The organism is Caulobacter hibisci (assembly GCF_016135805.1).
Lineage (GTDB): Bacteria > Pseudomonadota > Alphaproteobacteria > Caulobacterales > Caulobacteraceae > Caulobacter > Caulobacter hibisci.
Genome location: NZ_JADWOX010000025.1, coordinates 1 through 57,671 on the forward strand (window position 1 = coordinate 1; position 57,671 = coordinate 57,671).

General features: G+C 69.0%; 45 protein-coding genes and 1 tRNA gene (1 of these 46 running past the window's edge). 19 read left to right on the plus strand and 27 right to left on the minus strand.

The window, feature by feature from the left end; translation table 11 throughout:
• Window positions 1-85 precede the first annotated feature (85 nt).
• From I4Q42_RS23645 to I4Q42_RS23660, 4 genes are all read right to left on the minus strand, one after another.
• Window positions 86-2,440, minus strand: coding sequence for a transketolase (locus tag I4Q42_RS23645; protein ID WP_198578555.1), 2,355 nt, complete (start codon window positions 2,438-2,440; stop codon window positions 86-88).
• Window positions 2,441-2,455: 15 nt separating this feature from the next.
• On the minus strand, window positions 2,456-5,605 hold the full coding sequence (locus I4Q42_RS23650) for an efflux RND transporter permease subunit (protein WP_198578556.1): 3,150 nt from the start codon (window positions 5,603-5,605) through the stop codon (window positions 2,456-2,458).
• 1 nt (window position 5,606) lies between these two features.
• Entirely contained in the window at window positions 5,607-6,722 is a 1,116-nt protein-coding gene (locus I4Q42_RS23655; protein ID WP_198578557.1) for an efflux RND transporter periplasmic adaptor subunit, read from the minus strand.
• Window positions 6,723-6,899: 177 nt separating this feature from the next.
• Window positions 6,900-7,676 (minus strand): class II aldolase/adducin family protein, encoded by a 777-nt coding sequence (locus tag I4Q42_RS23660; RefSeq protein WP_198578558.1) that lies wholly within the window; start codon window positions 7,674-7,676, stop codon window positions 6,900-6,902.
• A 153-nt stretch (window positions 7,677-7,829) separates the two neighbouring features.
• On the opposite strand from I4Q42_RS23660, the gene I4Q42_RS23665 reads away from it, so the two are divergent.
• From I4Q42_RS23665 to I4Q42_RS23685, 5 genes are all read left to right on the plus strand, one after another.
• The gene (locus I4Q42_RS23665; protein WP_198578559.1) at window positions 7,830-8,498 is read left to right on the plus strand and encodes a DUF969 domain-containing protein; all 669 of its coding nucleotides are present in this window, start codon (window positions 7,830-7,832) and stop codon (window positions 8,496-8,498) included.
• Window positions 8,495-9,448 carry a DUF979 domain-containing protein gene (locus I4Q42_RS23670; RefSeq protein WP_198578560.1) on the plus strand — a complete coding sequence of 318 codons (954 nt, stop codon included), beginning with the start codon at window positions 8,495-8,497 and terminating at the stop codon, window positions 9,446-9,448. Before I4Q42_RS23665 ends, I4Q42_RS23670 begins: the two co-directional genes overlap by 4 nt.
• A complete protein-coding gene (locus tag I4Q42_RS23675; RefSeq protein ID WP_198578561.1) occupies window positions 9,429-10,418 on the plus strand; it encodes a DUF2891 domain-containing protein in 990 nt (329 codons plus the stop codon). Before I4Q42_RS23670 ends, I4Q42_RS23675 begins: the two co-directional genes overlap by 20 nt.
• A 182-nt stretch (window positions 10,419-10,600) precedes the next feature.
• A complete protein-coding gene (gene ligA, locus I4Q42_RS23680; RefSeq protein ID WP_198578562.1) occupies window positions 10,601-12,949 on the plus strand; it encodes an NAD-dependent DNA ligase LigA in 2,349 nt (782 codons plus the stop codon).
• Window positions 12,949-13,818 carry an exonuclease domain-containing protein gene (locus tag I4Q42_RS23685; RefSeq protein ID WP_198578563.1) on the plus strand — a complete coding sequence of 290 codons (870 nt, stop codon included), beginning with the start codon at window positions 12,949-12,951 and terminating at the stop codon, window positions 13,816-13,818. The genes ligA and I4Q42_RS23685 overlap by 1 nt, the downstream gene beginning before the upstream one ends.
• A gap of 173 nt (window positions 13,819-13,991) precedes the next feature.
• Here the strand turns inward: I4Q42_RS23685 and I4Q42_RS23690 are convergent, their stop codons facing one another.
• Window positions 13,992-14,909: an NAD(P)-dependent oxidoreductase gene (locus I4Q42_RS23690; protein WP_332873142.1), complete on the minus strand. Its 918-nt coding sequence runs from the start codon at window positions 14,907-14,909 to the stop codon at window positions 13,992-13,994.
• 64 nt (window positions 14,910-14,973) lie between these two features.
• Here I4Q42_RS23690 and I4Q42_RS23695 point away from each other — a divergent pair, with 64 nt between their 5' ends.
• Window positions 14,974-15,873, plus strand: a complete 900-nt coding sequence (locus I4Q42_RS23695) for a flagellar motor protein MotB (protein WP_198578565.1) — start codon at window positions 14,974-14,976, stop codon at window positions 15,871-15,873.
• Window positions 15,874-15,986: 113 nt separating this feature from the next.
• Window positions 15,987-16,832, plus strand: a complete 846-nt coding sequence (locus I4Q42_RS23700; protein WP_198578566.1) for an arginyltransferase — start codon at window positions 15,987-15,989, stop codon at window positions 16,830-16,832.
• Window positions 16,833-16,868: 36 nt separating this feature from the next.
• Here I4Q42_RS23700 and I4Q42_RS23705 read toward each other — a convergent pair whose 3' ends face one another.
• From I4Q42_RS23705 to I4Q42_RS23735, 7 genes are all read right to left on the minus strand, one after another.
• Window positions 16,869-17,636 (minus strand): SDR family oxidoreductase, encoded by a 768-nt coding sequence (locus tag I4Q42_RS23705; RefSeq protein WP_198578567.1) that lies wholly within the window; start codon window positions 17,634-17,636, stop codon window positions 16,869-16,871.
• 26 nt (window positions 17,637-17,662) lie between these two features.
• Window positions 17,663-18,976, minus strand: coding sequence for a serine hydrolase domain-containing protein (locus I4Q42_RS23710; protein WP_198578568.1), 1,314 nt, complete (start codon window positions 18,974-18,976; stop codon window positions 17,663-17,665).
• A 248-nt stretch (window positions 18,977-19,224) separates the two neighbouring features.
• Window positions 19,225-20,451: an SGNH/GDSL hydrolase family protein gene (locus tag I4Q42_RS23715; RefSeq protein WP_198578569.1), complete on the minus strand. Its 1,227-nt coding sequence runs from the start codon at window positions 20,449-20,451 to the stop codon at window positions 19,225-19,227.
• 195 nt (window positions 20,452-20,646) lie between these two features.
• Window positions 20,647-21,441 (minus strand): rhamnogalacturonan acetylesterase, encoded by a 795-nt coding sequence (locus tag I4Q42_RS23720; RefSeq protein WP_198578570.1) that lies wholly within the window; start codon window positions 21,439-21,441, stop codon window positions 20,647-20,649.
• Window positions 21,441-22,580, minus strand: a complete 1,140-nt coding sequence (gene lldD / locus I4Q42_RS23725) for an FMN-dependent L-lactate dehydrogenase LldD (protein WP_198578571.1) — start codon at window positions 22,578-22,580, stop codon at window positions 21,441-21,443. Before lldD ends, I4Q42_RS23720 begins: the two co-directional genes overlap by 1 nt.
• A 15-nt stretch (window positions 22,581-22,595) precedes the next feature.
• On the minus strand, window positions 22,596-23,357 hold the full coding sequence (locus tag I4Q42_RS23730; protein WP_198578572.1) for an SDR family NAD(P)-dependent oxidoreductase: 762 nt from the start codon (window positions 23,355-23,357) through the stop codon (window positions 22,596-22,598).
• 44 nt (window positions 23,358-23,401) lie between these two features.
• The gene (locus tag I4Q42_RS23735) at window positions 23,402-24,235 is read right to left on the minus strand and encodes an IclR family transcriptional regulator (protein ID WP_198578573.1); all 834 of its coding nucleotides are present in this window, start codon (window positions 24,233-24,235) and stop codon (window positions 23,402-23,404) included.
• A 215-nt stretch (window positions 24,236-24,450) separates the two neighbouring features.
• Between I4Q42_RS23735 and rhmD the strand changes: the two genes are divergently transcribed.
• The 8 genes from rhmD to I4Q42_RS23775 all read left to right on the plus strand — a co-directional run bounded on the left by rhmD (window position 24,451) and on the right by I4Q42_RS23775 (window position 35,360).
• The gene (rhmD, locus tag I4Q42_RS23740) at window positions 24,451-25,629 is read left to right on the plus strand and encodes an L-rhamnonate dehydratase (protein WP_198578574.1); all 1,179 of its coding nucleotides are present in this window, start codon (window positions 24,451-24,453) and stop codon (window positions 25,627-25,629) included.
• Window positions 25,630-25,674: 45 nt separating this feature from the next.
• Window positions 25,675-26,538 carry a fumarylacetoacetate hydrolase family protein gene (locus I4Q42_RS23745; protein WP_198578575.1) on the plus strand — a complete coding sequence of 288 codons (864 nt, stop codon included), beginning with the start codon at window positions 25,675-25,677 and terminating at the stop codon, window positions 26,536-26,538.
• Window positions 26,535-27,284, plus strand: coding sequence for an SDR family NAD(P)-dependent oxidoreductase (locus I4Q42_RS23750; RefSeq protein WP_198578576.1), 750 nt, complete (start codon window positions 26,535-26,537; stop codon window positions 27,282-27,284). Before I4Q42_RS23745 ends, I4Q42_RS23750 begins: the two co-directional genes overlap by 4 nt.
• Window positions 27,285-27,294: 10 nt before the next feature.
• Window positions 27,295-28,200 carry an amidohydrolase family protein gene (locus I4Q42_RS23755; protein ID WP_198578577.1) on the plus strand — a complete coding sequence of 302 codons (906 nt, stop codon included), beginning with the start codon at window positions 27,295-27,297 and terminating at the stop codon, window positions 28,198-28,200.
• 31 nt (window positions 28,201-28,231) lie between these two features.
• Complete coding sequence (locus I4Q42_RS23760) at window positions 28,232-28,567, plus strand: L-rhamnose mutarotase (RefSeq protein ID WP_198578578.1); 336 nt, start codon at window positions 28,232-28,234, stop codon at window positions 28,565-28,567.
• Between the two features lie 5 nt (window positions 28,568-28,572).
• Window positions 28,573-32,361, plus strand: a complete 3,789-nt coding sequence (locus tag I4Q42_RS23765; RefSeq protein ID WP_332873141.1) for a beta-galactosidase — start codon at window positions 28,573-28,575, stop codon at window positions 32,359-32,361.
• A gap of 38 nt (window positions 32,362-32,399) precedes the next feature.
• On the plus strand, window positions 32,400-33,509 hold the full coding sequence (bglB, locus tag I4Q42_RS23770) for a beta-galactosidase BglB (RefSeq protein WP_198578579.1): 1,110 nt from the start codon (window positions 32,400-32,402) through the stop codon (window positions 33,507-33,509).
• A gap of 216 nt (window positions 33,510-33,725) precedes the next feature.
• Window positions 33,726-35,360, plus strand: a complete 1,635-nt coding sequence (locus I4Q42_RS23775; RefSeq protein WP_198578580.1) for an MFS transporter — start codon at window positions 33,726-33,728, stop codon at window positions 35,358-35,360.
• Window positions 35,361-35,680: 320 nt separating this feature from the next.
• Here the strand turns inward: I4Q42_RS23775 and I4Q42_RS23780 are convergent, their stop codons facing one another.
• The 4 genes from I4Q42_RS23780 to I4Q42_RS23795 all read right to left on the minus strand — a co-directional run bounded on the left by I4Q42_RS23780 (window position 35,681) and on the right by I4Q42_RS23795 (window position 41,391).
• Window positions 35,681-37,507: a PAS domain-containing hybrid sensor histidine kinase/response regulator gene (locus I4Q42_RS23780; protein ID WP_198578581.1), complete on the minus strand. Its 1,827-nt coding sequence runs from the start codon at window positions 37,505-37,507 to the stop codon at window positions 35,681-35,683.
• A gap of 185 nt (window positions 37,508-37,692) precedes the next feature.
• Window positions 37,693-39,144, minus strand: a complete 1,452-nt coding sequence (locus I4Q42_RS23785) for a rhamnogalacturonidase (RefSeq protein WP_198578582.1) — start codon at window positions 39,142-39,144, stop codon at window positions 37,693-37,695.
• Window positions 39,141-40,121, minus strand: coding sequence for an alpha/beta hydrolase (locus tag I4Q42_RS23790; protein WP_198578583.1), 981 nt, complete (start codon window positions 40,119-40,121; stop codon window positions 39,141-39,143). The genes I4Q42_RS23785 and I4Q42_RS23790 overlap by 4 nt, the downstream gene beginning before the upstream one ends.
• Before the next feature lie 19 nt (window positions 40,122-40,140).
• Complete coding sequence (locus tag I4Q42_RS23795) at window positions 40,141-41,391, minus strand: rhamnogalacturonan acetylesterase (protein ID WP_198578584.1); 1,251 nt, start codon at window positions 41,389-41,391, stop codon at window positions 40,141-40,143.
• A gap of 227 nt (window positions 41,392-41,618) precedes the next feature.
• On the opposite strand from I4Q42_RS23795, the gene I4Q42_RS23800 reads away from it, so the two are divergent.
• Window positions 41,619-41,693, plus strand: a tRNA-Lys gene (locus tag I4Q42_RS23800).
• Between the two features lie 183 nt (window positions 41,694-41,876).
• The gene (locus I4Q42_RS23805; RefSeq protein ID WP_232793393.1) at window positions 41,877-42,692 is read left to right on the plus strand and encodes a hypothetical protein; all 816 of its coding nucleotides are present in this window, start codon (window positions 41,877-41,879) and stop codon (window positions 42,690-42,692) included.
• A 931-nt stretch (window positions 42,693-43,623) separates the two neighbouring features.
• On the opposite strand, the gene tgt is transcribed toward I4Q42_RS23805, so the two are convergent.
• Both tgt and queA read right to left on the minus strand, forming a co-directional pair.
• Window positions 43,624-44,733, minus strand: a complete 1,110-nt coding sequence (tgt, locus tag I4Q42_RS23810; protein ID WP_198578585.1) for a tRNA guanosine(34) transglycosylase Tgt — start codon at window positions 44,731-44,733, stop codon at window positions 43,624-43,626.
• Window positions 44,734-45,855, minus strand: coding sequence for a tRNA preQ1(34) S-adenosylmethionine ribosyltransferase-isomerase QueA (queA, locus tag I4Q42_RS23815; protein ID WP_198578586.1), 1,122 nt, complete (start codon window positions 45,853-45,855; stop codon window positions 44,734-44,736).
• A gap of 147 nt (window positions 45,856-46,002) precedes the next feature.
• Between queA and I4Q42_RS23820 the strand changes: the two genes are divergently transcribed.
• Window positions 46,003-46,980 (plus strand): endonuclease/exonuclease/phosphatase family protein, encoded by a 978-nt coding sequence (locus I4Q42_RS23820; RefSeq protein ID WP_198578587.1) that lies wholly within the window; start codon window positions 46,003-46,005, stop codon window positions 46,978-46,980.
• Between the two features lie 65 nt (window positions 46,981-47,045).
• On the opposite strand, the gene I4Q42_RS23825 is transcribed toward I4Q42_RS23820, so the two are convergent.
• The 5 genes from I4Q42_RS23825 to gyrA form a co-directional block, all read right to left on the minus strand.
• Window positions 47,046-47,513 carry a peptidylprolyl isomerase gene (locus I4Q42_RS23825; RefSeq protein WP_198578588.1) on the minus strand — a complete coding sequence of 156 codons (468 nt, stop codon included), beginning with the start codon at window positions 47,511-47,513 and terminating at the stop codon, window positions 47,046-47,048.
• A 66-nt stretch (window positions 47,514-47,579) separates the two neighbouring features.
• Entirely contained in the window at window positions 47,580-48,464 is an 885-nt protein-coding gene (locus I4Q42_RS23830) for a peptidylprolyl isomerase (RefSeq protein WP_198578589.1), read from the minus strand.
• Window positions 48,465-48,476: 12 nt separating this feature from the next.
• Window positions 48,477-49,316: a peptidylprolyl isomerase gene (locus I4Q42_RS23835; protein ID WP_198578590.1), complete on the minus strand. Its 840-nt coding sequence runs from the start codon at window positions 49,314-49,316 to the stop codon at window positions 48,477-48,479.
• A gap of 281 nt (window positions 49,317-49,597) precedes the next feature.
• Window positions 49,598-50,086 carry a pantetheine-phosphate adenylyltransferase gene (gene coaD / locus I4Q42_RS23840; RefSeq protein ID WP_198578591.1) on the minus strand — a complete coding sequence of 163 codons (489 nt, stop codon included), beginning with the start codon at window positions 50,084-50,086 and terminating at the stop codon, window positions 49,598-49,600.
• 22 nt (window positions 50,087-50,108) lie between these two features.
• On the minus strand, window positions 50,109-52,865 hold the full coding sequence (gyrA, locus tag I4Q42_RS23845) for a DNA gyrase subunit A (RefSeq protein WP_198578592.1): 2,757 nt from the start codon (window positions 52,863-52,865) through the stop codon (window positions 50,109-50,111).
• A gap of 113 nt (window positions 52,866-52,978) precedes the next feature.
• On the opposite strand from gyrA, the gene sodC reads away from it, so the two are divergent.
• Window positions 52,979-53,503 (plus strand): superoxide dismutase[Cu-Zn], encoded by a 525-nt coding sequence (gene sodC / locus I4Q42_RS23850; RefSeq protein ID WP_198578593.1) that lies wholly within the window; start codon window positions 52,979-52,981, stop codon window positions 53,501-53,503.
• 85 nt (window positions 53,504-53,588) lie between these two features.
• Here sodC and dipM read toward each other — a convergent pair whose 3' ends face one another.
• The 4 genes from dipM to serS form a co-directional block, all read right to left on the minus strand.
• Complete coding sequence (gene dipM / locus I4Q42_RS23855; RefSeq protein WP_198578594.1) at window positions 53,589-55,469, minus strand: cell division endopeptidase DipM; 1,881 nt, start codon at window positions 55,467-55,469, stop codon at window positions 53,589-53,591.
• A gap of 104 nt (window positions 55,470-55,573) precedes the next feature.
• On the minus strand, window positions 55,574-56,233 hold the full coding sequence (locus I4Q42_RS23860) for a protein-L-isoaspartate(D-aspartate) O-methyltransferase (protein WP_198578595.1): 660 nt from the start codon (window positions 56,231-56,233) through the stop codon (window positions 55,574-55,576).
• Window positions 56,233-57,039, minus strand: a complete 807-nt coding sequence (gene surE, locus I4Q42_RS23865; RefSeq protein WP_198578596.1) for a 5'/3'-nucleotidase SurE — start codon at window positions 57,037-57,039, stop codon at window positions 56,233-56,235. Before surE ends, I4Q42_RS23860 begins: the two co-directional genes overlap by 1 nt.
• Window positions 57,036-57,671, minus strand: the 3' end of a protein-coding gene (serS, locus tag I4Q42_RS23870) for a serine--tRNA ligase (RefSeq protein WP_198578597.1). It continues 660 nt past the right edge of the window; only the last 636 of its 1,296 coding nucleotides appear in the window; its start codon lies off the right edge, out of view — the gene reads right to left on this strand; its stop codon occupies window positions 57,036-57,038. The genes surE and serS overlap by 4 nt, the downstream gene beginning before the upstream one ends.

Genomic DNA, 57,671 nt, shown 5'->3' on the forward strand with positions numbered 1-57,671 from the left:
GCGGGGGAGGATCTCGAAGCGCCGAGCCAAGAAGATGCTCCCCCTCTGGGGGAGCTGTCGCGGAGCGACTGAGGGGGTCTCCCTCCTAAGCCAGCAGATCCGCGCAGGCGTCCAGCACCGCCTCCGCGTCCAGCCGATACTTGCCGTAGAGATCCGGCAGGTCCCCCGACTGGCCGAAGGTCTCCAGGCCCAGCGCCCGCAGGCGATGCCCGCGCACCGAGCCCAGCCACGACAGCGCCGTCGGCGCGCCGTCGATCAGGGTGACAAGGCCCGCCTCGCGCGGCAGGTCGGCCAGCAGCCGCTCCACCGTCGAGGTCCGCGCCGCGCCCTCGGTCCAGCGCGAGCGGCCCGCCGCCGTCCAGTCGCGATGCAGCACGTCCGGCGAGGTGACGGCCAGCAGGCCCGCCCCAGGCTCGTCCTCCAGCAGGGCCGCATGGGCTTCCAGCGCCTCGGGGGCCAGGGCCCCGCAATAAACCACGGCCAGCCGCGTGTCCGGCGCCGGCCGCTTCAGCCAATAGGCGCCCTCGACGACGCCGGCGCGCCAGGCGGCGTCCACGCGCTCGGCCTGGGCGATGGCGCGGGTGGAGAGGCGCAGATAGGTCGAGCTGCCGTCAGCAGCCTGGATCCGGTCGAAGGCGTGGGCCATCAGCACCGCGGTCTCGTCGGCGAAGGCCGGCTCGTAGCTGTCCAGCCCCGGCTGGCTCATGCCGATCAGGGGCGAGCCGATCGACTGGTGCGCGCCGCCTTCGGGGGCCAGCGTCAGGCCCGAAGGCGTGGCCACCAGCAGGAAACGGGCGTCCTGGTAACAAGCGTAGTTCAGGGCATCGAGGCCGCGGGCGATGAACGGGTCGTACAGCGTGCCGACCGGGAACAATCGCTCGCCGAACAGCGGCGCGGTCAGGCCCAGGGCCGCCAGGGCGATGAACAGGTTGTTCTCGGCGATGCCCAGCTCGACGTGCTGGCCGGTCTCGCCCATCGACCACACCTGGGCCGAAGGAATGCGCCGGCGCTTGAAGACGTCTTCGTGAGCCCGGCGATGGAACACGCCGCGCCGGTTCACGAAACCGCCGAGATTGGTCGACACCGTCACGTCCGGCGAGGTGGTCACCACACGGCCGGCGAACTCGTCCTTGCGGGCGGCGATGTCGAACATGACCTTGCCGAAGGCGGCCTGGGTCGACTGCTCGCCGGCGCCCCCAACCGCCGACAGCAGCTCATCCGCGCTCGGCGTGGCGACCACGGGAGCCTTGTGATTGCGCTCGACGGCGGCGGCGAAGGGCGCGCGGGCGACGAGGCCCTTCAGCGCCGTGCGCTCGGCCGACGACAGGCCCGACAGGGCGTCCCATTCCTCGCCCTCGACCACGCCCAGCCGCTCGCGCAGCTCGGCGATCTGGGTGGGGTTCATCAGGCCGGCGTGGTTGTCCTTGTGGCCCTGGAACGGCAGCCGCAGGCCCTTGACGGTGTAGGCGATGAAGAACCGGGGCGCATCGTCCCGCGAAGCCCGCTCGAAGGCCTCCAGGATCGTCTCCAGGCAGTGGCCGCCCAGCTCGGTCATCAGCTCGCCGAGATCGACGTCCTTGTAGGACGCCACCAGCGCCAGGGCGGCCGCGTCGCCGCTCAAGTCAGCCGTCAACCGCTCGCGCCAAGCCGCGCCGCCCTGGTAGCTGAGGGCCGCGTAGAGGTCGTTGGGGGCGGTCTCGATCCAGGCCTTCAGCGCCTTGCCGCCCGGCCGCTCGAAGGCTTCCCTCTGGCGCTTGGACCACTTCAGCGTCTCGACCGTCCAGCCGGCGGCCTCGAAGATCTCGCCGTAGCGGGTGAACATCCGGTCCTTGGTCGTCGCGTCCAGGCTCTGGCGGTTGTAGTCGACGATCCACCAGGTGTTTCGCAGGTCGTGCTTGCAGGCCTCGATCAGGGCCTCATAGATGTTGCCTTCGTCCAGCTCGGCGTCGCCCAGCAGCGAGATCATCCGGCCCATGGCTTCGGGCTTCACCGAACCGCGCGCGGCCAGATAGTCCTGGGCCAGCGAGGCGAAGGCCGTAACCGCCACGCCCAGCCCCACCGAGCCGGTCGAGAAGTCGACGTCGTCGATGTCCTTGGTGCGCGAGGGATAGGACTGCGCCCCGCCCAGGGCGCGGAAGCGCTTGAGGTTGTCGAGGGTCTGGCGGCCGAACAGGTGCTGGATGGCGTGGAACACCGGGCTGGCGTGCGGCTTGACCGCCACCCGATCCTGCGGCCGCAGCGCCTTCATGTAGAGCGCCGTCATCAGCGTGGTCATCGAGGCGCAGGAGGCCTGGTGGCCGCCCACCTTCAGCCCGTCGCGGCTTTCGCGCAGGTGGTTGGCGTTGTGGATCGTCCACGAGGCCAGCCAGAGAATGCGCTCCTCGAGACGCCGCAGCAGCGCGATTTCTTGCCGCCTGGCGGTCAGAGACCCGTCAGCCATGCTTCCTCACCCGTTTTATACGGGTGAGGTATGCCCCTCGCCCGCCTTTTCGCGCGCTTCATAGTCCTCGATCTGCCGCGCCGTCCACTCCGGAGATTTCGTGAAGCGCGCGAGCAGGTTGTAGAACACCGGCACGATGAACAGCGTTAGCAGGGTCGCGACGATCGCGCCGAAGAAGATCACCGCTCCGATCGTCTGACGGCTTCCCGCCCCCGCCCCTGTCCAGAGAAGCAGCGGCAGGGCGCCCATGGCCGTGGCGATCGAGGTCATGATGATCGGGCGCAGGCGCAGGGCCGCCGCCTCGATCACCGCCTCGGTGACCTTCAGCCCCTCGTCGCGCAGCTGGTTGGCGAACTCGACGATCAGGATTCCGTTCTTGGCGGCGATGCCGACCAGGATGATCAGGCCGATTTGGCTGTAGGTGTTGATCGTCGAACCGGCCATCAGCAGGCCAAACAGCCCGCCCAGCACCGCCAGCGGCACGGTCAGCATGATCACCGCCGGGTGGATCCAGCTTTCGAATTGCGCGGCCAGCACCAGGAACACCAGCAGCAACGCGAGGCCGAAGGCGATGGCGATGCCGCCCGAGCCTTCCAGATAGTCCTTGGCCTGGCCGCCCCACTTGACGCTGACGCCTGGGGTCGGATGGGCCGCGGCCTGGGCCTGGAAGAAGCTGACCGCGTCCTCGACCGTGTAACCGGGCGACAGCTGGGTGGTCAGGGTCACCGAGCGCAGGCGGTCGACGCGCGGACGGTCGGGCGTGTCGCCCCGCAGCTGCGTCTTGACCACCGTCGACAGCGGCACCAGCCCCCCGGCGTTGGTGCGCACCTGCAGCCGGTCGAGGTCGGCGACGCTGCGGCGCTGGTCGAGGTTGGTCTGCAGGATGACGTCGTATTCCTGGCCGTTCTTGATGTAGGTCGTCACCTGGCGCGAGCCGAACATGGTCTCCAGCGCCCGGCCCACGGCCTGGGCCGAGACGCCGAGGCTGGCGGCCTTGTCGAGGTCGATCTGCACCGACAGGCGCGGCGCGGTCGGCTCGTAGTCGATGCGCGGACGCGAGAAGCCCGGATTGGCTTGGGAGGCGTCGAGGATCGGCTTCAACCAGTTGGCCAGCTGGACGTAGTCGTTGCCGACGGCGATCAGGTCGACGTTCGTCCCGCCGCCACCGCCGCCGCCCCCGCCGCGCTGGAAGGCGCCGCGCACGCTGGCCACGGCCCGCACGCCGGTGATGCCCGACAGGCTCTTGTTCAGCTCGGCCGCCACCTGGTCGGCGGTCTTGTCGCGCTCGCCCCAGCCCTTCAGCACCACGACGCCGTTGCCGGAGTTGAACTGGCTCTGGCCAAAGCGCGGGATGGTCAGGATGGTGCGCTCGGCGACGCCGTCCTCACGGTAACGGGCCATGATCTTCTCGATCCGGGCGCCGATGCCGGCGGTGTAGTCGAAGCCGGCCCCTTCGGGCGCGCTGATCGAGATGTCGACGCGGCCGCGGTCCTCGGCCGGCACCAGTTCCTTGGGCAGGCTGACGAACAGCAGGGCCGCGAAGCCGGCCAGCAGGATCACCGCCCCGCCGGCGGCGAGGGTCGCGACACGTCCGCCGCCCAGCAGGCCTTCCAGCGAATGGCGATAGCTGTCGCGCAGGCGGTCCATCGCCCAGTCCATGCGCTTGTTGAACCAGCCGCCGCCGTGGGCGGGCTTCAGCAGCTTGGAGGCCATCATCGGCGACAGGCTCAGCGCCAGCAAGGCCGAGAAGGCCACGGCCGCGGCGATGGCCACGGCCAGCTCGACGAACAGCCGGCCGATATAGCCGGGCAGGAACATCAGCGGTGCGAACACCGAGATCAGCACGATGGTCGTGGCGACGACGGCGAAGAACACCTGCCGCGAGCCGCGCTGGGCGGCGATCACCGGCGGCTCGCCCTCGTCCACACGCCGCTGGATGTTCTCGACCACGACGATGGCGTCGTCGACCACCAGGCCCACGGCCAGCACCAGGGCCAGCAGGGTCAGGAGGTTCAGCGAGAAACCCAGCGGGGCCAGGATGATGAAGGTCGACAGGATGCAGATCGGCGCGACGATCGACGGGATCAGGGCCGAACGCCAGCTGCCCAGGAAGATCAGATTGACCAGGGCCACCAGGGCGATCGACATGCCCATGGTGATCCACACCTCGTGGATGGCCTCGGCGGTGAACACCGAGTTGTCCACGGCCACCACCAGCTTGGTGCCGGGCGGCAGGGTCTGGTTGATGACCGCGACCTCCTTGGCCACGGCCTTGGAGATGGCCACGTCGTTGGCCTGAGACTGACGGGTCAGGCCGATGCCGACCTGGTCGACGCCGTTGCCGCGGAACAGGCGCCGGCGCTCGTCCGGGCCTTCCTCGATGCGGGCCACGTCGCCCAGGCGCAGCACGAAGCCGCTGGAGTCCGCCGCGCGGATCGGAAGGCGCGCGAAGTCCTCGGGCTTGGCGTAGGCGCGGGCCACGCGGATGGTGAAGTCCTTGGCGCTGCTTTCCAGCGAGCCGGCCGGCAATTCCAGGTTCTGGGCGTTCAGCGCGTCCTCGACGTCGCTGACGGTGACGCCGCGCGCGGCCAGGGCGTTGGCGTCCAGCCAGATGCGCATGGCGTAGATCTTGGCCCCGAACAGGTTGGCCTGGGCCACTCCGTCGATCGTCGACATCCGCTCGACCAGATAGCGGTCGGCGTAGTCGGCCAGCTCCAGCGGATCGAGCGTGGTCGAGGTCAGGTTCAGGATGATGATCGGCGAGCTGTCGGCGTTGGCCTTGGCGATCTGCGGCGGGTCGGCCTGGTCGGGCAGGTTGGCCGACACCCGGCTGACGGCGTCGCGCACGTCGTTGGCGGCGGCGTCCAGGTCACGGTCCAGGCGGAAGGTGATGCTGATCTGCGAGCGGCCGTCGCGCGAGCTGCTGTTGACCCGATCGATGCCCTGGATGCCGGCCACCTGGCGCTCGATCACCTGGGTGATGCGCTCTTCGATGACCTCGGCCGAGGCGCCCTGGTAGGCGGTCGAGATCGACACCACCGGCGGGTCGACGTTCGGCAGTTCGCGGATCGGCAGCGAGCCGAAGGCGGCCAGGCCGATGACGCAGAGGATGATCGCCGCGACGGCGGCGAAGACCGGGCGGCGGACGGAGATGTCGGACAGCATGTCAGCCGGCCTTACGGTCTTGGCCGGGCTTGCCGCCCTGGCCCGCCGGCTTGTTCACGTCGCGCACGGCCGCGCCGTCCTGCACGCGGTTGAGGCCGTCGGCCACGATCACGTCGCCGGCCTTCAGGCCCGAGCGGATCTCGACGAAGCCGTTGGCCGAGAGGCCGGTGGTCACGTTGGTGCGGCGGGCGACATGGCCCTTGTCGCCCTTGGCGACGACGAACACCGAGGCCTGCTGGCCCTCGAACTGCACGGCGGCTTCCGGAGCGGCCAGGCCCTGGCGCTGGCCCTGGTCGATGGCGACCTTGACCAGCATGCCAGGCTTCAGCCGGCCGCCGGGATTGGGGAATTCGGCCCGGGCCTTGATGGCGCGGGTGGCCTCGTCGATGCGGGTGTCGATCTGGGCGATGCGGCCCTGGAAGGTCTCGCCCGGCAGGGAGTCGGGTTCGGCCCGGATCGCCAGGCCCTCGCGCAGGGTGGCGAGATAGCGGTCCGGCACGGCGAAGTCGACGCGCACCACCGCGGCGTCGTCGAGGCTGACGATGGCCGTGCCCGGCGCGATCAGCGTGCCCGGCGCGACGTCGGAAATGCCCACCCGGCCGGCGAACGGCGCGCGGATCACGCGGTCCAGCCGCTGGGCCTTGGCCGAGGCCACGCTCGCCTTGGCCGTCTCGTAGGCGGCCTGGTACTGCTCGGCCGTGGCGCGCGGGGCGATGCCCTTGTCGGCCAGGGTCCGCCAGCGCTGATAGTTGCGCTCGGCCTGGTTCAGATTGGCCTGGGCCTCGGCGATGTCGGCGTTTTCCTGGTCGTCCTTCAGGGTCACCAGCACCTGGCCGCGCGACACCTGCTGGCCGTCGCGGAAGTGGACGGCGGTGATCATCTCGGTGGTGTTGGAGGTGATGGTCACCGACTGGCGGCCCTTGGCCACGCCCAGCACCTCGATGCGGTCGGTGAACGGCCGCTGGCCGACCTGAACCTGCGAGACGGCCGTGGCGCGACCGCCCTGGCCGCCTTGCCCCTCGGCCTTGCCGCCAAGCAGCAGCTTGGCTCCGCCGGCCACGATCATCAGAACCACGGCGACGCCGGCCGCCATGAGGAAGAAGTGCCTGCGGATCACTAAGTACGCTCCGGCGCCGATGATGATCGGCCTCAAAGTCTAGGTTTGGGGCGACATATGACCGCAGCCTAGACCCGCGTCTAGTGACACTAGGATTACGTCACATTTCAACTTTGAAACACTTTTGCGGCGACGCTTTGACGTAACGCCGGTCGTCAAAACGTCGCCGTAATAGTCTCAGGCCGCGTAGCCTGGGGACTCCCGATCCAGCTGCCGCAGACAGCCCGGCCAGGCCAGCCCCGCGATCATGCCTAGCCCCATGCCAGTCTGGCTGCGCACCTCGGCCTGGGCCGCCTCCGGAGCGAGCAGCACGTGCTCGCGTCCTGCGCTCAGGGCCATCACCTGCTGGGCGCAGGCCCGCTCCAGGAAGAACATCCCCAGCCAGCACTCGGCCGCCGTGCGGCCCGTCGATAGAGTGCCGTGATTGCGCAGCAGCATCAGCCGCTTGTCGCCCAGATCGGACACCAGCCGCTCGCGCTCATCGAGGTTCAGGGCAATGCCCTCGTAGTCGTGATAGGCCAGTTGCGGCGTCACGATCAGGGCGTGCTGGCTCAGCGGCAGCAGGCCCTCGGCATGGGCGGCCACCGCCACGCCCTGGTCGCTGTGCAGGTGCATGACGAACTGGGCGTCCTCGCGCGCGGCGTGGATGGCCGAGTGGATCGTGAAGCCCGCCGGATTGATGAAATAGGGCGTCTTGTCGATGACGTTCCCTTCCAGATCCACCTTCACCAGGCACGAGGCGGTCATCTCGCCGAAGAACATGCCGTACGGGTTGATCAGGAAGTGGTGCTCGGGTCCCGGGATCCGGGCCGAGATGTGGGTGAAGATCATGTCGTCCCAGCCGTGCAGGGCGACCAGGCGATAGAGGGCCGCCAGGTCGACCCGGGCCTGCCACTCGGCCTCGCTGACGTGATCCTTGATCGATGCGGCGATCGCGCCGGTTCCGTCGGCCATGACGCTTGCTCCCGTATATTATCGTTGTTCTCTCTCGACCCTCGCGCCGACGGGCGCAGACGTCAAGCGACCCGCGTTAGACGGGATCGGACTTGCCAGCGCCCTTCCCCCGTCGGACGGTCCTTGCGGATTCGAAGACGGGGGATGGGCGTCATGTTGCCCTTGATCGGCGTGGGCGTGATCGTCCTGGGCTTCGCGCTGCGGTTCAATCCGCTGCTGGTGGTCGTGTGCGCCGCCATGGCCTCGGGCCTGGCCGCCGGCCTCGGCCCGCTGGAGGTGCTGGCCGCCTTTGGAAAAGCGTTCAACCAGAACCGCTATGTCAGCATCGTCTGGGTGATCCTGCCGGCCATCGGCGTGCTCGAGCGATCGGGCCTGCAGGAGCGGGCCCGCACGGCGATCCGGGCCATGAAGGCCGCCACCGCCGGGCGGATCCTGGTCGTCTATCTGCTGGCCCGGCAGCTGACCGCGGCGCTGGGCCTGATCTCTATCGCCGGCCACGCCCAGACCGTCCGCCCGCTGGTCGCCCCGATGGCCGAAGCGGCAGCCGAAGGCCAGGCGCCGCTCGACGAGGCGACCCGCGACGAGGTCAAGGCGATGAGCGCGGCCACCGACAATGTCGGCGTGTTCTTCGGCGAGGACATCTTCATGGCCATCGGCTCGATCCTGCTGATCGTCGGCTTCCTCGACCAGAACGGCTTGATCGTGGAACCGCTGCACCTGTCGGTCTGGGCCATCCCCACGGCGATCGCCGCCTTCCTGGTGCACGGCGCCAGGCTGCTGCTGTTCGACCGCAAGCTCTCCAAGCGGGGGTCGCAAGCATGATCGGCCTGCCGCTCGTCTATCTGCTGGCCGGGGCCATGTTCGCCGCCTTCGCCGTCATGAGCGCCGGCGACAAGGCCAACTCCAAGCGCTGGGGCAACGCCGCCTTCTGGGGCCTGTTCGCGATCAGCTTCCTTTTCGGCGACCGCCTGGGCGACCTCGGCAACGGCTTTCTCGTCGTCGCCCTGGCCCTGCTGGCCGGCACGGGCCGCCTCGGCGTGGGCCAGCCGGCGACCACCAGCGGCGAGGAGCGTGCGCAACTGGCCCAGCGCTTCGGCCTCAAGCTGTTCCTGCCGGCCCTGCTGATCCCGATCATCGTCCTTCTCGGCACCTTCGCCTTCAAGGCCCTGACCTGGAAGGGCCAGCACCTCGTCGATCCCAAGCAGGCGACGCTGGTTTCCCTGGCCATCGCCGCCGTGGTCGCCGCGATCCTGGCCCAGCGCCTGTTCAAGCAGCCGGCCAGCGCGCCCTTGCAGGAGGGCCGCCGGCTGATCGACCTGGTCGGCTGGGCCGCCATGCTGCCGCAGATGCTGGCGGCGCTGGGCGCGGTCTTCGCCCTGGCCGGCGTGGGCCAAACCATCGGCGACATCACCCTGGCCATCACCCCGATCGACAGCCGCCTCGCCGTGGTCGTCGCCTACTGCCTGGGCATGGCGCTGTTCACGGTGATGATGGGCAATGCCTTCGCCGCCTTTCCGGTGATGACGGCCGGCATCGGCCTGCCGCTGGTGATCGGCCGCTTCGGCGGCGATCCGGCCATGGTCTGCGCCATCGGCATGCTGTCGGGCTTCTGCGGCACCCTGCTGACGCCCCTGGCCGCCAACTTCAACCTCGTCCCCGCCGCCCTCCTCCAGCTCAAGAACCGCTACGCCGTCATCCGCGCCCAGGCGCCGACGGCGGTGCTGATGCTGCTGATCAACATGGTCCTGATGTATGTCCTCGCCTTCCGCTGAGACCGCTTCGCGCTTCGCCCAGGCCGCCCTCGGCCACGTGGTCCGCGAATATCCCAACAAGCTCGACCACGTGATGGCCGGCGAGGCCGCCGCCCAGGGCCCCCGCGCCCTGCACCCGATCTTCTACGGCAGCTTCGACTGGCACTCCTGCGTCCACGGCTACTGGACCCTGGCCACCCTGCTGCGCCTGCATCCGGACCTGCCCGAAGCCCCCGCCATCCGCGCCCAGTTCGATGACGCCTTCACCGCCGACAAGGTCGCCGCCGAGGTCGCCTATCTCGCCCACCCCGAAAGCCGCGGCTTCGAGCGTCCCTACGGTTGGGCCTGGCTCTTGAAGCTGCAAGCCGAACTGCTGGCCCACGACGCCCCCTGGGCCGCAACCATGCAGCCGCTCGCCGACGCCTTCGTCGCCCGTTTCCAAGCCTTCCTGCCGATCGCCGACTATCCGATCCGGGCCGGCACGCACTTCAACACCGCCTTCGCCCTGGCCCTGGCCGCCGACTACACCGACGCGACCGGCGACGCCGACTTCCGCGCCCTGCTCGCGGCCAAGGCCGCCGCCTGGTACGGGCAGGACCAAGCCTGCCAGGCCTGGGAGCCGTCGGGCGACGACTTCCTCTCCCCCGCCCTGGTCGAGGCCCTGGCCATGCGCCGGCTCCAGCCGGAGAGCTTCGCGACCTGGTTCGCCGCCTTCCTGCCCGACCTCGCCGAGCGCCGCCCCGCCACCCTGTTTTCCCCGCCCAAGGTCAGCGACCGCACCGACGGCAAGATCGCCCACCTCGACGGCCTGTCCCTGTCAAGAGCCTGGTGCTGGCGCGCCGTCGCCAAAGACGCCCCGCCGGAAGTGGCGGCGGTGGCGCTCGAAGCCGCCGACCTGCACCTGGCCACCGCCCTGCCTCACGTCACCGGCGACTACATGGGCGAGCACTGGCTGGCGAGCTTCGCCCTGCTGGCCATGCTGGAGGGGTGACGCAAAAAGGAACCTCCCCCTGTGGGGGAGGCGATCGCGCAGCGATCGGTGGGGGGCGTAGCTGCACGGTCGGCCAGCGCGTCGAAAGCTGAAAACTTCCCCCCACCGGCCTTCGGCCGCCTCCCCCACGGGGGGAGGTTCCTCTACTGTGCCCCGCCGCCCGCAACCGGATTCGCCTGCCCGTGTCTCAGATCCCCGTCGCCGACCTCACCGAAGCCCAAGCCGTCGAGGAACTCGAACGCCTCGCCGACGCCTTGGCCGGCCACGATCTGCGCTACTTCCAGGACGACGCCCCGACGATCGACGACGCCGAATACGACGCCCTCAAGCGCCGCAACCTCGACATTGAGGCGCGTTTCCCCCAGCACATCCGTGAAAACTCTCCGTCGTTGAAGGTCGGCGCCGCGCGGTCGGCGCAGTTCTCACCGGTCGAGCACGGCGTGCCGATGCTCAGCCTCGACAACGCCTTCTCCAACGACGAGGCGACCGAGTTCGACGCCCGCATCCGCCGCTTCCTGCGCCTGACGCCCGACGAGCCGGTGTTCTATACCGCCGAGCCCAAGATCGACGGCCTGTCAGCCTCGATCCGCTACGAGAAGGGCGTGCTGGTCCAGGGCGCCACGCGCGGCGACGGCCGCGTCGGCGAGGACGTCACGGCCAACCTCAAGACCATCGCCGACATCCCGCACAAGCTGAAGGGCTCGGGCTGGCCCGAGGTCATCGAGATCCGCGGCGAGGTCTATGTCGAGCTCGAAGCCTTCGCGGCCTTCAACCGGGCCGCCGAGGAAGCCGGTTCGCGCACCTACGCCAACCCGCGCAACTTCGCCGCCGGCTCGCTGCGCCAGATCGACCCGAAGATCAGCGCCACGCGGCCGCTGCGCTTCTTCGGCTACGCCTGGGGCTTGGCCTCCGAGCCCTTCGCCGCCAGCCAGTGGGAAGCGCTGGAAAAGCTGGAGGAATGGGGTTTCGTCACCACCGCTCCGCCGGCCCAGAAGGTCGAGGGCGCCCAGGGCCTGCTCGACGTCTACGCCCATTTCGAAACCCTGCGCCCGCAACTGCCCTTCGACATCGACGGCGTCGTCTACAAGGTCGACGACCTGGAGCGGCAGCGCCGCCTGGGCTTCGTCTCGCGATCGCCCCGCTGGGCCATCGCCCGCAAGTTCCCCGCCCAGCGCGCCAAGACCATCCTGGAAGCCATCGACATCCAGGTCGGCCGCACCGGCGCGCATACTCCGGTCGCGCGGCTGAAGCCCGTCACCGTCGGCGGCGTCTCGGTGACCAACGCCACCCTGCACAACGCCGATGAGATCGCCCGCCTCGACGTGCGCATCGGCGACACCGTCGTGCTGCAACGGGCCGGCGACGTGATCCCGCAGATCGTCGAGGTCGACGTCGAGGCCCGTCCGGAAGGCGCGGCTCCCTACGAATTCCCGCACGTCTGCGAGTGCCCGCTGAAGACGGCCCTGACCCAGGAGATCAACGCCAACGGCGTGGAGTCCGTGGTCCGCCGCTGCACCGGGGAGTTCGCCTGCCCATTCCAGCGCGTCGAGCACCTGCGCCACTTCGTTTCCCGCCGCGCCTTCGACATCGAGGGCCTGGGCGAAAAGCAGCTGCAAGCCTTCTTCGAGGAAGGCTGGATCAAGGAGCCGGCCGACATCTTCGCCCTGGCCCGCGACGAGGAGAAACTGGCGGCCCTGCGCGAACGCGACGGCTACGGCGAGACCTCGGTCAAGAACCTGATCGCCGGCATCGACGCCCGTCGCACCATCGGCCTGGACCGGATGATCTACGGCCTGGGCGCCCGTGACATCGGCGAGACCACCTCGACCGTGCTGGCCCGCCACTTCGACCAGTTCGCCGACCTGCAGGCCGCCTCTGAGGCCGCCGCCAAGGGTTTGCCGGGCGCGACCTATCTGGAGCTGTCGACCGCCGCCGGCGTCGGCCCCAAGGCGCTGGACCTGCTGGTCGAGGCCGGCCGCGCCGGCGTGCCCGCCGATCCCTGGCCGCAGTCGGAAGACCTGGAGCTGAAAATCGGCCAGGTCGTGCCCAAGCTGACCAAGCCGGCCCGCGCGGCCCTGGCTCAGCGCTACGGAACCTGGGACGCCTTCGCGCAGGGGCTGGCCGAAGCCGCCAAGGGCGCGCCGGGCGAGGACTATCTGCACCTGGCCGCCGTCGACGGCGTTGGCCCGGTCGCCGCCCAGTCCCTGGCCCGCTTCTTCGCCGAAGAGCACAACCGCCAGAAGGTCGAGAACCTGCTGGCCCAGCTCGACGTCCAGGCGGTGGCCAAGCCCAAGACCGACACCGCCGTGGCCGGCAAGACCGTGGTCTTCACCGGCGCGCTGGAGAAGATGACCCGCGACGAAGCCAAGGCCCAGGCCGAGGCCCTCGGCGCCAAGGTCGCCTCCTCGGTCTCCAAGAAGACCCACCTGGTCGTGGCCGGCCCCGGCGCCGGCTCCAAGCTCAAGGCCGCCCAGGACCTCGGCATCCAGGTGATGACCGAGGACGAGTGGCTGGCCCTGGTGGCCGGCTGATGAAGGTCGTCGCCATCGACTTCGAGACGGCCAACGAGACCCGGTCAAGCCCCTGCTCGATCGGTCTGGCCTGGATCGAGGACGGCGCGGTCGCCAGCGTCGACCACCACTACATCCGGCCGTGGGACATGCGATTCGCGCCGTTCAACATCGCCTTCCACGGCATCGGCCCCAGGCACGTGCAGGACGCCGACGAGTTCCCCGCCGTGCTCGACCGGCTGCGGGGCGACCTCGACGGCGCCCTGGTGCTGGCCCACAACGCCGCCTTCGACGTCAGCGTCATCCGCCGCACCTGCGAGCACTACGGGATCTCGCCGCCGGCCTTCGACTACCTGTGCACGGTGCAGGTCGCGCGCCTGGCCTGGCCCGACCTGCCTTCGCACAAGCTGAACGTGGTCGGCCGCCACCTGGGCGTCGACTTCAAGCACCACGACGCGGCCGGCGACGCCTATGCCTGCGGAAAGGTGGCCCTGGCCGCCGCCATGGAGCATGGCGCGAACCGCATCCACGACCTGCCGTCTCGCCTCGGCCTGACGCTGGGCCGTCTCGACCGCGACAGCTACGCGCCGTCCCAGGCCCCTCGCCTGCCCAAGCGCCCCGTCCGGCCGCCGCCCCGCCTGCTGCCGCCCGGCGCCGAGCAGCGCCTGGCCGGCCGCACGGTGGTGTTCACCGGCCAGCTCGACACCATGAGCCGCGGCGAAGCCCAGGGCCTGGCCGCCGCCATGAGCGCCCGGGTTGTGCTGTCCATGAGCCGCAAGGTCGACCTCGTCATCGCCGGCCCCGGCGCGGGCGCCAAGCTGCGGACGGCCGAGGCCATGGGCGTGCAGGTGATGCGCGAGGAGGAGTGGCTGGCGCTGGTCGCCCACTGATCCCTCTCCCCTTGCGGGAGAGGGTGGCCCGCGAAGCGGGTCGGGTGAGGGGTCGAAAACCTGTTCAGCCGCGGCAGCCGATCGACCGGGTGCGGCGCCAAACGTTTGAGAGACCCCTCATCCGACGGCCTTCGGCCGCCACCTTCTCCCGCAAGGGGAGAAGGAGCAGTGCATCACCTCTCCAACCGCGCCACCAGGCTCGACGTGTCCCAACGGTTCCCGCCCAAGTCCTGCACCTCGCCATAGAACCCGTCGATCAGCTTGGTGACCTCCAGGCTCGCGCCGTTGCTGGCCGCCTCGTCGAGGGCGATGCCCAGGTCCTTGCGCATCCAGTCCACCGCGAAACCGAACTCGAACTCCCCGCGCGACATCGTCCCCCAGCGGTTCTCCATCTGCCAGGACTGGGCCGCGCCCTTGGAGATCGCCGCCAGCACGTCGTCGGTCGGCAGGCCCGCGCGCTTGGCGAAGTGCAGGGCCTCGGCCACGCCCTGGACGACGCCGGCGATGGCGATCTGATTGCACATCTTGGTCAGCTGGCCCGCGCCCGACGGCCCCATGCGGCGCATGGCCTTGGCGTAGACGTTGAGCACAGGCTCGGCGGCCGCATAGGTCGCCTCGTCGCCGCCGACCATGATCGTCAGCTGGCCGTTCTCGGCCCCAGCCTGGCCGCCGGAGACCGGCGCGTCGAGGAAGCCGACGCCCTTGGCCGCCGCCAGCTGCGCTATCTCCCGCGCCACCTTGGCCGAGGTCGTGGTGTGGTCGACAATGATCGCGCCCGCTTCCAGCGCCGGCAGAATCTCGCCCACCACGGCGCGGACGTCGTCGTCGTTGCCCACGCAAAGGGCGACCAGTTGCGCGCCCTTCGAGGCTTCCGCGATGGTCGCGGCGCTGGCCCCGCCGTGCTTTTCGACCCAGCGGGCGGCCTTCTCGGCGGTGCGGTTGTAGACGGTCACGTCGTGGCCGGCAGCCTGCAGGTGGCCCGCCATCGGGAAGCCCATGACACCCAGGCCGATGAACGCCGTCTTCATGCGCGAGACTCCTTGCCGCACCCTGCGATTTCGGCCCTGTGCATGGCCCCTACGGCCCCGTATCGCAACGCCATTTTAACGTCCTGCCGTCAGGTTGCCCCGACAGGGTTAAGCGGGCTTAAGCACGATGGCGTCGACCGGCGAAGCGCCGATCATCATCAAGAAGGTCAAGAAGGGCGGCGGTCATGGTCACCATGGCGGCGCCTGGAAGGTGGCCTATGCCGACTTCGTGACGGCGATGATGGCCTTCTTCCTGCTGATGTGGCTGCTCAACACCACCAGCCCCGAGCAGAAGGCCGGCATCGCCGACTACTTCGCCCCCGCCTCGATCTCGTCCAGCACCAGCGGCTCGGGCGGCATCCTGGGCGGCACCTCGCTCGGCGACGACGGCGCCAAGGCCGACGGCAAGATGTCGGTCGTCCAGCAGATGGCCCCCGAGGCCCCGGACTCCACCAGCGAGGACGGCCAGTCCTCAACCACCGCCAGCCTCGACTCCGCCAGCGAGGACGCCCTGCGCGACGCCCTGGCCAAGAAGGAGCAGGACAGCTTCGCCTCGGCCGCCCAGTCGCTGCGCCAGTCGCTGCAGGACATGCCGGAACTGGCCGAGCTGTCGAAGCAGATCATGATCGACCAGACCCCGGAGGGCCTGCGCATCCAGCTGATCGACCAGGAAGGCCGCTCGATGTTCAAGGAGAACAGCAAGGAGCCCAACGACCGGGCCCGCCTGCTGCTCCGCGCCGTGGCCAAGGTCATCAACCAGCTGCCCAACCGCATCACCGTCTCGGGACACACCAGCGCCGACGCCCGCGGCCGCAAGGCCGACAGCGACTGGGCCCTGTCGGCCCAGCGCGCCGACGCCTCGCGCCAGGTGCTGCGCGGGGCCGGCGTCGACGACGACCGCATCTACCAGGTGTCCGGCAAGGCCAATTCCGAACCGCTGTATGCGGACGATCCGACCCTGGCCGGCAACCGCCGGATCTCCATCGTCCTGTTGCGCGAAAAGCCCGTCCTGCCCGACAACCTGTGACCGTATGACGCGTCACGCGTTTGTCCGGCTTGCACAACGGCTCGGCATGCCGCCTAATCCCCATCATAGGGCGAGGGCGGGGGCCTAGCCGGAAACAAGGGGACAGGGACCACGTGACGCAGCATTTTCCGACGCGACAGCTTCGGTTCTTCCTGACGGCGCCGACCCCTTGCCCGTACCTGTCCGGCCGCCAGGAACGGAAGGTGTTTACCCACCTGCCCCTGTCCGACGGTCCCGGCGTCAATGACAGCCTGACCCAGGTCGGCTTCCGTCGCTCCCAGAACATCGCCTACCGGCCCGCCTGCGAGACCTGCCGCGCCTGCCAGTCGGCCCGCGCCCCGGCCGCCGACTACGCCTTCTCGCGCTCGGAGCGCCGCGCCCTGAACCGCAACGGCGACCTGGTGCGCCATCTGGTCGAGGCCGAGGCCACGCTGGAGCAGTTCGAGCTGCTGCGCCGCTACCTCGTCGCCCGCCACGCCGACGGCGGCATGGCCGAGATGACCTGGCCCGACTACGTGGCCATGGTCGAAGACACCGCTGTCCGCACCCACCTGATCGAATATCGCCGTCCCTCGGTCGATCGCGGCCCGGGCGATCTCGTGGCCTGCGTGCTGGTCGACGTGCTCGCCGACGGCCTGTCGCTGGTCTACAGCTTCTACGACCCGGCCGAAGAGCGGCGCAGCCTCGGCTCGTTCATCATCCTCGACCACATCGTCCAGGCCCGCCTCACCGGCCTGCCCTACGTCTATCTGGGCTACTGGGTGCCGGGCTCGGAGAAGATGGCCTACAAGGCCCGCTTCTCGCCGCTGGAGATCCTCAAGCCCGGCGGCTGGTCGCTGATGTCGGCCCGCGAACGCGGTGCCCGCCCGCCCAAGGCCGCTCCGGCCCCGGCCGTGCGCGAGGTCGAACTGTCGGACGCCACGCCGCTGACCGAACTGCCGGCGGCCGGGAAGCCGTAGCGAAAACCCTCCCTCTCCCTCTGGGAGAGGGTGATTTTACCGCGCCCAGGCCACGCCGCCGTCCACGGTGATCGTAGAGCCCACCACATAGTCCCCCGCCCGCGAGGCCAGGTAGATCGCCGCGCCGGCCATGTCCTCGGGCTCGCCGATGCGGCCGGCGGGGATGTGCTTGGCCACGGCGTCGGCGTGGTCGCGGGCCACGCGGTTCATATCGCTGGGAAAGGCGCCGGGCGCGATGGCCGAGACGGCGATGTTGTCGCCCGCCAGGCGCAGGGCCATCCGCTTGGTCATGTGGATCAGGCCGGCCTTGCTGGCGCCATAGGGATAGGTCTCCTCGTTGGTCACCGACAGGCCGTCGATCGAGGCGATGTTGATCACCTTGGCCACCCGGGCCTTGGCCGCCTCGCGCAGCGGGCCGATCAGGGCCTGGGTCAGGAAGAACGGGGTCTTCAGGTTCAGGTCGACGGTCTTGTCCCAGCCGGCTTCGGGGAAGCTGTCGAAGTCCGCGCCCCAGGCCGCGCCGGCGTTGTTGACCAGGATGTCGAGCTTGCTCTCCCGCTCCAGGATCCGCGCCGCCAGGCCCTGCACGCCTTCGAGCGTCGAGATGTCGCCCGGCAGCGAGACGCACTCGCCAAATTCCGACAGCTCCTCGGCCGCCGCGTCGCAGGCGGCGGCCTTGCGGGCGGTGATGTAGACCCGCGCCGCGCCGTAGCGCAGGAAGCCCTCGGCGATCATCCGGCCGATGCCGCGCGAACCGCCGGTGACGAGCGCCACGCGGCCCTCGAGCGAGAACATTTCCAGCATGCGTTTCCTCCAGCCCTTTGCGGGCCTTATTTTTCGGGATTGGTGAGCGCCTGATAGACCAGCGACGCAGTGCGTTCGTCGATGTTGCGCAGGGCCGGGTCGCCGTCCTTGCCCAGCACGTGGATCATGCCCAGGAAGAACAGGTCGTTGGTCGGGTCGATCCAGAACCAGGTGCCGGCCGCCCCGCCCCAGCTGTAGGTCCCCTTCCCAGCCAGCGTGCCCGCCCGCGCCGGATCGGTGATGACCATGAAGTCGAGGCCGAAGCCCTTGCCGGTGGCTTTCGAGAACGGGGCCTCGACATCGTCGAGAACCACGTCGTCCAGGTGATCCGAAGCCATCAGCTTGACCGTGGCCGGCGACAGGATCCGCGCCCCGTCCAACTCGCCGCCGTTCAGCAGCATCTGGGCGAAACGCGCGTAGTCGGCATTGGTCGAAACCAGCCCGCCACCGCCAGAGGCCACGACCGGCGGCTTGGTGATGTCCAGCACCATGAAGCCCTGGGCCGGGATGATCTTCTTTTCCTTGCCGTTCCACATGTAGAGGTCGGCCAGGCGATCGGCCTTCTCGGCCGGCAGCCAGAAGCCGGTGTCCTTCATCTTCAGCGGGCCGAAGATCCGGCTCTGCATGAAGTCGGGCAGGCTCTGGCCCGACAGCTTCTCGACGATGAAGCCCTGGATGTCGACGCCGACGCTGTACTTCCACTGCTTGCCGGGCGGCCCCACCAGCGGCAGCTTGGCGACTTTCTCGACGAACTCCTGGCCGGTCTTGGAGCTCAGCACGCCGGTCGAGACATAGGCCTTGTCGATCGGGTTGTCGGGGTTGAGGCCGTAGGCGAAGCCGGCCGTGTGGTTCATGATCTCGCGCATGCTCGGCGGCCGATCGGACGGATCGGTGATGAACGAGCCGTCGGGGTTCACGCCCTTGTAGACGCGCAGGTTGGCGAACTCCGGGATGTACTTGGTCACCGGATCGTCGAGGCGCCAGCGGCCCTCCTCGAACAGGATCATCATCGCCACGCCGGTGACCGGCTTGGTCTGGGAATAGATGCGGAAGATCGCATCCTTGGCCATCGGAGGCCCGCCGAAGCCCTTGGCGCCGTAGGTCTCGAAGCTGACCACCTTGCCGTGTCGCACCAGCATGGTCGTCGCGCCCGGCAGGTGACCGGTGGCGACGAGGTCCTTCATGAAGGCGTCCAGCTTGGCCAGCCGCTCGGACGAGACGCCGACGCTCTCGGGCGCGGCGGCCGGCAGGACCGGCTTCGGGGCGGCCAGGACGGGCCCGCCTCCGATCGCCAGAGAGAGGGCCAGGGCCGTCGCCAACCCGAAACGCCGCATCGCCATGCTTCACCCCAAACAGCCGTTTGGAGCGACCTTACCGGGGATTGCGACCGGTGCAATCTCGCCTTGGGTTTCTAAGGTCTAGGCCCCGAAAGGATCGCCTCCCTCGCCCCTGTGGCGAGGGCCCATGCCGGCGACGGCTCAAACCTTGTTCGACCTGTCGAAGTCTGAGCGGCTGAACGATGGATCCTGGGCACAAGGCCCAGGAGGCAGTTGAAGGCAAGGCGGCGGGAGAGCTTGAGAGAGCCTCCCTACTTGCCCCCAAACAGCGCCTTGTCCACGGCCTGCGCCATCAGCGCATAACCCGCATCGTTCGGATGCAGGTGATCCCCGCCATGGGTGTCGGCGCGCAGCTGGCTGGGCTTGGCCGGATCGCGCAGCACCGCGTCGAAGTCGACGATCCCGTCGAACTCGCCGCTGGTGCGGATCCAGGCGTTGACGGCCTGGCGCGTAGCCTCCCCCTTGTCGTGATAGTAGGCCGCGCCCTCGAACGGCGGGATGACGCCGGCATAGATCTTCACGCCGCGCGCATGGGCCCGGGCGATCAGCTGGCGATAGCCGACGATCAGGTCTTCGGGCGTCACCGCGTCGGCGGCGAAGCCCGGCTGGGCCGGACGGCCGATGTCGTTGATGCCTTCCAGCAGCAGCACGGCCTTCAGACCGGCCACGCTCAGCACGTCGCGGTCGAAGCGCGACAGGGCGCTGGGGCCGGAGACCTCGCGCAGCAGCCGCCCGCCGCCGACGCCCATGTTGACGACGCTCCAGCCCTCGGGGCGGGCCGAAAGGCGCTGGGCCAATTGCTCGGGCCAGCCCTTGTCGGCGTTGGCGGTCGAGCCGGTTCCCTCGGTGATCGAGTCGCCGATCGCCACCAGCACCGGCGCCGCTGCGCCCCGCACCTCGACGCCGCTCACCAGGCCCGGACCACGCAGAGCCTCCTCGCCCGGGATCGGGGACTTGGCCACGTGATTGCCGGGCGGGGCCACGAACAGCCGCACGCGGTGGCCAGCCGGGGCCTGGGTTCCGACATAGAAGATCGCCACCGACACCCGGTCCATGGCCTTGACCGGCAGGGCGACCGGGTCGGTCAGCAGCGGCGCGCCCGGCGCGATCGTGAACTCGCTCCTGCCGCCCACCGTCACCGCGACCGGCGTCCCGACGATCCTGCCGTCGGCGTCGGCCGGCGCCAGCGTGATCGCCCCCACCGCCAGCGGGCGTTCGTTCAGTTCGTTGGACAGCCGCAGCCGCACCGCGTCGCCGCCGGCGTTCAGCCGCATGACCTGGCGCACGGTGACGTCGGTGAAGGCCCTGGCCTCCCCCGGCCGGGCCACGGCCTGCGGCGCGATCGGCGCATTGCCCCAGGCGCTGCGCCAGGCGGGCGCGGCCGCGACGGCGGGAGCCGCCGCTTTCGGCGCGGCCAGCAGCGGCGCGCTCGGCGCCAGCGCCAAGGCAAGGGCGGCGGACAGAAGAAGTCGGTTCACGGCGTTTCCCCACGCAACGGCGGTTGACGTCCGCCACTTCGATGATATTCTCAATATATCGATCAATTGTCCACATTGTGAGAATTGACCGGTGGGTCGAGTTCGATCCTTCCCTGTTCTGCCTGACCTCGTTCCCCCTGAGGTCGCAGGAGCGCCGGCTCAGCCAGCGCTCCTTTCTTTTTGCCTTGTCAGGACCTAGGGCCGGCCCGCGCAGGTCGGCTCGCCGCGCGCCGAGGCGTCGGCCACCGCCCGCAGCACCAGTTTCGAGGCCGGGACCTTGGCGCCCTTCAGGCCCTTGGCGACGATGCCCGCCGCCATCCGCGCGCCCAGCTCGTTGGGATGCGTGGTGTCGTTGATCCCTTCCGGGTGGCTGGCGATCTTGTCTTCCACCGAATAGATCATGAAGCGCTTGGCGCCCTCGGCTTCGCCCATCTTCTGCAGGGTCGCCTGGCTCTGCTGGTCGAGGTCGATCAGCGGCGTCTTCGTCTCGGCCGCCACCCGCCGCACGGTCGCCGAATAGGGACCGTGGGTATCCTGGATCTTGCCGTCCTTGAAGATAAGCTTGGCGATCGGGGTGATCAGCACCGGCTTGGCCCCGGCCGTCCGCACGTCGGCCACGAACCGGCGCAGGTTGTCGGCATAGGCCCCGTTGGGATCGGTGAAGCGGACGATCTTCTTGGTGTCGGCGTCGTTGTGGCCGAACTGGATCAGGACGGTGTCGTCCTTCTGCAGCTGGGCCATCAGCACCGACCACAGCCCCTCCTCCTGGAAGGTCTTGGTCGAGCGGCCGCCGCGCGCCAGGTTGACGATCTGGGCCTGCGGCTTCAGCGAGCATTTCAGCACCATGCCCCAGCCCATCTGCGGGAAGCTGCGGGCGCTGTAGTCGGCGGCGGTGGAGTCGCTGGCGATGACGATGCGGTTGGGGTCGGCCAGGGCGGCCGGCGCCGCCCCCATGACCAGAGCCAGTGCGAGGGCGACGGCGATCTTCATCAGCGGGTCTCCGCCAGGATGGAACGGTCGATTTCGGAGACGGAGTTGACGCCGGTCAGGGCCATGGCCACCCGCATCTCCTTCTCCATCAGGTCCAGCAGCTGGGTCACCCCTGCCTGGCCCCGCGCGGCCAGGGCGTAGACGGCGGCCCGGCCCAGGAGGACGCCCTTGGCGCCCAGGGCCAGCATCCGCACCACGTCGAGGCCAGAGCGCACCCCGCCGTCGGCCAGCACCGTCAGCTTGTCGCCCACGGCCTCGGCGATGGCCGGCAGCGCCTTGGCCGACGAAAGCACCCCGTCCAGTTGCCGCCCACCGTGGTTGGAGACCACGACGCCGTCGGCGCCGATGTCGACGGCGGCCCGCGCGTCTTCAGGATCGAGCACGCCCTTGATGACCAGCGGACCCTTCCAGCACTCGCGGATCCATTCGAGGTCCTTCCACTGGATGGAGGGGTCGAAGTTCGCCCCCAGCCAGCCCATGAAGTCCTCCAGGCCCGTATTGCCCTTGAGCACCGGGGCGACATTGCCCAGGGTGTGGGGACGGCCCATCAGGCCGACGTCCCACGCCCATTGCGGCCGGCCCATGGCCTGCAGCATCCGGCGCACCGAGGCGTTGGGACCGCTCATGCCCGAGTGGGCGTCGCGGTAGCGCGCGCCCGGCACCGGCATGTCGACGGTGAAGACCAGGGTGGTCGCCCCCGCCGCCGCCGCCCGCGCCAGCAGGTCGCGCATGAAGGCCCGGTCGCGCAGCACGTAGAGCTGAAACCACAGCGCCCGGCTGGACGCGGCGGCCACCTCGTCGACGTCGCACACCGACACCGTCGACAGGCACAGCGGCACGCCCTTGGCCGAGGCCGCGCGCACCGCCTGGCACTCGCCCCGGCGGGCGTACATGCCCGTCAGGCCGACGGGCGCCAGCACCACCGGCATGGACTGCTCCACGCCGAACAGGCTGGTCGCCGTCGAGACCCGGCTGACGTCCTTGAGCACCCGCTGGCGCAGGGCCAGATCGGCGAGGTCGGAGACGTTGCGGGCCAGGGTCCGCTCGGCATAGGCGCCGCCGTCGATGTAGTCGAACAGGAAGCGCGGCAGCTTGCGCCGCGCAGCCTCACGGAAGTCGGTGGTCGACGAGACGATCATGGAAGAGCGTCCGGCCTATTGCAGGTTCACGAAGGCGCCGCCGTCGACCAGCAGGGCCGCGCCGGTGACGTACTTGGCCAGATCCGAGGCCAGGAACACGATCGGGCCGGCCAGGTCGTCGGGCTCGCCCAGGCGGCCCAGCGGGATGCGGCCGCTCATGTATTCGCGCTTGGCGACGTCGGCCAGGTCTTCCTTGTTGATCGCCGTCTCGATGGTGCCCGGCAGCACCGAGTTGCAGCGGATGCCGTACTTGCCCAGCGCGATGGCGGTCGACTGCATCAGGCTGTGCACGCCGGCCTTGGTCGGGGTGTAGTGGGTCTGCATGCCGCCGCCGACCAGGGCGCTGATCGAGCTGACGGCGATGATCGCGCCGCCGTGGCCCTGCTTGACCATCTGGTTGGCGGCCGCCTGCACCATGTAATAGGCGCCGTGCAGATTGACCTTCATGGTCCGCTCGAGAACCTCGGGCGGCATGTCGAGGAAGGCGTGGAACGGGCAGATGCCGGCGTTGTTGACGAAGACGTCGACCTTGCCGAAGGCCTCGACCGCCGCCTCGACGAAGGCCTTGGCGGTGGCCACTTCGGCCACGTCGCCCTTCACGGCGATGGCGCGACGGCCCAGGGCCTCGATCTGCGCCACGGCGTCGGCCGCGCCGGCCTCGTCGGAGTGGTAGTTGATCGCCACGTCCGCGCCGTGCTGCGCCGCGCCGATGGCCGCGGCCTTGCCGATACCGCCCGAGGCGCCGGTCACCAGCACCACCTTGTCCTTCAGAAGCATAGGTCCTCCGTCTACTCACTACGCGCGCTTATGCGCGCGAGGCGTCAGGTCTTTGCGCCCGACGCCCGCTTGCCGTTCCAGCCGAGGTCGCGGCTGATCGCGTCGGCCGCCGTGCGGATGTCGTCCACCAGGCCGCCCATCCGTTCGTCGTCCATGTACTGGGCCGCCCCCGAGACGCTGATCGCCGCCACGATCTGCCCGCCCGCGCCGCGCACCGGCGCGGCCACGCAGCGGATGCGGTCCTCGTTCTCTTCCAGGTCGAAGGCGATGCCGCGCTGGGAATAGTCGCGCATCCAGGCGATCCATTGCTCTTCGTTCGGCGCGCCGGCCGCGGCCGGGCCCTCCTTGCGATAGAGGGCGCGCCAGCGGCTCTCGTCGTCGTCCAGCACCAGGGCCTTGCCCAGGCCCGTCGAGCGGATCGGCTGGCGATCGCCCACGCGCGAGGAGATGTTGATGCGGCGGCGGCCGGTCAGCTTGTCGAGATAAAGCGCCCGGTCGTCGTCGAGCACGCCCAGGTGGACGGTGTCCTCCAGCTCTTCCCACAGCTTTTCCAGGTGCGGGCGGGCCACGCGCGGCAGGTCCATCTGCTGGCTGGCCAGATAGCCCAGCTCGAGCAGCTTGGAGCCGAGGCTATAGCCTTCGCGCGGGGTTTGAGTGAGCATGCGGCGCTCGACCAGGGCAGTGGCCAGGCGGTGGGTCGTGCTGCGGGTCAGGCCGAGTCGCGCGGCCAGGGCCGGCAGGCCGATCGCGCCCGCGTCGGCGACCACGTCGAGCACGTCGAGACCACGGAAAAGGGTCTGGCTGCCGCTGGGGCTCTTGGTCGCCGCGCCTTCGTCATCAGCCACTGGTTCCGCTCCCCTTGACGTGCTGGGTTTCATTTTGTAGCACTACCTCTCATAATATGGAACGCAAGACAAGGGCCCGCTTAGCGACTCTTGAGGTCGCGGAACTCCCGCGGCGAGCGTGTCATACGATGTTCTGGGGAGGTAGCGCGAACCATCCGTTCGCGTCGTTCGGCGGCCCCGCCTGGCGCGCCCTCCCCCGGTTGGGGTTGATGCCGGTCCGACGGACCGGGCGATGGTTGGAGCTGAAGATGCCGCTTCCCTTGATCAAGGCTGTCCGCGCCTATGTGGTCCGCGGGGGCGGCGCCGACTACCACGACCAGGGCGAAGGCCACTGGATCGACGATCACATCGCCACCCCGATGTCGCGCTATCCGGAATACCGTCAGAGCCGCCAGAGCTTCGGCATCAACGTGCTGGGCACCCTGGTCGTCGAGATCGAGGCCGTCGACGGCACAATCGGTTTTGCCGTGACCACCGGCGGCGAACCGGCCGCCTTCATCGTCGAAAAGCACCTGGCCCGCTTCCTGGAAGGCCGCGACCCGACCGAGGTCGAGAAGATCTGGGACCAGATGTACTTCTCCACCCAGTACTACGGCCGCAAGGGCCTGGTCGTGAACGCCATCTCGGGCGTCGACCTGGCGCTCTACGACCTGCTGGGCAAGCTGCGCCAGGAGCCGGTCTACGCCCTGCTGGGCGGCAAGGTTCGTGACGAGCTGACCTTCTACGCCACCGGCGCCCGTCCGGACCTGGCCAAGGAGATGGGCTTCATCGGCGGCAAGATGCCCCTGCACCACGGCCCCGCCGAAGGCGAGGAAGGCCTGCGCAAGAACCTCGAAGAGCTCGAAACCATGCGCAACCGCGTGGGCGAGGATTTCTGGCTGATGTTCGACTGCTGGATGTCGCTGGACCTCAACTACGCCACCAAGCTGGCCCACAAGGCCCACGAGTACGGCCTGAAGTGGATCGAGGAGGCCCTGAGCCCCGACGACTACTGGGGCTATCGCGATCTGAAGAAGAACGCCCCTCCCGGCATGCTGGTCACCACCGGCGAGCACGAAGCCACCCGCTGGGGCTTCCGCATGCTGCTGGAGATGGAATGCTGCGACATCATCCAGCCGGACGTGGGCTGGTGCGGCGGCGTCACCGAGCTGATCAAGATCGCCAACCTGGCCGACAGCAAGGGCGTGATGATGATCCCGCACGGCTCGTCGGTGTACAGCTACCACTTCGTCATCACGCGCCATAACAGCCCGTTCGCCGAGTTCCTGATGATGGCGCCCAAGGCCGACGAGGTCGTGCCGATGTTCCATCCGCAGCTGATCGGCGAGCCCGTTCCGGTCAACGGCAAGCTGAAGCTCGGCGACGCGCCCGGCTTCGGCGTCGAGCTGAACCGCGACGTCGGCCTGCACCGTCCCTATCCGCGCTAAGCCGCGCCCTTCCCCCCTTTCCTATTCCCCTAGAGCCAGAAGATCATGAAACTGCTGCGTTACGGCCCGCGGGGCGCCGAAAAGCCCGGTCTGCTCGACGCCGAAGGCAAGATCCGCGACCTGTCGGGCCACGTGTCCGACATCACCGGCGCCGAGCTGTCGCCCGAGGGCCTGGCCAAGATCGCCGCCATCGACCCGGCTTCGCTGCCGGTCGTCGAAGGCTCGCCGCGCTACGGCGTGCCGATCGGCAATGTCGGCAAGTTCCTGGCCATCGGCCTGAACTTCGCCGACCACGCCAAGGAAGCCGGCCTCGAGCCCCCGCCCGAGCCGATCTTCTTCACCAAGGCGATCTCGTGCCTGAACGGCCCGAACGACCAGGTCATGCTGCCCAAGGGCGCCGAGAAGGGCGACTGGGAAGTCGAGCTGGGCGTCGTGATCGGCAAGCGCGCCCGCTATGTCGAGCAATCCGAGGCCCTGGATTACGTCGCCGGCTACGTGCTGGTGAACGACGTCTCCGAGCGCGCCTTCCAGAAGGAGCTCGGCTCGCAGTGGGACAAGGGCAAGGGCTGCGACACCTTCGGCCCGGTCGGCCCGTGGGTCGTCACCGCCGATGAAGTGGGTGACTGCCAGAACCTCGACATGTGGCTCGACCTCAACGGCAAGCGCATGCAGACCGGCAACAGCAAGACGATGATCTTCGGCGTCGCCGAGCTGATCGCCTATATGAGCCGCTTCGTCACCCTGGAGCCGGGCGACATCCTGACCACCGGCACCCCGCCCGGCGTCGGCGAAGGCCAGAAGCCCGAGAAGATCTTCCTGAAGGCCGGCGACGTCATGGAGCTGGGCATCGAGAAGCTCGGCAGCCAGCGCCAGGAAGTCATCGCCTGGACCAAGGAAGGCGTGTCGTGACCGTCTACGCCAATCGCTTCGCGGGCCGCGCCGCCGTCATCACCGGCGGCGCCTCGGGCCTGGGCAAGGAAACCGCCCGTCGCATCGTCGCCGAAGGCGGCAAGGTCGCCCTCTGGGACGTCAACGCCGAGGCCCTGAAGGCCACCGCCGAGGAAATCGGCGCGACCTTCACCTTCGCCCTGGACGTCTCCGACGAGGCCCAGGTCGCGGCCGCCACGGCCGCCAGCCTGGAGGCCCTGGGCAAGATCGACGTGCTGGTCAATTCGGCCGGCATCACCGGCGCCACGGTGCCGGTGCACGAGTTCCCGCTCGACAGCTGGAAGCGCGTCATCGACATCAACCTGAACGGCCTGTTCTACTGCTGCCGCTCGGTGGTGCCGCACATGCTGGCGGCCGGCTACGGCCGCGTGGTCAACGTCTCGTCGGTGGCCGGCAAGGAAGGCAATCCCAACGCCAGCGCCTATTCGGCGTCGAAGGCCGGCGTGATCGGCCTGACCAAGTCGCTGGGCAAGGAACTGGCCGGCAAGGGCGTGATCGCCAACGCCCTGACTCCCGCCACCTTCGAAAGCCCGATCCTGGAGCAACTGCCCCCCAGCCAGGTCGAGTACATGCGCAGCAAGATCCCGATGGGCCGTCTGGGCGAAGTCGAGGAAAGCGCCGCCATGGTCTGCTTCATGGCCAGCGAAGAGTGCAGCTTCACCACCGCCGCCACCTTCGACACGTCCGGCGGCCGGACTACGTTCTAGGGAGCAGGCGATGGCCTATGCGGGTCCGATCGTCGACGCCCACATGCACCTGTGGGACCTCGACAAGCACTACTACTCCTGGCTCCAGGACGACCCGCTGCCCAACAATCCGGCCGGCGACATGGCTTCCATCGCCGGCCGGAACTACCTGCCCGCCGACTACGCGGCCGACGCCCTGCCTTGGCGGGTGTCGGCGCTGGTCCACGTCGAGTGCGGCCTTCCGACCGACAAGCAGCTGTCGGAGACCGACTGGCTGGAAGGCCTGGCCGACGCCGGCGCGCCGATCGGGGCGATCGTGGCCGGCGCCAATCTGGACGATCCCAACATCGAGCTGCTGCTGGAAGCCCACGCCGAGCGCCCGCGCGTTCGCGGCATCCGCCAGATCGTCAATTTCCACGCGGACCCGGCCAAGACCTACGGCCCGTCCGACCTGCTGCTGAACGACCAGTGGCGCCGGGGTTTCGCCCTGCTGGCCGACCACGGCCTGTCGTTCGACCTGCAGCTCTATCCCGCGCAGATGGCGACGGCGGCCGCCCTGGCCGACGCCCATCCCGACATCCCGCTGATCGTCAACCACGCCGGCATGCCGACCGACCGCGACGAGGCGGGCCTGGCCCTCTGGCGCTCGGGTCTGGCGGAGCTGGCCAAGCGCCCTAACGTCTCGTGCAAGATCTCGGGCCTGGCCATGGTCGATCGCGCCTGGACGGTCGATAGCCTGCGCCCCTTCATCCTCTACGTGATCGAGGCCTTCGGTCCCGAGCGGTCGATGTTCGCCAGCAACTTCCCCGTCGAGCGGGTGCATGGCGGCTTCGACGCCTTCTACAGCGCCTACGACGCCATCACGGCCGACTTCAGCGACGCCGAGCGCCAGCGCCTGTTCGCCGGCACGGCCGCCGACGTCTACCGCATCGCCTGACAACCAAAAAAAGACGCCCGGAGGACACCCCATGAGCAGCACGATCGAAGGTCGCCCGATCGCCTTCCGCATGCAGCTGAAGGCCGGCGTCGCCGCCGAGTACGAGCGTCGCCACGACGAGCTGTGGCCCGACCTCGCCGAGGCCCTGCGCGGCGCGGGCATCTACGACTATTCGATCTTCCTCGACGAAGAGACCATGAGCCTGTTCGCCGTGCTGCGCCTGAAGCCGGACAACGACAAGGACGCCCTGCCCCTTCAGCCGGTGATGAAGCGCTGGTGGGACTTCATGGCCGACCTGATGGAGGTCCACCCCGACAACAAGCCCGTCGAGTGGCCGCTGAAGCCCGTCTTCTTCTTCGAGGGCTGAGGACCGTGAAGCGTTCCGCCCTGATCGGCCTCGCCGCCGCCCTGCTCGCCACCACAGCCTTGGCCGAGCCGACGCGCTACGTCATGACGGCGTTCACCAACGCCAGCCAGTCGAACATGAGCATCTACGACTCGGCCGACGGCACGCGCTTCACCCTGCAAAAGCCGCTGGCCTACACCCCGCCCAAGGGGCTGATCCGCGATCCCAGCGTGCTCAAGCGCAAGGACGGCTTCTACTACGTCGCCTACACCACCGGCTGGACGGGCAACACCATCGGCCTGGCCCGCAGCAAGGACCTGGTCGACTGGACCTTCCTGCGCGACGTGACCATAGACGTCCCCGGCGCGACCAACAGCTGGGCGCCTGAGTGGTTCGTCGACCAGGACGGCTCCGAGCACCTGATCCTGTCGGTCTCGACCACCGGCATCGGCGGGCAGTTTCAGCCCTACCGCATCACCGCCCAGGACGCCGACCTGACCGCCTGGAGCGCCCCGCGCCCGCTGGCCGGCATGGGCCCCAACTACATCGACGCCTTCGTCGTGCGCGAGGGCGCGCAGTACCAGGCCTTCGCCAAGAACGAGACCACCAAGTTCATCGAGCTGCTGACCGCCCCGTCGCTGGACGGCCCCTGGCAGGTCAAGGGCGGCGGCGACTGGGCCGGCTGGGGCAAGTTCCTCGAAGGCCCCGCCGTCACCCGTACCCCCGAAGGCGCCTGGCGCGTCTATTTCGACGAGTACATGTCGAAAAGGTACTGGTACTCCGACAGCAAGGACGGCTTCCGCACCTGGACGCCCAAGAAGGAACTGCCGGAGCTTTCGGGCACCGTCCGCCACTTCACCGTGCTCAAGGAAGGCGGCGACCAGGCGGTCGCGGCAAAGCCCCCCCTCCCTTCTTCGGGTGAAACCCACAAGATCACCTGGGACAAGTACTCCCTGAAGGTCGACGGCAATCGCATCTACTCCTGGGGCGGCGAGTTCCACCCCTTCCGCGTGCCCAGCCCCGACCTGTGGCGCGACATCCTCCAGAAGATGAAGGCCAGCGGCTACAACACCGTCGCCATCTATATCGACTGGGGCTACCACTCGCCCAAGCAGGGGGTCTACGACTTCAGCGGCGTGCGCGACATGGATCGCGTGCTGACCATGGCCAAGGAAGAAGGCCTCTACGTCATCACCCGCGCCGGGCCCTACGTGAACGCCGAGCTGACGCGCGGCGGCTTCCCCGGCTGGCTGGTCAACCAGCAGGCCCGCGCCCGCACCGACGCCCCGGAATACATCCAGGCGGCCGACGAGTGGCTGAGCCAGATCAACAAGGTCATCGCCCGCCACCAGCTGACCACCGGCCAGGGCACGGTCATCGCCCACCAGATCGAGAACGAGCTCGACGTCGTCGGCGCCCCGCAGCAGCGCTACATGCAGTGGCTGGCCGACAAGGCTCGCGCCGACGGCATCACCGTGCCGCTGTTCCACAACGACAAGGGCCGCAACGGCTATTGGGTGCCCAAGGACTCCAAGGTCCCCGGCACGGTGGAAGGCCCCGCCGACCTCTACGCCTTCGACGGCTATCCGGGCGGCTCGTGCAAGGTCGACTCCACGCCGTCGGCGCCGGGCGTCGCGCCCGACTGGGGCCTCTACGGTCCCGGCGGCTCCAAGGGCGGCGCCTCGGCCAGCCCCAACACTCCCGGCTTCGCGGCCGAGTTCGGCGGCGGCTGGTTCGACTACTGGGGCAGCAACGGCGACTACGACTGCACCGCCCAGCATCGCGGCGTCGGCTACCAGCGGGTGTTCTACGGAACCAACATCGCCAACGGCCTGACGATCCAGAGCTTCTACATGACCTATGGCGGCACCAGCTGGGGCTGGCTGCCGGCCCCGGTGGTGTTCAGCTCCTACGACTACGGCTCGGCCATCGACGAGGCCCGCGGCCTGCGCGACAAGGCCCGCGTCATGAAGCAGATGGGCCAGTTCCTGAACGCGGTTCCAGACCTGACCCGCATGGACAAGGGCGAGTTCGTCACGGTCTCGAACGACAAGGTCCGCGTCTACCACAACGTCAATACCGAGACCGGCAGCCACCTCTATGTGGTGGTCCACAATCCCAGCAGCGCCACCGGCGACGAGGCCTTCACCTTCAAGCTGAAGACCCGCGACGGCGAATACGTGGTCCCCTCGCGGATCAAGGGCCAGGACAGCAAGCTGCTGATGGCGTCCTACGACCTGGGCGGCCAGCGGCTGGTCTATTCGACCTCCGAGATCCAGACCCACCTGCCCTGGAACGGCGGCGACCTGGCCCTGCTCTACGGCCGCGCCGGCGAGGCGGGCGAGACCGTGCTGCGCTACGCGCAGGCCCCCAAGGTCGAGGTGCTGGAAGGCGACGTGACCTCGGCCTTCGACGCCGCCAAGGGCGACCTTAAGCTGACCTACCAGCACACGGGCCTGGCCCGCGTGCGCATCACCGGCGGCGGCCGTCCGCCCCTGGTGCTGCTGCTGGCCGACGAGGCGACCGGCCAGACCTTCTGGCGCCAGGACACCGCCGCCGGCCCCACCCTGCAGCGCGGCCCCGGCCTCGTCCGCACCGCCGCCGTCAAGGGCGGCGTCCTGTCCCTGACCGGCGACACCGAGACCGAAAGCCCGCTGGAAGTCTTCGCCCCCAAGGGCGTGAAGTCCGTCCGTTGGAACGGCGCCGCCGTCGCCGCCAAGGCCACGACCAGCGGCTCGCTGCTGGCGTCCAAGGCCCTGCCCGGCCCGGCCGCCGTCACCCTGCCCGATCTAGCCAAGCTCGACTGGAAGACCGCCGCCGGCTCGCCCGAGTCCGATCCGGCCTTCGACGACAGCGCCTGGGCCAAGGCCGAGGGCAAGCGCGGCGGCTCCACCGTGCGTCCGCCGACCGGCCAGCCGGTGCTCGACATGAGCACCCATGGCTTCCACAACGGCGACGTCTGGTATCGCGGCCGCTACAAGGGCCGCGCCGACATCGACACCCTGACCCTGCACTACGGGGCCGGGGGCGCGGGCCTGCTGCAGGTCTGGCTGGACGGCAAGTTCCTGGGCCAGCACGAACTGGACGGCGGCCTGCCCCGCCCGATCACCACCGGCGTCGCCACCTTCAAGCTGCCGGAAGACCTGCGCGGCGACGGCGAGCACGTGCTGTCGGTGATGGTCCGCAACAACGGCCACAACTGGGACCTCGACGCCGACGACTTCCACAAGGAAGCCCGCGGCCTGGTCTCGGCCTCGCTGTCGAGCCCGACCAGCTACAGCTTCGCCGTACCGATCAGCTGGAAGATCCAGGGCAACAAGGGCGGCGAGGACATCGCCGATCCGGTGCGCGGCTCGCTGAACGAAGGCGGCCAGTACGGCGAACGCAACGGCTGGCACCTCCCGGGCTTCCCCGACCAGGCCTGGACCAAGGCCGACATGGCCGCGACCAAACCCTATGCCGGCACGACCTGGTATCGCACCAGCTTCGATCTCGCCCTGCCCAAGGACCAGGACGTGACCCTGGGCCTGACCATCGGCGATCCGAAGACCCCGCGCTCGCCGGGCCGCTACCGGGTGCTGATCTTCGTCAACGGCTGGAACATGGGCCAGTTCATCGCCCATGTCGGCCCGCAGCGGACCTTCGTCCTGCCGAGCGGCATCATCGATGAGCACGGCAAGAACACCATCGCCCTGGCGGTGACCAGCGACGGCGCCCCCGGCGACGCCCTGGAAGCCGTGACCCTCGACGTGCTGCGCAACGTGGAAGGCGGCGTCCCCGTCGCCCGCGTGCCGGCCCCCGACTACAAACAATGAGCCCCGTGCTCGTCCGAACTTACCTCTAGGAGACTACCGTGCCCAATCTCGCACACGGCATCGACGCCAAGGACATCAAGGCCAAGATCGCCCTTCTGATCAGCAACCTCGTCGACATCACCGACGAGACGGGCGAGTTCCTGCTGCGCCTCGACGACGGCCGCGTCATCGACACCAAGGGCTGGAACGACTGGGAATGGACCCACGGCGTGGGCCTCTACGGCCTGTGGAAGCAGTACGAGATGTACGGCGACGAGCGCGCCTTCGACATCATGACCAAGTGGTTCGCCGACCGCTTCGAGGCCGGCACCCCGACCAAGAACATCAACACGGTCTCGCCGTTCCTGACCCTGGCCTACCTCTACGAGGCCACCGGCGACCACACCTACATCCCCTACCTCGAGACCTGGGCCGACTACGTCATGTACGAGGGTCCGCGCACCGAGGAAGGCGGCTTCCAGCACATCGTCTTCAACAGCGAGAACCCGCAACAGCTGTGGGACGACACGCTGATGATGAGCGTGCTGCCGCTGGCCAAGATCGGCCTGCTGCTCGACCGCCCCGACTTCGTCGAGGAGGCCAAGCGCCAGTTCATGGTCCACATCAAGTACCTGGCCGACCGCAAGACCGGCCTGTGGTTCCACGGCTGGACCTTCGAGGGCCGTCACAACTTCGCCGACGCCCTGTGGGCGCGCGGCAACTGCTGGGTGACGATCGCCATCCCGGAATTCATCGAGTTGCTCGACCTGAAGCCGGGCGACGGCCTGCGCGCCTTCCTGATCGACGCGCTGGAAGCCCAGATCAAGGCCCTGACCGAGTACCAGGACCAAGAGAGCGGCCTGTGGCACACGATCATCAACGACAAGACCTCGTACCTTGAAGCCTCGGCCACGGCCGGCTTCGCCTACGGCGTGCTGAAGGCCGTCCGCAAGCGCTACATCGGCAAGGAATACGAAGCCGTCGCCATCCGCGCCATCAAGGGCGTGCTGGCCAATATCGACGACGCTGGCGAGTTGCAGCAGGTCTCGTTCGGCACCCCGGTGTTCGACACGATCCAGGGCTACAAGGACATCCCGCTGACCTCGATGCCCTACGGCCAGTCGCTGGCCATGCTGGCGCTCGGCGAGTTCCAGCGCGCCTTCATCTAGGCCCTAGCTTCGGGCTCCGTGCGTGGTCCTCGTCCTTCGACAAGCTCAGGATGAGGACCACCCATAGGCCCGGCCAGTAGAAAAACCTCACCCTGAGCCTGTCGAAGGGCGAGGTTTTCGGCTCAGACGCCGAGCAATTCGGACTAGCCAGTTCGGTCAATCGACTGGACCGGACTCGGGGGCGGTAAGACCCCCACCTTTTGGGATTGAGACGAAATGGCCACGCCGGACACCCGCAAACCGTCCTGGATAAACTATTGGGGCTGGGGCTCCGGCGACCTGCTGGGGGCCGGCGCTCAGGCCGTGATCACCGGCTGGCTGGCCTATTTCTTCATCACCTTCTGCGGGCTCTCGCCGGTCGAGACGGGCCTGATCCTGGGCCTGCCGCGCCTGCTGGAAGCCATCACCTGCCCGCTGATCGGCTACATCTCCGACAACCTGCGCCACACCTGGATCGGCCGGAAGGTCGGGCGGCGCAAGCTGTTCCTGCTGCTGACCATCCCGCTGCTGCCGGCCTTCGCCCTGATCTTCGTCACCGGCCAGACCTTCACCTACTACCTGCTGACCTTCATCTTCTTCGAGTTCGTCTACACGATGTTCCTGATCCCGTGGGAAACCCTCGCGGCGGAGATGACCAAGGATTACAAGGAGAAGGCCAAGTTCGCCGGCGCGCGGATGCTGGTCGCCCAGAGCTCGGCGATCCTGGCCTCGTACCTGCCGACCCTGATCATCAACCACTTCGGCGGCAAGGACTCGCCCAACACCTTCTTGATCATGGCGGCGATCTTCGGCGGCCTGTTCAGCCTGGTCGTCCTGCTGGTCGTGCTGTTCACCTGGGAGCGGCCCTATACCGAGGACGAGAAGCTGATCCAGCCCGAGCCCATGAACTGGGCCAGGGCGGCGCTGATCCCGGTCAACATGTTCCGCGACCTGTTCTCGACCCTGAAGCTGAAGGCCTTCCGCCAGCACCTGTCGCTCTATCTGGGCGGCTACATCAGCCAGGACATCTTCAATACCGCCTTCCCGCTGTTCGTGGCCACGGTGATGGTCGGCTCGACCCTGGTGATCTCCCAGGCCATGACCATGATGTACGTGGCCCAGCTGATCTCGGTGATGATCGCCATCCGCGTGATCATCAAGACCGGCCCGACCGCGGCCTATCGCATGGCCATCAGCTTCGTCGGCGCGGCCCTGCTGCTGTTCCTGGCCTTCTTCCTCGTCAAGCCGGCCGGCTTCACGGCGGGCGTGGCGGCGCTGAACGGCAACATCTTCACCGCACTGCCCGGCGCAGCGGGCTTCAACCCCACCGTCCTGCTGTGGCTGTTCCTGCCGATCATCCTGGCGGGCCTGGGCCGCGGCACGCTGAACTTCGTGCCCTGGGGCGTCTACAACTACCTGCCCGACGTCGACGAGGCCGTCACGGGCCTCCGCCGCGAAGGCATCTTCGCCGGGGTCATGACCTTCGTGCGCAAGATCGCCCAGTCCGGCGCGATCCTGCTGACCACCTCCCTGATCGGCCTGGGCGGCTTCGTCTCGGCCGCAAAAGGCGCCCCGCCGCCCGAGCAGTCGCCGGAAGCCGTCCGCGCCCTGGTGCTGGTCATGGTCGGCGGCCCGCTGATCGTGATGATCGCCGGCATGGTCATCTCCTGGAGGTTCCGCCTCAACGCCCGCACCCACGAGGTGCTGGTCCACGAAGTCGAACGCCTCCGCGCCGGCGCGACCGAGGCCGAGAGCCCGGAGTCCAAGGCTATCGTCGAGGATCTCACCGGCTGGACGTACGAGACGCTGTGGGGGCGGGGCACGAAGGCCAAGCCGGCCGTCACCAGCGACCAGATCCCGGATATCACCTGATCGAAATCCCTCTCCCCTTGCGGGAGAGGGTGGCCTCCGAAGGAGGTCGGGTGAGGGGTCTCTCAGAAATGAAACGCCGCGACAGCCGATCGGCCGTCGCGGCGTTTTCGTTCGTGCAACCCCTCATCCGTCGACTTCGTCGACACCTTCTCCCGCAAGGGGAGAAGGACGAGCCCTGGGAACCTCCCCCCGTGGGGGAGGCGGCCGAAGGCCGGTGGGGGGACGTTTTCAGCTATCGAGGCGTCGGCCGGTTTCGGAGGTCTCTCCCCCCACCGATCGCTTCGCGATCACCTCCCCCACGGGGGGAGGTTCCTCAAAACCTAAGCCGCCTCGGCCTGGCTCCACCGGGCCACCGTCTCCAGCAGCCGCGTCGGGTTCACCGGCTTGCCCAGGTGGTCGTCCATGCCGGCGGCCATGCAGTTGGCCACCTGTTCGGGCAGGACGTTGGCGGTCATGGCGACGATCGGGGTATGGGTCCCCTGCCCTTCCAGGGCGCGGATGCGTCGGGTGGCGGTCAGGCCGTCCATGACCGGCATCTGCACGTCCATCAGCACGAGGTCATAGCCCCGCCCGGCCTTGAAGGCGTCGACCGCCCCCACCCCGTCCACGGCCGTCTCGACCTCGACGTCGAACGGCGCCAGCAGCGCCCCGATCAGCTCGCGGTTGGCGGCGTTGTCCTCGACCAGCAGCACCCGCACCGGCCGCTCCAGCGGCGCCGGCTGGGCCGCGACCGGGACGTCGTTGGCCACGCTCTCGGTGATCGGCAGGTCGACCTCGAACCAGAAGGTCGAACCCCGCCCCGGTGTGCTCTCCACCCCGATGCGGCCGCCCATGGCGTCGATGATCCGCTTGCAGATCGCCAGGCCCAGCCCCGTGCCGCCGAACCGCCGCGAGACGCCGGCGTCGGCCTGGATGAAGCGCTCGAACACCGCGTCGTGCATGTCGCCCGGCAGGCCGATGCCGGTGTCGCGCACCTCCATCCGCAGCCGCTGGCCAAGGTCGGAGGTCTCCTGCGCCACAGAGATCAGGATCCGCCCCTCGCTGGTGAACTTCACCGCATTGGACAGGAAGTTCAGCAGCACCTGGTTCAGCCGCGCGGCATCGCCGAGCAGCGGCTTCAGGCCGGGGCCGAACTCGACCAGCACCGGCAGGCCCTTGGCGTGGGCCTGGGACTCGATCAGGGCGGCGGCCGAGCGGGCGATCTCGCAGGGCTTGAACGGCTCGGCGTCGAGCTCCAGCCCCGCCTCCAGCCGCGAGAAGTCCAGCACGTCGTTGACCACGCCCAGCAGGGTGTTGCTGGCCTCGTGGATCAGCCGCACCTGCCGCGCGTCGGTCTCCGAAAGGGCCTGCGACTGCCGCAGCAGGCCCGAAAAGCCGATGATCGCCGTCAGCGGCGTGCGCAGCTCGTGGGTCATGTTGGCCAGGAAGTCGGCCTTGGCGGCCGCAGCGCCCTGCGCCACCTCGGCGGCCTGGGCCAGGTCCTGCGCCAGGCGCTTGCGCTCGGTGACGTCGCGGCTGGTGGCGATGAAGCCGCCGCCGTCCTCGGCGGGCACCAGCGAATAGGTGCTCTCGATCCAGATCGTCGCGCCGTCCTTGCGCAGGAAGCGGTACTCCAGGGTGCGGGTGTCCTTGGAGTCCTTCAGTTCGCGGATGGCGGCCACCGCCTTGGCGCCGTCCTCGGGATCGACGCCCAGCAGGTTGGGCGCGGTCAGGAACTCCTCGGCGCTGTAACCCGTCAGCCGCTCGATGGCGGGCGAGTTGTAGAGCCGCCGGCCCTCCCGGTCCCACAGCGAAAGGGCGTCGGTCAGGTTATTGGCCAGGATGCCGTACAGCGACTCCTGCTCGCGCAGCCGCGCCAGGGCCCGCTCGGCCTCCAGTCGCCGCCGCTCGGCCTCCTCGGCCGACTGGCGCTGCACTTTGAGGCTGTCCGACAGATCGCGCTTGGCCGCCTTCAGGTTCAGGCGCTGGTGGTGCAGGAAGTAGACCAGCGGCCCGCCGGCGACCGCGACGATGGTCATGGTCATCCACGGCGTGAAGATGTCCGGCCGCGCCAGCACCAGCACGTTCACCGTGTAGTCCGTCCCGACGGCCAGGATCGCCACGACGGCGATGGTGGCGAGGGTTCGCAGGATGCTGGCTCTGAACATGACCCCAGATCGACGGCGCGACGGATCGAACGGCTCGACCCTTCCCGTTTGTCCACCATCTAGGAGTCACAGATGCTAAAATCGAAGCCTCGAAGGCCTGCGAAACGCCCATCGCGACTCTAGGCCGCAGGCCTGGCTGCACCAAAGGCTGAGCTTGGCGTCGCGCTCTCGCCGCCGGCGGTCGGCTACCCGACGCTCGAGCCCGCCAAGGCGTCCAGCGACACGACCTGGCCGTCGATCCTGGCCGGCGCCCGGGCGTCGGGATTCGCGCTCAGCACCAGGCCGTCGAGCGACAGCCCCCGCACGTGCCGCGCCCACAAGCCCCAGGCCGGCGGATCGCCGAACATGCGCGGCTCGGGATAGGCGTCGGCCAGGTCCTGCGGCTCTATGCCGGCTTCCCCCGCCCCGCCCAGGAACGACAGCGTCAGACCCTCCAGCCGCACGCCCTCGATCGGCGCGTCGGGCAGGCCCGCCAGGATCACCGGCAGGTCGGCGAAGGCCTCTAGTCCGGACAGGTTGCGCACGCTCACCCGACGCAGGGCGCCCGGCCCTGCCCCCTCCGGCCCGCGCAGCCGCGCGCCCAGCCGCAGGAACAGCGGCGCGCTGGTCATCTCGACCAGCCGCACGTCCTCGATCGCGACGTCCTCGATGGTCCCGCCGTCGACGGTCTCCAGGGCCAAGCCGCGCGAGCGCTCCAGCAGGCAGTCCCTGATCCGGATCCGGCGGAAGTCGCCGTTGCTCTCGGTGCCGATCTTGATGCGGCCGGTGACGCGGTCCTGATCCGGTGCGATCTGCTGCTCGCGGCCCAGGGTCCCGTCCAGCACCGTCCCCAGGTCGAAGCCCGAGACGTGGCAGCCGACGATCTCGACGTCCTCGGTCGGCGTCACCTCGCCCAGGGCCATCGAGGCCTTCAGCACGATGGCGTCGTCGTTGGGGGTGTTGACCCGGCAGTGGGCGATCCGCACCCGCCGGCAGGCGTCGATGTCGAGCCCGTCGCGGTTGGTGTCGACCAGCAGGGTCTCGATCGCCAGGTCCTCGCAGCCCGTCGCCAGCAAGGCGAAGTGGCCGCCGCGAAACACCGTGAAGCCCGACAGCCGCACGCGCCGGCAGCGCTTGAGGGCGATCGCCTTATTGCCCTGGCCGATCATCGCCGCCCGCTCGGGCACGAGCTCGGCCATCGCCTCGGCCGATAGGCCCACCATGCTCAGCGGAAACTCACCCGCCTGCCGCCGCCAGCGCGAGCCCGGCCCCTCGCGGGTCAGGCCCTCGCCGTCGATGCGGCCGGGGCCGACGATGGCCACGTCCTCCAGCCCCTCGCCCCAGATCAGGCTGTTGCGCCAGTGGCTGTGGCCAAAGTCCTGGTAGAGATCGTGGGTGTTCTCTTCCGGCGGATCATAGGCCCCGCCGTGCCGGGTCGGATCGGCCGCGACCAGCACGCAGCCCTCGGCCAGATGCAGGGTCACCCGGCTGGCCAGCCGGATCGAAAAGCTCAGATACCGCCCGGCCGGCAGCCGCACGGTCCCGCCGCCGGCCTGCGATGCGGCGACGATGGCCGCGTTGATCGCGTCGGTGTCCAGCGTCCGTCCGTCGCCCGCCGCCCCGAAATCGCCGACGTCGAAGACCGGCCCGCTCGTCACGCGTAGAGGCCGTGCCGGCGCAGGAACGGGGGCAACAGCTGCGGCCAGCTCATGTCCAGGCCCTTGGGACCGGTCAGGCCGAACCCGTGGCCGCCCTTCTCGAACATGTGCAGCTCGCTCGGCACCCCGGCCTTTCGCAGGGCCGAATACAGCAGCAGCGAGTTGTCGGCCGGCACCACCTTGTCGTCGGCGGCGGTGGCGATGAAGGTCGGCGGCGTGTCGGCCGGCACGTCCAGCTCGAGGGAAATGGCCTTACGCCGGACCTCCGAAGCGTCGGCGCCCAGCAGCTCCTTCAGCGAGCCGCCGTGGGCGAACGGCGGTTGCATCGTCACCACCGGATAGAACAGCCCCGCCACCGACGGCCGCGTCGACAGCGTGTCGATGGCGTCGATCGGCGCATAGGTCTGGCGCTTGAACTGGGTCGACAGCCGCCCGGCCAGGTGCCCGCCGGCCGAGAAGCCCATGACGCCCACCCGCTCGGGATCCAGGCCCAGCTCGCCGGCCCGCGAGCGGATGATGCGGATGGCCCGCTGGGCGTCCTGCAGGGCCACTTCCGGCCCCGCCGCCCAGCCGTCGGCCGGCAGGCGGTAGGTCATGACGAAGGCGGTGACGCCCTGGTCGGCGATCCACTGGTCGATCGCGCCGCCGGCCTTGCTGACCGCCACCCGCACATAGCCGCCGCCGGGGATCATCAGGATCGCCGCGCCGTTAGGGGTCTTGGGCCGGCGCATCATCAGCACCGGATCGGTGATGTGCAGGAAGGCCGTGTCGTTGGGATCGCCGCCCGGCGTGCGCAGGATGACCTGCTCCTTGGCGGTGACCTTCTCGCCGCCCGGCGCCTTGCCCGGCCAGATCGGCTGGATCTCCAGCAGCGAAGCGGCGGGCTTGGAAGCTTCAGGCTTGGCGGTTTCTTGCGCCAGGGCCGGGCTGGCGGCGGTCGCGCCGGCCAGGGCCAGCAGGGAGCGACGGTCGATCATCGGATACCTCGCGAAGGGATCAGTTGCCGCGCAGGGCCGCAGAACTGCGGGCCGCGCTGGGCGCCATGACGAAGGCGTCCGGCGGGGTGGGCTTGGCCGGATCGAACGACCCGGCGTCGGCGGAAAGATGGCGCGCCAGCTCGGGCACGCCCGCCTTGATCCCCTCGACGATGCAGCGGGCCAGCGCATAGGCGCCGTAGTTGTCGTGGTGGGTGATGTCCTTGCCGCCGTCGGCGAAGGCCTTGGGCGCCTGGGCCGGCCCCAGCGCCTCGTAAAAGACCTTGCTCATGGCGGCCAGATCGATGACCGGCACGCCCAGCTCCTGGCCGACCGCCAGCACCGCGGCCGGATAGTCGCCGTGGGTGTTGATGATCTTGCCGGCCTCGTCGAACCGCCGGCGATGCATCGAGGTCACCAGCACCGGGATCGCCCCGCGCCGCCGGAACTCGCCGACATAGGCCTTCAGGTAATCCCGATAGGTGGTGGCCGCCGCGACATAGGTCTGGGGCCAGTTTTCCTTCTGGTCGTTGTGGCCGAACTGGATCAGGGCGAAGTCGCCCGCCCGCGTCTGGCTCAGCACCTTGTCCAGCCGGTGCTCCATCAGGAACGACTTCATCGTCTCGCCGGACTCGGCGTGGCTGGCCACCGACACGCTCGGGGCGAAGAACCTGGGCAGCATCTGGCCCCAGCCGGCCGCCGGCTCGAAAGGCTGGTCGGTGACCGTGGAGTCTCCCAGCAGGAAGACGCGCGGCACGCTGGCCGGCTCGACGCTCATCCGCGCCACCTTCGGGGCCGGGCCGCAGAACTCGACGGTCAGCCGGTCGTCCCAGTTGGGCGTGCCCTTCTCGCGCGGATTGAGGATCACCTCGGTCCCGCCCGGCGCATTCCTGGGCGGCGGCGGCAGGGCGGCGGTGCGCACATTGACCACGAACACCACCTCGCGGCGTTCCTTGGCCTTGGTGCGGATCTGCTCGGCCATCAGCCGGCGGGATTCGGCCTTCACGGTCAGGTCCGCGCCGCCCTCGACCTCCAAGGTCACGCGCCAGTCGCCCTCAGGCAAGGCGACCGAGAACGAGCGCCCTTCCCCTGGCTCGAAGCCATGGCCGATCGCGGCGTCGTACAGGCGGTCGGCCGCGACGGCCGTCCAGCCCGCGAGCGGCTTGCTGGTGAAATCGAACTTGCGGGTCGTCATCGCCGCTTCTCCCGCCCGGGCGGCGGTCGCCGGCGCCAGAATCAGGCCGGCCAGGACGCTGCGTCGCTTCAGCTGCATTCCCGTCCGTCCTCCCCGTCGCCTGCGGCTCGCGGCCGCCATTCTGCGGCGGACCATTCCGAAGAACGGCCTCGGACGCAAGGAATTTCACATGTCGCCACTGCATACCAATATGCGGGACGAATAATCCAACAAGCTGCAGTGGTCGGATGAAACCCCGCTTGCGACGCATGGGAGGCCCGACTATGGTCCGCGCCGCTTCTCACGGCCACCCCCGTGTCGACAGCGGGCCGGTAGCTCAGTGGTAGAGCATTCGACTTTTAATCGAATGGTCCTGGGTTCGAATCCCAGCCGGCCCACCACCTTCCCTTTGAAATCCTTGGCGTTTCAAGCCTCGCCCTTCGGGGCCCGCGCAAGCGTGGCGCTCCCGTCGCCCAAACTGCGCCTTAGACTCCGGCGAGTTTTGTCCATCGGCTCGGGCTGGCCGTTCGATTCGCGCGCGACAGCGGATGACGACTTGGCTTTCCGCGCGTTAGGGTCACACTATGCGAAGTCTGCTCCTCCTCGCCGTCACTCTGCTCCCCCTGGCCGCCTGCGCCAGCACCCGTGAGCCGGAGCCGCCGCCCGAGAAGATCCAGACCACCTCCGATGCCAACAAGGACGGCATCGGCGGCGCGGTAACCGCGCCCCTGCGCGACGTCAACCTGATGCGCACCAAGATTCCGGCCGCCCTGCTGGAGGCCATGCAGGACCCCTATGCCCGCCCCATGCCGTCCAGCTGCGGCCAGCTGACCGCCCTGGTCAAACCGCTGGACGCGGCTCTGGGCATCGACATGGACCAGGTGCCGCCGGGCGAGGACGAGGACCTGATGGACCGGGGCCGCAAGGCCGCCGGCGACGCCGCCCTCGGAGCCATGGCCAGCGCCGCCCAGGACCTGATCCCGATGCGCGGCTGGGTCCGCAAGCTGACCGGGGCCGAAAAGCACGACCGCCTCGTGCAATCGGCCATGGCCGCCGGCGCCGTCCGCCGGGCCTATCTGAAGGGCCTGGGCGAGGCGCGCGGCTGCATGCCGCCGGCCACGCCCCAGCACCGGGGCGAAGCCCAGCCCGAGCCCGCCAAGAAGCGCCGCTTCCCGTTCATGGGCGGCAAGGATGTTCCGCCCCCGCCGCCGCCCAAGCCCGCGCCCTCGGTAGTCGGCCCCACCGTCGAGCCCATCCCCGACGTCCACGCCCCGCCGGCCGCGCAGCCCGCGACGGCCTCCCCACAAGCCAAGCGAAAGCCCCGCTTCCCGATCATCCCCGCCCCCGCCGCGCCACAACCGGCGACGACCCCGACCGGGCCGCAGGGGCCGGTCGGCTGACCCTCTCCCAGAGGGAGAGGGAGGGGCCCGCGCGAAGCGTGGGAGGGTGAGGGGTTACGCCGCCAACCGGCGTGCCGGCACGCCGTCAAAAGTCCCACCGCCCAAGCCAAAAAGCATGCCTCCCTCGCCCTTGTGGCGAGGGTCCATGCCGGCGACCGCTCAAACCTCGACTGCCCTGCCAAGGTCTGAGCGGCTGAACTCTGGGTCCTGGGCACAAGGTCCAGGAAGGCGGTGTTTGGGTTGGGCGGACGGGGATTGGCGAACGTCCATCCCCGTCGCTGAGTGAACGAACTCGAACGAATTCAACGCCCTGCAACTTTCTCACTCGAACTTATCAGACGCGTCGAAACCGCCCGCATAATCACAGCTGTCCCGTCGCAGGGAGAGGGCGCAAGGATCCGGCCCGAAGCGTGCGACGGCGATGCGATCGAGCGGGGCCTAAGGAGCGACGAGAGTCGGGCCTGAAAGCTTAAATGAGGATGGGGGACGTAAACCCATCCATCGGGGGTCTGCCTAAATAGGCTCCCGCCCGTCCGAGGGTCCGCGCCGCATGCACGCCTGGCCGCCAAGAAACGGGGCGCATTGCATGGGGAAGGGGCACAGGGCGGAAGAGGCCCGCGCGTCCCGGCCTGAGGTTCAACGATCGCGCGGGGCGTCAGAGCTTCGTCGAAACGGTGTTCTTCCATAGCAAATCCGGGCGCAGCCCGGACGCCCCGCGCCCTCTCCATCCCCTCAGCGGTTCACCGCGTGAGATCGCCCACCCGTTCCCTCTCCCCTTGCGGGAGAGGGTGGCCTGCGAAGCAGGTCGGGTGAGGGGTCGAAAGCCCTGTCCGCCGCGACGGCGGACCGACCTGATGCGGAGGCTGAAGGTTCTGAGAGACCCCTCATCCGACGGCTTCGCCGCCACCTTCTCCCGCAAGGGGAGAAGGACCTACTTCTGCCGCGCCGCGAACTCCCGCCGGAACTGCTCGAAGCGCCCTTCGGCGATCGCCGCCCGCATGGCGGCCGTCAGGGCCTGGAAGAAGGCGATGTTGTGCCAGGACAGCAGGACCTGGCCGAGGATCTCCTCGGCCTTGAACAGGTGGCGCAGATAGGCTTTGGAGTAGTCGCGGCTGGCCGGGCAGTCGCTGGTCGGGTCCAGCGGGCTCTCGTCCTCGGCGAAGCGGGCGTTCTTGATGTTGATCGCCCCGTCCCAGGTCCAGGCCTGGCCATGGCGGCCCGAACGGGTCGGCAGCACGCAGTCGAACATGTCGACGCCGCGCGCCACGGCCTCCACCAGGTCGATCGGCTTGCCCACGCCCATCAGGTAGCGCGGCTTGTCGGCTGGCAGCAGGCCCGGCGCGTAGTCCAGCACCTCGCACATGGCCTCGTGCCCCTCGCCCACGGCGAGACCGCCAATGGCGTAGCCGTCGAAGCCGATCTCCTGCAGCCGCTCCGACGACTCCTTGCGCAGGTTCTCGAAGGTCGAGCCCTGCTGGATGCCGAACAAGGCCTGCGTATCGCGCGTACCGAACGCCGTCTTCGAGCGCAGGCCCCAGCGCGCCGACAGCTCCATGCCCTGGCGCGCTCTCGCCTCCTCGGCCGGCCAGGCCACGCACTCGTCCAGCTGCATGACGATGTCGCTGCCCAGCAGGTCGGCCTGGATCTCCATCGACCGCTCGGGGCTGAGCACGTGCTTGGTCCCGTCGATATGGCTGGCGAAGGTCACGGCCTCTTCGGTGACCTTGCTGATCCCCGACAGGCTCATCACCTGGAAGCCGCCGCTGTCGGTCAGGATCGGCTTGTCCCAGCGCATGAACTTGTGCAGCCCGCCCAGGCGCTTCACCCGCTCGGCCGTCGGCCGCAGCATCAGGTGATAGGTGTTGCCCAGGAGGATGTCGGCACCGGTGTCCTTGACCTGGTCGACCATCAGGGCCTTGACCGTGCCGGCCGTGCCCACCGGCATGAAGGCCGGGGTGCGGATGTCGCCGCGCGGGGTCTTCAGCACGCCCGTGCGGGCCTTGCCGTCCGTGGCTTTGATCTCGAAGGGGAAGGCGGCCATCTAGACGGTCTCTGTCCCATTTTCAGGGTGTGGGGCGCGGAACAGCAGCGAGCCGTCGCCATAGGAATAGAAGCGGTAGCCCGTCGATATGGCGTGCTCATAGGCCGCGCGCATCGTCGCCCGCCCGGCGAAGGCGCTGACCAGCATGAACAGGGTCGACTTGGGCAGGTGGAAATTGGTCATCAGCACGTCGGCGGCGCGGAAGCGGTAGCCGGGGGTGATGAAGATCGCCGTCTCGTCGGCGAACGGCCTGATCACCCCGTCCTCGCCCGTGGCGCTTTCCAGCAGGCGCAGGGACGTGGTGCCGACGCAGACGATGCGGCCGCCGTTCGCGTGCACAGCGTTCAGGGCGTCGGCCACATCCGCGCTCACCTCGCCGAACTCGGCGTGCATCTTGTGCTCGGAGACCTCGTCGGTCTTGACCGGCAGGAAGGTGCCCGCGCCGACGTGCAGGGTCACGAAGTGCAGGGAAACGCCCTTGGCCTTCAGCGCCTCCAGGAGGCTCGGCGTGAAGTGCAAGCCGGCCGTCGGCGCGGCCACCGAGCCGTCCTCGCGGGCATAGACGGTCTGGTAGTCGGCGCGGTCGCGGTCGTCCTCCGCCCGCTTGGCGGCGATGTAGGGCGGCAGCGGCATCATGCCGTGACGGGCGATGCCGATGTCGAGGTCGGGGCCCGACAGATCGAAGGCCAGCACCACCTCGCCGCCCTCGTGCTTCTCGATCACGGTGGCGTCGAGGCGCTCGGCCTCGCAGGGCGTCGAACCCTCGGCGGCGAAGGCGACGCGGTCGCCGGCCTTCAGCCGCTTGCCGGGGCGCATGAAGGCGCTCCAGCGATCGGGCGCGATCCGCCGATGCAACGTGGCCTCGACCGCCACCGGCGTTCCGTCCGCTCCCCCCGTGGTGCGGCCCTCGCGCAGGCCCGACAGCCGGGCCGGGATCACCCGGGTGTCGTTGAACACCAGGGCGTCGCCGGGACGCAGGAAATCGGGCAGGTCGCGGACGACGCGGTCTTCCAGCGCCTCCCCCGGGCGCACGACGAGAAAGCGCGCGCTGTCGCGCGGCTCGGCCGGTCGCAGGGCGATGGAGTCGTCGGGCAGGTCGAAGTCGAAATCGGAAAGGCGCATGGGCCGGCTTCAAGGCCACGACCGGGCCGCAAGGTCAAGGCGCGGCGCCGCCGCACGGGCGCCCCAGGGCCGTGCAATCCGGGTCCCAGCGCCTCCGATTGTCGTCCGGCGCACACAGCCGTCGCCAAGCCATGCTAAGGCCAAGCCATGCAACTGATCCTGCACCTCGTTCGGCTGTTCTTCCGCGGTTCCGCCCTGGCCATGGTCCTGCTGGCCGCCGGACTGGGCGTGGCCGGCCTGGGCGGTGCGTTCAGCGACAGGCTGGACATACCCAACCATTTCGCCCCGGTCTGGGCCGTGCTGGGCCTTGCCGGCGCCGTGGTCGCCGCGATCGTCTCGCGGCGCGGCGAGCGCTGGGCGATCATCGCCCTGGGGGTGCTGGCCCTGGCCAGCAGCGGCGTCCAGATAGCCCCCGAGCTGATCGCCGCCTCCCGCCACAAGCCTGCCGTTGGGCCGGCCACGCTCAAGGTCATCCAGTTCAACGCCTTCGCCAAAAACAAGGATCCGGACAAGGCCCTGGCCTGGATCCTGGAACAGGACGCCGACATCGTGCTGCTCGAGGAAGGCGGCAGCAAGGCCTGGCCGATCGTGGCCGCCCTGCGCCGGCTCTATCCGTTCGCCGTGTCCTGCGCGGGCGCCCACCGCGGCTGCGACAGCTGGATTTTCAGCAAGAAGCAGATGATCGATCGCGGCGGCCTCTACGAGGACGGCGACCGCTTCGCCGGCGCGTGGGCCACCCTGGCCGACGCCGACGGCCCGTTCACGGTGGTGGTCACCCACTATGTCTGGCCCGCGCCGGCCGGCGCCCAGCAGGCCCAGACCCGCTACCTGGCCGAGGTGCTCAAGCGCTTCGACAAGCAGGCGATGATCGTCGGCGGCGACTTCAACTCCGCCCCCTGGTCGTGGAGCCTGCGCCGCCAGGACAAGCTGTTCGGGCTGCAGCGCCGGACCCTGGCCCTGGCCAGCTGGCCCGCGTCCGGCGGCCTGCGCATCGGCGACGCCCCCTTCCCGCTCCTGCCGATCGACCACGTCTATGCCGGCAAGGCCTGGACAACGGTCAGCGTCAAGCGCGGCCCGCCGATCGGCTCCGACCACCTGCCGATCGTCGTGACGCTCAGGCGGTAGGCTCCAAAGAAAAAGGGCCCGTCCGTTGCCGGACAGGCCCCTCTTCAAGTTCTGGCGTCGAAGCCTCAGGCGTCGGCGGCGATCTTGGCGCTGACGATCTTGCCCGGAGCGCGTGGCGGCTCGCCCTTGGGCAGGCCGTCGACCAGGTCCATGCCCTCGGTCACCTGGCCCCAGACGGTGTATTGCTTGTCGAGGAAGGTGGCGTCGTCGAAGACGATGAAGAACTGGCTGTTGGCCGAGTTCGGATCGGGCGTGCGGGCCATCGAGCAGACGCCGCGCACGTGCGGCTCGGCCGAGAACTCGGCCTTCAGGTCGGGCTTGGACGAGCCGCCACGGCCGGTGCCGGTCGGGTCGCCGCCCTGGGCCATGAAGCCCGGGATCACGCGGTGGAAGACGACGCCGTCGTAGAAGCCTTCGCGAACCAGTTCCTTGATCCGCTCGACGTGGCCCGGGGCCAGGTCGGGACGCAGCTTGATCGTGACCGGGCCGTTTTCAAGCGTCAGGATCAGGGTGTTTTCGAGGTCAGCCGACATGGTCGTCCCTTCGGAATTGAATATGTGCGGCTCTTTAGCTGGTCGGAAAGCGGCTGTGAACCGCCGTTACAGCACCTCGACGGGAACCTCGAGGTCGCAGACCGAGAAATCCGCGCCCCGCGCCTTGCGCACGGCGGCGATCTGCCCCTGGAACCAGGCGCCCTTGGGATCGATGACCTTGATCTTCGGACGCTCGGCCTCGGGGATGTCGGCCAGCAGCCGCACGGTGGTCATCTCGTCCTGCGGATCGGCCACCGGCTCGCCGGTCTTGATCGAGCGCACCACGTCGAGGCCCGAGATCACCCGGCCAAAGGCCGTGTAGCGCTTGTCCAGCGACGGATAGGGCTGGCGCATCAGGAAGAACTGGCTGTTGGCGCTGTCGGGCGCGTCGTCGCGGGCCATGCCCACCACGCCCGGGCAATAGGTACCCCAGGCGGCGACCTTCTTGTCGCTGGTCATGGTGCTCCAGCTCCAGCCCTGGCTGACGACTGGCAGCGACTTCAAGAGGCCCACCTCGGTGCCGGCCGGCGCGGCGGCGACCACGAACGGCAGGTCCTGCGTGCGGCGGAAGGTGAACTCGGCCTTGAGGTTGGGCTTGTCGGTATTGCCCTGGCCGGTGTCCTCCGGATCCCCCGTCTGGGCCATGAACCGGTCGATGACCCTGAAGAAGGTCCGGCGATTATAGGCGCCCGCCCGGGTCAGCTCCTGCAGCCGCGCCACATGGGCCGGGGCTACCTCGGGGATCAGCTCCACGAGGATGCGGCCCCGGTTGGTGTCGATCACCATCACCGTGTCGGGCGCCGGCGTGCGCCAGTCGGCCGCCTTGGGGCCGGAGGCGACCGCCGCAGCGACGGCCTTGACCCGCTTGGCCTTGGACGCGGCCTGCGCCGCCGGGACGACCGCCGCGAAGGCGACCAGGGAGACGGCGGCGGCGGCGATCGGCAGGCGCATCAGGACCTCGGCTTACTTGCTGACCTTGGCGGGCACTTCGACGTCGCAGATGTTGAAGCCGACGCCAAGCTCGGCCTGCTTCTTCTTCAGCACTTCGGCGAAGGCGGCGCTGCGGGTGTCCATCACCTGCACCGTCGGGCGCTTGTCGGCCGGGATATCGGCCAGCACCTTGACGCTGAGCATCTTGTCCTGCGGATCGGGGGCCGGCTCGCCGACCTTGATCGCCCGCACCACCTCGAGGCCCGACACGACGCGGCCGAAGGCGGTGTAGGTCTTTTCCAGCGACGGATAGTGCTGGCGCATGAAGAAGAACTGGCTGTTGGCGCTGTTGGGATCGCCGGCGCGGGCCATGCCCAGCACGCCCGGACAGAAGTTGCCCCAGGCCTGCACCTTGCCGTCGGCGGTCATGGCCGCCAGCATCGACGACTGGCTGGTCACGGCCAGCGGGCCGACGAAGCCGGTCTCCAGCGAGCCGACCTTGCCGGCCGGCGCGAACGCGCCGCCCGTGCCGGGGCGGCGGAAGGTGAACTCGCCCGCCAGGTCCGGCTTGTCCGAACCGCCCGTGCCGTCGTTCTTCGGATCGCCCGTCTGGGCCATGAAGCCGTCGATGACGCGGAAGAAGGTCAGGCCGTCATAGAAGCCGGCCCGGGCCAGTTCTCGCACCCGCTCCACATGGCCGGGTGCGGCCTCGGGAACCAGCTCGGCGACGATCCGGCCCTTGTTGGTCTCGACCACCAGCACGTTCTGCGGGTCGGGCGTACGCCACTCGGCGACTTGGGCGGAGGCGACGACGGGCGCGACCGAAACGAACGCCAGGGCGGCGACGCCGAGAGCGCGGAACGCAGACTTCATGAAATTCCCCGAACAGATCTCACCGCCCGGCGTAGAACGACGACGGCGCGGCGACAAGCGCTGCTGATAGAAGCGGATGATTTCGACGACTTGTGGGCGGCCCGGGCAATCCTTCTCCCCTTGCGGGAGAAGGTGGCGGCCAAAGGCCGTCGGATGAGGGGTCGCGCCGACATGAGACGCGCCTATCCAGCCCAACCACGGCTGAGGCTTAGAGTTCTGAGAGACCCCTCACCCGACCTCCCTCCGGGAGGCCACCCTCTCCCGCAAGGGGAGAGGGAAAATCAGCGCGCCTTCAGCTTGCCCAGCAGCTCCGCCGCTACGCCGGGCGTCACGAACTTGCCGACCTCGCCGTCGAGGGCGGCGATTTCCTTGACCAGGCGGGAGGCGATGGCCTGGTGGCGCGGGTCGGCCATCAGGAAGACGGTCTCGATCTCGCGATCCATCTGCTGGTTCATCGCCGTCATCTGGAATTCGTACTCGAAGTCGGCCACGGCCCGCAGGCCGCGGACGATCATCTGGGCGCCGACCTCACGGGCGAAGTGGATCAGCAGGCTGTCGAACGGACGGACCTCGATCACCGCGCCGCCCAGGTGGGCCGTCTCGCGCTGCAGCATGGCGACCCGCTCTTCGAGCGTGAACAACGGGTTCTTGCCGATGTTCACCGCCACCCCGATGACCAGATGGTCGACCAGCTTGACCGCCCGACCGATGATGTCGAGATGCCCGTTGGTGACCGGATCGAACGTCCCGGGATACAGCCCAATCCGCATGAAACCCCCTGCGCCTTCAGACTTACGGGGTCTCATCCGCCCCGCTTGCGTCGCCCTGACCTTCGTCGCCGCCGGCTTCCGCGAGACGCTCGACGCTCACGACGTGCTCGTCCGCCGCCGTGCGGAAGACCGTTACGCCCTGAGTATTCCGCGCCGCAACACGAATTTGCGTGACGGGGCACCGTATCAGCTGACCCGCGTCGGTCACCAGCAGGATTTGGTCGCTCTCCTCGACGGGGAACGAGCCCACCAGCTTGCCGCCGCGCTTGGACAGATCCTGGGCCGCCAGGCCCTGGCCGCCACGGCCGGTGCGGCGGAAGTCATAGGCGCTGGTGCGCTTGCCGTAGCCTTCCGACGAGATCGTCAGGATGATCTCCTCGGCCGCGCCCAGTTCGGCGATGCGCTCGACCGTCAGGCTGGCCTCGTCGGCCTCCTCGTCGGTCTCCTCCGGCGCCGGGGCGTCTTCGCCCTCCTCGCCCGAGGCGGCGCGCAGCAGGGCGCGCTGATGCTTCAGATAGCCCGCCCGTTCGGCCGGGGTGGCGTCGACGCTGCGCAGCACGGCCATCGAGATGACGGTGTCGTCGGCCGCCAGCTTCACGCCGCGCACGCCGGTGGAATCGCGGCTGGCGAACACCCGCACCTCGTCGACCGAGAAGCGGATGCAGCGGCCGGCCGCCGTGGTCAGCAGCACGTCCTGGTCGGCGTTGCACACCGCCACGCCGACGATGCCGTCGCCGTCATCCAGCTTCATGGCGATCTTGCCGTTGCGACGGACATCGACGAAGTCCGACAGCTTGTTGCGGCGGACGCTGCCCGAGCGGGTGGCGAACATCACGTCCAGGCCGTCCCAGGTGGCTTCGTCCTCGGGCAGGGTCAGGATCGAGGTGATGGTCTCGCCCGGCTCGATCGGCAGCAGGTTCACGAACGCCTTGCCGCGCGAGTTGGCGGCGCCCAGCGGCAGCCTCCAGACCTTCAGCTTGTAGACCTTGCCGCCCGAGGTGAAGAACAGCAGCGGCGCGTGCGTCGAGGCCGAGAACACGCGGGTGACGGCGTCCTCGTCCTTGGTGGCCATGCCCGACTTGCCCTTCCCGCCCCGGTGCTGGGTGCGGTAGTTGGCCAGCGGCGTGCGCTTGACGTAGCCGCCCATGGTGACGGTGATGACCATGTCCTCGCGGACGATCAGGTCCTCGTCTTCCATGTCGGCGTCGCCGTCGACGATCTGGCAGCGGCGCGGAATGGCGAACTTGTCCTTCACCTCGACCAGCTCCTCGCGGACCACGGCCATGATGTTGGCGCGGTCGGAGAGCAGTTCGAGATAGCCGCGGATGGCGTCGGCCAGCGTCTCGGCCTCGTTGCCGATCTCGTCACGGCCCAGGCCCGTCAGGCGCGACAGGGTCAGGGCCAGGATGGCGCGGGCCTGCTCGTCGGTCAGGCGGATCAGGCCGCCGTCTTCCTGCACGGTGCGCGGGTCGGCGATCAGCTCGACCAGCGGCAGCATGTCGCCCGACGGCCAGGCCTTGGCCACCAGGCGCTCGCGCGCCTCGGCCGGGTCCTTGGACGAGCGGATGATGTGGATGAACTCGTCGATATTGGCGACGGCGATGGCCAGACCGACCAAGACGTGGCCGCGGTCGCGGGCCTTGCCCAGTTCGAACTTGGTGCGGCGGACGACGACTTCCTCGCGGAACTCGACGAACACTTCCAAGAGCTTGCGCAGGCCCATCTGCTCGGGACGGCCGCGGTTCAGGGCCAGCATGTTGACGCCGAACGAGCTTTGCAGCGCCGTGAAGCGGTAGAGCTGGTTGAGGATCACCTCGCCCGATGCGTCGCGCTTCAGTTCGACCACGATGCGCATGCCGTCGCGGTTGGACTCGTCGCGGATGTCGGAGACGCCCTCGATCTTCTTGTCGCGAACCAGCTCGGCGATGTGCTCGACCAGGTTGGCCTTGTTCACCTGATACGGGATCTCGGTGATGATGATGGCTTCGCGGCCGGTGCGGATCTCGTCGACCGAGGCCACGCCGCGCATGATTACCGAGCCGCGGCCCGACAGTAGAGCATTGCGCGGGGCGGCGCGGCCGATGATCTCGCCGCCGGTCGGGAAGTCCGGACCGGGCACCAGATCGAGCAGTTGGTCGGTCGTCGCGTCCGGCTCGTCGATCAGCAGCAGGCAGGCGTCGATGACTTCGCCGAGGTTGTGCGGCGGGATGTTCGTGGCCATGCCGACGGCGATGCCGCCCGCGCCATTGACCAGCAGGTTGGGGATCCGCGACGGCAGGACGGTCGGTTCCTGCTCCTTGCCATCGTAGTTGTCGGCGAAGTCGACGGTGTCCTTGTCGAGGTCGGCCAGCAGAGACATGGCCGGCGGAGCCATGCGGCACTCGGTGTATCGCATGGCGGCGGGCATATCGCCGTCGACCGAGCCGAAGTTGCCCTGGCCGTCGATGAGCACCAGACCCATCGAGAACGACTGCGTCATGCGCACCAGGGTGAAGTAGATCGAGGCGTCGCCGTGCGGGTGATACTTACCCATGACGTCACCGACGACGCGGGCCGACTTGACGTACGGACGCTCGGGCGTCTGGCCCTGTTCGTGCATCGAGAACAGCACCCGGCGGTGCACCGGCTTGAGGCCGTCGCGCGCGTCCGGCAGGGCGCGGCTGACGATCACGCTCATCGCATAGTCGAGATACGAGCGGCGCAGCTCGTCCTCGATATTGATGGGTGCGACGTCTCCGCGCGGCCCTTCGGGGGGCAAGGTGTTTTGATCGTCGCTCAAGGGGATTTTTCGCCGTCAGAATCGAACACGGAACAGTCGGAAACAGTTAGCATTCCACCACGGACGGCGCCACCTTCGCGGCCCTATCGTTGATTGAAAACCGGAGCAGTTTCATGCGTCTGACCGCCCTTTTCCTGGCCGCCGGCCTCGTCGTCGCCACCACGGCCTCCGCCGCCGAGGCGCCCGCCACCGCGACCGCCGACATCAAGGGCGCGGACGGCAAGTCGATCGGCACGGCCACGCTCACCGACGCCCCGCACGGCGTACTGCTGCGCGTCGAGACCAAGGGCCTGACGCCGGGCTGGCACGGCCTGCACTTTCATGAAAAGGGCGACTGCGGCACGCCCGACTTCAAGTCGGCCGGCGCCCACGTCCACACGACCGCCACGGTGGTCCACGGCCTGCTGAACCCGGACGGCAACGACAACGGCGACCTGCCGAACCTCCACGCCGGCGCTGACGGCGTGGCGACCGCCGAGATCTTCTCGCACCTCGTCTCGCTGAAGGGCGCGGGCGGCCGCCCCGCCCTGCTCGACGCCGACGGCTCGGCCATCGTCGTCCACGCCAGCCCCGACGACTACAAGAGCCAGCCGATCGGCGGCGCCGGCGCCCGCAGCGCCTGCGGCGTGGTGAAGTAGGCTTTTCCGCCTATCTTCCGACGGACAAAGAAAAACGGCCTCCGGATCGCTCCGGAGGCCGTTTCCATGTCTGCGGGGCGACCCCTTAGCGGGGCAGCACCAAGGCCGGATCGATCGGCTTGGCCTTGTCCTTCGGTGTCGGGGCGTAGCGGACCTCGAAATGCAGCTTGGGCTCGTTGGCCCCGCCCGTCTGGCCGACGGCACCGAGCTGTTCGCCCTGGCCGACCTGCTGGCGCATCTTGACGTCGGTGGTGTTCAGGTGGGCGTAGGCCGTCACCCAGCCGTCGGCGTGCTTGACCAGCACGAGGTTGCCGAAGCCGGGCACCTGGTTGCCGGCATAGACCACCTCGCCCGAGGCGGCGGCCTTGACCGGCGTGCCGACGGGCGCGCGGATGTCGACGCCGTCGTTGCGCTGGCCCGTGCCCTTGGGCCCGAAGTCGGAGATCGTCTCGCCCCGCAGCGGCCAGACGAAGCGGCCACGGCCGGCGGCGGTGATCTCGGCCTCAGTCGGGGCGGCGCTGCTCTCGATGATCGGACGCGACGACGCCGGCGGCGGGGTCACGGGTTGGGCCGATACCGGAGCGCTGGGACGCGGATAGCTCGACGGCGGCGGCGTGTTCCCCGACGGCGTGTAGGGGCGCGGGCTGGACGGCAGGCCGGCCGTCGAGGATGGCGCGGGCGCTGGGGTCTGGGCGGTCGTCGTCGGCGCCGCCGGACGCGGCGCCGAGGTGGTCACCGTCGTACGGATCGGGCCCTTGTCCTTGTAGCCGTCGGGCAGGACGACCTTCTGGCCCTTCTTCAGCGACGCACCGGCGCGAAGGTTGTTTTCCTTGCTCAGCGCCGAGACGCTGACATTGAAGCGCTTGGCGACCCCGGCCAGGGTGTCGCCGCTCTCGGCCACATAGGCCTTGTCGGTGGTGGCCGGGCCTTTCAGTTTCTGGCCCGGACGGATCACGTACGGGGCCTTCAGGTCGTTATCGTCGACCAGGTCCTTGCGGGTGGTGCCCAGGTCGCGGGCGATGGAGTCGATGGCGTCGCCCGACTTCACCGTGTGGATCTTCGGCTTGCCGGCCACCTCGATCACCTTGCCGGCGATGGTGACCGTCGTGGTCGTCGTCGAGGCCGGGGTCGGCTCGGGATCACGCTCGGCGACGACCGGACGCGACGGGGCCGGACGGGTGGCGGCCGAGGCCGGCGGGGTCCAATTGCTGGGCGGCGGGGAGGCGCCAGCCAGGGTGGAGCCGCCGGCGACCGGCTGCATCACCGTGGTCTTGGCCGGACCCTTGTCCTTGAAGCCCTGCGGCAGGCGGACCTTCTGGCCCGCGCGGATCGACGCGCCGGAAGACAGATCGTTCTCGTCGGCCAGGGCGGCCGGGGTGACGCTGAAACGACGGGCGATGGAGCTGAGGGTGTCGCCGCTCTCGACCACATAGGCCTTCGCCTTGGTCGACTGGCCCTTCAGCTTCTGGCCCGGCTTCAGGCGATAGGGTTCTTCCAGGTCGTTCAGCTTGGCCAGCTCGGCGCGCGACAGGCCCATCTTGCGGCCGACGGCGTCCAGGCCCTCGCCCGACTTGACGACATAGGTCTCGGGCGCGCCGGTGACGTCGACCACCTTGCCGGCGGTCGTGGTGACGACGACTGCACGCATGGTCGGCTGCTGCGGCGCGGGGGCCGGAAGCGGACGGCTTTCGGCTGGCGGTGGCGACGCGTAAGGCGCGGTCGCCACCGGAGCCAGGGGCTGGCTCGAAACCGAACCGGCGCCGACGGGCGCGGTCACGGGCGGCGCGTCATCCTCGGGCGGCGGCGGCGTGGGGGCCGGCGCCTGGGCGACCGGGGGGGCCTGCACGACGGGCGGGCTGACGCCCGTGTTCGGGCGGGTCGGATACTGCGCGCCTGTCGTCTCGCAGGCCGCGAGCGTTCCAGCCGTCAGGGCGATGACCGCCGCTTGCGTCCACAACTGCCTCATGACCTCTCCTTTCCTCGCGGAGACTCCAGACGCCGCCGCAAGGGTGAATCAAATCTTAACCAAACACGCACGACGTCGCCGAACCTGTGGACGCCCTTCCCGCTCTACTCGCGGGCGACGCCTTCCAGGATCGGAACGAAACGCACGTCACACAGGACTTCGACCGTGAAGCCCCCCTTACCGTCGCCGGCATAGCGACGGAGGCTCTGGACCGGCCCGCGCCCCACCGGCGCGACGAGCACGCCATTGGGCTTGAGCTGGGCCAGGAGCCCCTTAGGTTCTTCTTGCGCCGCAGCCGTGACCATAATGCGGTCGAAAGGCGCCTGTTCGCGCCAGCCTTCCCAGCCGTCGCCGAACTTGGTGATGACATTGGTCAGACCCAGCACGGCGAAGCGCGCCTCGGCCTCCTTCATCAGGGTGCGGTAGCGCTCGACCGTGTAGACCAGCCGCGACACGCGCGACAGCACCGCCGTCTGGTAGCCCGAGCCGGTGCCGATCTCCAGCACCCGGCAGCGTGGCTCGACCGTCAGGGCCTGGGTCATCAGGCCGACGATGAACGGCTGGCTGATGGTCTGGCCGCAGGCGATCGGCAGGGCCGAGTCCTCCCACGACCGCTCCTTGAAGAGATCGGGGGTGAACAGGTCGCGCGGCGTCTTCTCGATCGCCGACAGCACGCCCGGATCGGTCACGCCTTGCGCACGCAAAGCGTCGAGCAACCGCTTCAGCAGCGCCTCGGGCGTTTCCGGTCGCTTGGCGCTCACCATCACAGGCCAGGCTCCGGTTTCTGGGCAAGTTTGGGCGGCGCTCCGCCCAGCACGCCCTTCAGGGCGGCGACGGTGGCGTTGTGCGTCAGGTCGATATGCAGGGGCGTCACCGAAATGCGCCCTTCGTACACGGCCTTCAGATCGGTGCCCTCCGGCGGGTTGGACGGCTTCACGGTGAAGCCGGTCCAGTAGTAGTCGCGACCGCGCAGGTCCGTCCGCTTTTCCATGCGCCGCAAGTGCGAGTCGCGGAAGCCCTGGCGGGTCACTTCCACGGCATCGATACGCTCGGGCGGCAGCGGCGGGAAGTTGACGTTCATCACCACGTCGGCGGGCCAGCCGATCTCCAGCAGGCGCTGGATGATCCCCGGGGCGAAGTGCTCGGCGGTCTCCCAGTGGGCGACGACCTCGTCGTGGAAATAGGTCATGGCCTGCGACAAGGCGATGGACGGAACGCCCAGGGCCATGCCCTCGATCGCGCCGGCCACGGTGCCCGACAGGGTGACATCCTCGGCCAGGTTCTGGCCGCGATTGACGCCCGACAGCACGAGGTCCGGCTTGGCCCCCTCGACCAGTTCCTGGAAGGCCAGGGCCACGCAGTCGGTGGGCGTGCCCTCGACCGCGAACCGGCGGGGATCGATCTTCCGCACCCGCAGCGGGTCGGCCAGGGTCAGGGCCCGGCTGGCGCCCGACTGCTCGTATTCTGGCGCGACGATCCAGACGTCGTCCGACAGGGCCGCGGCGATGCGCTCCAGGCTTTGCAGGCCCGGAGCGTGGATGCCGTCGTCGTTGGTGAGGAGGATCCTCAAGCCGCGCCCCCGATGTGGGTCAGGCCGCCCATATAGGGCTGCAGCACGGCCGGGATATGGATGCGGCCGCCCTCATCCTGATAGTTTTCCAGCACGGCCACCAGGGTGCGGCCGACGGCCAGGCCCGAGCCGTTGAGCGTGTGGACGTAGTGCGTGCCCTTCTCGCCCGCCTTCTTGAAACGGGCGTCCATGCGGCGGGCCTGGAAGTCGCCGCAGTTGGAGCACGAGCTGATCTCGCGGAAGGTCGCCTGCGACGGCAGCCAGACTTCCAGGTCGTAGGTCTTGCGCGCGCCAAAGCCCATGTCGCCCTTGCACAGCAGCATGGTGCGGAATTCCAGCTCCAGTTTCTTCAGCACGGCTTCCGCGCATTCGACCATGCGCTCGTGCTCGGCCTCGGACTGGTCGGGCGTGGTGATCGAGACCAGCTCGACCTTCTGGAACTGGTGCTGGCGGATCATGCCGCGGGTGTCGCGGCCCGAAGCGCCGGCTTCCGACCGGAAGCAATGGGTCAGGGCGGTGAGGCGCAGAGGCAGCTCTTCCTCGCCGGTGACCTGCTCACGCACGATGTTGGTCAGCGACACCTCGGCGGTCGGGATCAGCCAGTGGTCGCCGGTGGTGCGGAACAGGTCCTC

Coding starts and splice junctions, on each gene's coding strand:
- I4Q42_RS23645 (WP_198578555.1), bottom strand. CDS start 2,440: ATGGCTGACGGGTCTCTGACCGCCAGGCGGCAAGAAATCGCGCTGCTG.
- I4Q42_RS23650 (WP_198578556.1), bottom strand. CDS start 5,605: ATGCTGTCCGACATCTCCGTCCGCCGCCCGGTCTTCGCCGCCGTCGCG.
- I4Q42_RS23660 (WP_198578558.1), bottom strand. CDS start 7,676: ATGGCCGACGGAACCGGCGCGATCGCCGCATCGATCAAGGATCACGTC.
- I4Q42_RS23665 (WP_198578559.1), top strand. CDS start 7,830: ATGTTGCCCTTGATCGGCGTGGGCGTGATCGTCCTGGGCTTCGCGCTG.
- I4Q42_RS23670 (WP_198578560.1), top strand. CDS start 8,495: ATGATCGGCCTGCCGCTCGTCTATCTGCTGGCCGGGGCCATGTTCGCC.
- I4Q42_RS23675 (WP_198578561.1), top strand. CDS start 9,429: ATGTCCTCGCCTTCCGCTGAGACCGCTTCGCGCTTCGCCCAGGCCGCC.
- I4Q42_RS23685 (WP_198578563.1), top strand. CDS start 12,949: ATGAAGGTCGTCGCCATCGACTTCGAGACGGCCAACGAGACCCGGTCA.
- I4Q42_RS23695 (WP_198578565.1), top strand. CDS start 14,974: ATGGCGTCGACCGGCGAAGCGCCGATCATCATCAAGAAGGTCAAGAAG.
- I4Q42_RS23705 (WP_198578567.1), bottom strand. CDS start 17,636: ATGCTGGAAATGTTCTCGCTCGAGGGCCGCGTGGCGCTCGTCACCGGC.
- I4Q42_RS23710 (WP_198578568.1), bottom strand. CDS start 18,976: ATGGCGATGCGGCGTTTCGGGTTGGCGACGGCCCTGGCCCTCTCTCTG.
- I4Q42_RS23720 (WP_198578570.1), bottom strand. CDS start 21,441: ATGAAGATCGCCGTCGCCCTCGCACTGGCTCTGGTCATGGGGGCGGCG.
- lldD (WP_198578571.1), bottom strand. CDS start 22,580: ATGATCGTCTCGTCGACCACCGACTTCCGTGAGGCTGCGCGGCGCAAG.
- I4Q42_RS23730 (WP_198578572.1), bottom strand. CDS start 23,357: ATGCTTCTGAAGGACAAGGTGGTGCTGGTGACCGGCGCCTCGGGCGGT.
- I4Q42_RS23735 (WP_198578573.1), bottom strand. CDS start 24,235: ATGAAACCCAGCACGTCAAGGGGAGCGGAACCAGTGGCTGATGACGAA.
- rhmD (WP_198578574.1), top strand. CDS start 24,451: ATGCCGCTTCCCTTGATCAAGGCTGTCCGCGCCTATGTGGTCCGCGGG.
- I4Q42_RS23745 (WP_198578575.1), top strand. CDS start 25,675: ATGAAACTGCTGCGTTACGGCCCGCGGGGCGCCGAAAAGCCCGGTCTG.
- I4Q42_RS23755 (WP_198578577.1), top strand. CDS start 27,295: ATGGCCTATGCGGGTCCGATCGTCGACGCCCACATGCACCTGTGGGAC.
- I4Q42_RS23760 (WP_198578578.1), top strand. CDS start 28,232: ATGAGCAGCACGATCGAAGGTCGCCCGATCGCCTTCCGCATGCAGCTG.
- I4Q42_RS23775 (WP_198578580.1), top strand. CDS start 33,726: ATGGCCACGCCGGACACCCGCAAACCGTCCTGGATAAACTATTGGGGC.
- I4Q42_RS23780 (WP_198578581.1), bottom strand. CDS start 37,507: ATGTTCAGAGCCAGCATCCTGCGAACCCTCGCCACCATCGCCGTCGTG.
- I4Q42_RS23790 (WP_198578583.1), bottom strand. CDS start 40,121: ATGATCGACCGTCGCTCCCTGCTGGCCCTGGCCGGCGCGACCGCCGCC.
- I4Q42_RS23795 (WP_198578584.1), bottom strand. CDS start 41,391: ATGCAGCTGAAGCGACGCAGCGTCCTGGCCGGCCTGATTCTGGCGCCG.
- I4Q42_RS23805 (WP_232793393.1), top strand. CDS start 41,877: ATGCGAAGTCTGCTCCTCCTCGCCGTCACTCTGCTCCCCCTGGCCGCC.
- tgt (WP_198578585.1), bottom strand. CDS start 44,733: ATGGCCGCCTTCCCCTTCGAGATCAAAGCCACGGACGGCAAGGCCCGC.
- queA (WP_198578586.1), bottom strand. CDS start 45,855: ATGCGCCTTTCCGATTTCGACTTCGACCTGCCCGACGACTCCATCGCC.
- I4Q42_RS23820 (WP_198578587.1), top strand. CDS start 46,003: ATGCAACTGATCCTGCACCTCGTTCGGCTGTTCTTCCGCGGTTCCGCC.
- I4Q42_RS23825 (WP_198578588.1), bottom strand. CDS start 47,513: ATGTCGGCTGACCTCGAAAACACCCTGATCCTGACGCTTGAAAACGGC.
- I4Q42_RS23830 (WP_198578589.1), bottom strand. CDS start 48,464: ATGCGCCTGCCGATCGCCGCCGCCGCCGTCTCCCTGGTCGCCTTCGCG.
- I4Q42_RS23835 (WP_198578590.1), bottom strand. CDS start 49,316: ATGAAGTCTGCGTTCCGCGCTCTCGGCGTCGCCGCCCTGGCGTTCGTT.
- coaD (WP_198578591.1), bottom strand. CDS start 50,086: ATGCGGATTGGGCTGTATCCCGGGACGTTCGATCCGGTCACCAACGGG.
- sodC (WP_198578593.1), top strand. CDS start 52,979: ATGCGTCTGACCGCCCTTTTCCTGGCCGCCGGCCTCGTCGTCGCCACC.
- dipM (WP_198578594.1), bottom strand. CDS start 55,469: ATGAGGCAGTTGTGGACGCAAGCGGCGGTCATCGCCCTGACGGCTGGA.
- I4Q42_RS23860 (WP_198578595.1), bottom strand. CDS start 56,233: ATGGTGAGCGCCAAGCGACCGGAAACGCCCGAGGCGCTGCTGAAGCGG.